The sequence below is a fragment of the uncultured Pluralibacter sp. genome (assembly GCF_913775985.1).
Taxonomy (GTDB): domain Bacteria; phylum Pseudomonadota; class Gammaproteobacteria; order Enterobacterales; family Enterobacteriaceae; genus Pluralibacter.
In genome coordinates this window covers 1-57,671 of sequence record NZ_CAJYMB010000094.1, presented here as the reverse complement: position 1 = coordinate 57,671, position 57,671 = coordinate 1, and the positions used below count along the sequence as shown (strand labels likewise).

The window sequence follows — 57,671 nt, the reverse complement described above, 5'->3', positions numbered from 1 at the left end:
CCGGGCATCCCCTGCAAAATTTTAGTCATGTCCGGCAGGCCATAATCCGGCAGGTGCGCCAGCGTGCCGGCGCGGCAGTTGAGGATCCGCTGCATATTATCCAGCACCGATAAAATGACCTGGTTCTCTTCGCTAATTTGCGACAGCTCAAGGCCGCCGCTAAAGTTGCCGTAGAGCATTTCATACAGCGAGGGGGCGTTGTGTCCCATTGCCTTTATTCTCCTTGTTGGTCTTTTCCCGGGCAAAATAAGGCCGCCGCGGCGGCGCTATTGTAGAGCAATATCTCTCGTTATTTAACTTGCTGAGGTGGCAAATAAACAGGCGGCGAAAATTCATCACGCACTGAATAATGGTGCGGAACAGGCGCTCCATGTCGACTGGATACGGGGATAAGGCGAAAAGTTAAGCCGGGAAATAACCGTAGTGGAGGGAGAAACAGAACCGAAAAAATAGACCAGACCAATAAAGATGGTCGGAACATAGGTGAAAAGTATATATCCGTCATGCTCCAGGCTTGTCTGTGCGCCGGCAGTAAAAAGGCCAGCAGCAGAACGCCAAATCCTACAGCTTGAGGATCTCTTTTACGAAAGGAATGGTCAGCTTGCGCTGGGCGGTAATGGAGGCGCGATCGAGCTGATCGAGGGTCATAAACAGGGTTCGCATCTCGCGATCGAGACGCTTCATCAGAAAACGACATACGTCTTCCGGCATTTCAAAGCCGCGCATTTTGGCACGCAGCTGCAGGGCCTGCAGCTTGTCCTCGTCGGAAAGCGGCTGGAGCTTGTAAATTTGCCCCCAGTCCAGCCGGGAAGCGAGATCCGGCAGGCCGAGATTGAGCTGGCGCGGCGGGCGATCGCCGGTGATCAGCAGCCGGGTGCGGCCCGACTCCAGGATCCGATTGTAGAGGTTAAAAATCGCCATTTCCCACGGCTCGTCGCCGGCAACGCACTCGATATTGTCGATGCATACCAGCGCCAGATGCTCCATCCCGTCCAGCACTTCCGGGACAAACCAGGTGCGCTTATCCAGCGGCACGTAGCCTACCGCGTCGCCGCGCTGGGAAAGCTCCGCGCAGGCGGCGTGCAGCAGATGGCTGCGCCCGGCACCCTCGCGGGACCAGATATAAACATATCCGCTGTGTTCCTGACGCAACATGGTCTGGAGAGCCGCAAGGAGAGAGGGATTATCGCCCGGCCAGAAACTCGCAAAAGTTTCGTCGTCGGGAAGCCAGAGGGGTAAAGAGAGCTGAGCCGGCGCGTTCAGAGTGACCTCAACATGAACTGACACAAAAACGCGCTGAGTGTATCACACAACGCGCCGAAGCGATAACCGGGCGGATCCATCCGCCCGTAAAACGATCAGCGGGATGACGCATCGTCCTCTACCGCATCCAGCACTTCTTCCTCCGGGCGCAGCACCGAGATGAGCTTGAAAATCAGGCTCAGGCAGATGCCGACGATGGTTGCCAGCGCCATGCCTTTCAGCTCTGCCGCGCCGATGTGGATCTTCGCCCCGCTGATGCCGATGATCAGAATCACCGAGGTGAGGATCAGGTTCTGCGCCTTGCTATAATCCACTTTCGACTCGATCAGGACGCGAATACCGGAGGTTCCGATCACCCCGTACAGCAGCAGCGACACGCCGCCCATCACCGGCACCGGGATTATCTGGATAGCCGCCGCCAGCTTGCCGACGCAGGAGAGAAGAATGGCAAAGATGGCCGCCCCGCCGATAACCCAGGTGCTGTAGACGCGGGTAATGGCCAGCACGCCGATGTTTTCACCGTAGGTGGTATTCGGGGTAGATCCGAAGAAGCCGGAGATAATGGTCGAGAAGCCGTTAGCGAACATCGAGCGGTGCAGGCCCGGGTCGCGCACCAGATCTTTCTTGATGATGTTACCGGTCACCACCAGATGACCGACGTGCTCGGCGATAACCACCAGCGCCGCCGGCAGAATGGTAAATACGGCGAACCACTCAAAGCGCGGAGTGTAGAAGGTGGGCAGCGCGAACCAGTGCGCCTGGGCAATCGGTGCGGTATCGACCATCCCCAACATGAACGAGAGGCCGTAACCAAACAGCACGCCGATTAGAATGGGAATAATGGCGAGAAAACCGCGGAACAGCACCGAGCCAAAGACGGTGACGCCGAGCGTAGCCAGAGAGACCAGAATCACTTTGCTATCCGGCGTGTGGCCTTCAGCGGGCAGCAGCCCGGCCATATTGGCGGCAACCCCCGCCAGCTCCAGACCGATCACCGCCACAATAGCGCCCATCGCCGCCGGCGGAAAAATCACGTCAATCCAGCCGGTACCGGCTTTCTGGACGATAAAAGAGACCAGGCAAAACAGCACCCCGCACATAATAAAACCGCCGAGCGCCACTTCGTAACCCAGCGGCAGCAGCAGCAGTACCGGCGAGATAAAGGCAAAGCTTGACCCCAGATACGCGGGGATTTTTCCCTTACAGTAGAAAAGGTAGAACAGCGTTCCGATGCCGTTGAACAGCAGCACGGTGGCCGGGTTAATGTGAAACAACACGGGCACCAGCACGGTCGAACCAAACATGGCGAACAGGTGCTGCAGACTGAGAGGGATAGTTTGCAAAAGCGGCGGACGTTCACTAACCCCAATGGCGCGGCGCGTCATAGCGTGTTCCTCTAAAAAGGTGGGATAAAATTTAACTCAAAAAAAAGCCGACTCTTAAAGTCGGCTGCTTTCAATTAATCGCTTACTTGGTACCAAAAATCTTATCGCCGGCATCGCCGAGGCCCGGAATAATGTATCCGTGCTCGTCCAGCCCTTGATCCACCGAGGCGGTATACAGCTCCACATCCGGATGCGCTTTCTCCAGCGCGGCAATCCCTTCCGGCGCCGCCACCAGAACCAGCACTTTAATGCTGGTGCAGCCGGCGTTTTTCAGCAGGTCGATGGTGGCAATCATTGAGCCGCCGGTTGCCAGCATCGGGTCAACCACCAGCGCCATGCGCTCGTCGATGTTCGACACCAGCTTCTGGAAATAGGGAACCGGCTCAAGGGTTTCTTCATCGCGGTAAACGCCGACCACGGAGATACGCGCGCTCGGTACGTGCTCCAGCACGCCTTCCATCATGCCCAGGCCGGCACGCAGGATAGGCACAACGGTGATTTTTTTACCTTTAATTTGTTCGATTTCAACCGGACCGTTCCAGCCGTCGATGGTCACCTTCTCGGTTTCCAGATCGGAGGTGGCTTCATAGGTCAGTAAGCTACCAACCTCAGAGGCGAGTTCACGGAAGCGTTTAGTACTGATATCGTTCTCGCGCATCAGTCCCAGCTTGTGTTTGACCAGTGGATGCTTAACTTCCACAATCTTCATTCTCTTTCTCCTCTGTGGGGTACGGCCAAAAAAAATCGCCGGATTATACCGCTTTTTGCCATCGGCGCAACACCGGTGCGGGTTGATGGAGATCAAGTGAGGGTTAGATCAAAGTTAGCATAGACAAAAAATCGCCCTGCTGGCGCGGGGCGATGTGCAAAGGATTAGCGTTACAGCGATTCGCCGTTGCTGCGGATCACCTTCTGATACCAGTAGAAGGAGCGCTTGCGGCTCCTTTCCAGCGTGCCGCGCCCTTCGTTGTCTTTATCGACATAAATAAAGCCGTAGCGCTTTTTCATTTCACCGGTGCCGGCGGAGACCAGATCGATGCAGCCCCACGGCGTGTAGCCCATCAAATCGACGCCGTCTTCAACCACCGCTTTTTTCATTTCGGCAACGTGCGCCGCGAGGTAATCAATGCGGTATTGATCGTTGACGCTGCCATCGGCTTCGCGCACGTCAATGGCGCCAAAGCCGTTTTCCACGATAAACAGCGGCAGCTGATAGCGGTCCCAGAACCAGTTCATGGAGTAGCGCAGCCCGACGGGATCGATCTGCCAGCCCCAGTCCGATTTCTTAACGAAAGGGTTAGAGACCAGGCTTTTGCTTTCGTCGTAGTCGAACTGCGGGTTGTCTTCCGTCGCCTTCGTGGCGAACGACATATAGTAGCTAAAGCCGATGTAGTCCACACGGCCCTGGCGGAGCGCGGCGCGATCTTCGTCGGTAATGTCGAGCGCAAAGCCGCGGCGGGCGAAGTAGTTCAGCAGATGCTGCGGATAGGCGCCGCGGACGTGCACGTCGGTGAACCAGTAGCGGCGGTGCATGGCGCTCGTCGCCATCATGATGTCGTCCGGCGCGCAGGTCAGCGGATAAATCGGGCACATGGCAATCATGCAGCCAATTTTCAGTTCAGGATTAATCTCCCGCCCGGCCTTCACCGCCAGGGCACTGGCCACCAGCTCGTAGTGGGCAGCCTGATACATTACCGGCTCCCTGTCTTCATCGGGCCGGTACTTTAGTCCGGAATTGGTAAAGGGTGCGAAATCTTCGTGAAAGTTGGCCTGGTTGTTAATTTCGTTGAAGGTCATCCAGTACTTCACTTTGTGCTGGTAGCGGCTGAACACTGTCCGGGCAAAGCGCACGAAGAAGTCGATAAGCGCCCTGCTGCGCCAGCCGCCATACTCGGTGACCAGGTGGTAAGGCATCTCAAAGTGCGACAGGGTGATCACCGGTTCAATGCCGTATTTCAGGCACTCGTCGAACAGGTCGTCGTAGAACTGCAGGCCCTGCTCGTTGGGCTCCAGCTCGTCGCCGTTAGGAAAGATGCGGGTCCAGGCGATAGAGGTGCGAAAGCACTTGAAGCCCATTTCGGCAAACAGCTTAACGTCTTCTTTATAGCGGTGATAAAAGTCTATCGCTTCGTGGTTAGGATAATTTTTTCCGGGCAGAACGCCGTCGGTAATTTCCCGGCGCACGCCGTTGGCGCCGGCGGTCATGACATCGGCCACGCTGACGCCTTTACCGCCCTCTTGCCAGCCGCCTTCCAGCTGGTGCGCCGCCACCGCCCCGCCCCACAGAAAATCGCGTTTAAAACCTGACATAGTCCTTTCTCCTCTCCATTCAGAAACCGGTTTCATTACGATACTGTGGGTTCTGGTGCAGAGCTGCAAGCCCTAAAATGTACCCGGTTTCATTTTCGTGAACGGGGTTCACATTCAGGCGGAAATATGACGCGCAAGTGCAAAAAAACCGCGAAAAAAGATATCCGCCCGCGGCCCTCGCAAACGTTTGCCCGGACTGTTAGAATGGCGCCGATTTTATTTGCTAACGCCATCGCGTGGAGACTGTGCAGTGACCGATAAAACCTCTCTTAGCTATAAAGATGCCGGTGTTGATATCGACGCGGGTAATGCTCTGGTTGATCGAATCAAAGGTGTGGTGAAGAAAACCCGCCGCCCGGAAGTGATGGGCGGGCTGGGCGGCTTCGGCGCCCTCTGCGCGCTGCCGCAAAAATACCGCGAGCCGGTGCTGGTATCCGGCACCGACGGCGTGGGCACCAAGCTGCGCCTGGCGATGGACCTGAAGCGCCACGACGCCATCGGTATCGATCTGGTGGCCATGTGCGTTAACGATCTGGTGGTTCAGGGCGCCGAGCCGCTGTTCTTCCTCGACTACTACGCCACCGGCAAGCTGGATGTCGATACCGCCGCCAGCGTTATCACTGGTATCGCCGAAGGCTGTCTGCAGTCCGGCTGCGCGCTGGTGGGCGGTGAAACCGCCGAGATGCCCGGCATGTACCACGGTGAAGATTACGACGTCGCCGGCTTCTGCGTCGGCGTCGTTGAAAAATCAGAAATTATCGACGGCAGCAAAGTGGCGGACGGCGACGTGCTGGTGGCGCTGGCTTCCAGCGGCCCGCACTCCAACGGCTACTCGCTGGTGCGTAAAATTCTGGAAGTCAGCGGCAGCAATCCGGAAACCACGATGGTGGACGGCAAGCCGCTGGCGGATCACCTGCTCGAACCAACCCGCATTTACGTGAAAAACGTGCTGGCGCTGATTGAAAACGTCGACGTTCACGCTATCGCGCACCTGACCGGCGGCGGCTTCTGGGAAAATATCCCGCGCGTGCTGCCGGACAACACGCAGGCGGTGATTGATGAAGCCTCCTGGCAGTGGCCGCCGGTATTCAGCTGGCTGCAGCAGGCGGGCAACGTCAGCAGCCACGAAATGTACCGCACCTTCAACTGCGGCGTCGGCATGGTGATTGCCCTGCCGGCTTCTGAAGCGGATAAAGCAGTTAACTTCCTGAAAAAAAGCGGCGAAGACGCGTGGAAAATCGGCTACATCAAAGCATCCGATGCCGAACAGCGCGTGGTCATTGAATAATGAAAAACATCGTGGTGCTGATATCCGGCAATGGAAGCAATTTGCAGGCAATGATCGACGCCTGCGCGCAGGAGCGCATCAACGGCACGCTGCGTGCAGTATTCAGTAACAAGGCAGAGGCCTACGGTCTCGAACGCGCGCGGGAGGCCGGTATTGCCGCCCGCGCGCTGAGCGCCGGTAACTTTGACAGCCGCGAAGCCTTCGATCTTCAGCTGATGCAGGAGATCGACGCTTACGCCCCGGACGTGGTGGTGCTGGCAGGCTACATGCGCATTCTCAGCCCGGCATTCGTGGCAAACTACCGCGGACGCCTGCTGAATATTCACCCCTCGCTGCTGCCGAAATACCCGGGTCTGCACACCCACCGGCAGGCGCTGGCCAACGGCGACCGGGAGCACGGCACTTCCGTGCACTTTGTTACCGAGGAGCTGGACGGCGGACCGGTGATTTTACAGGCCAAAATCCCGGTATTTGAGGGTGATAATGAAGAGGATATAGCCGCCCGGGTCCAGCACCAGGAGCACGCAATTTATCCTCTGGTGGTCGGCTGGTTTCTGGAAGGCCGCCTGACCATGAAAGAGGGCCGCGCCTGGCTCGACGGTCAGCTTCTGCCCGCTCAGGGCTACGCTGCCGACGAGTAGTATTTCCGGCACTCGCCGCCCGGCGAGTGCCTCTTCAACTTTTCACATCACAACAAAATTTACCCGCCAGCCGAACGCAAACTGATTAATGTCATACTCCTCTGACACAGTTGGACATCCCGGCGAAAAGCTCGTCATAATAGGGCGCTATCCGCGTCAATCAACCGGAGTGTGAGTCGTAATGGGTCAGGACAAGCTTTATATCGAAAAAGAACTCAGCTGGTTATCCTTCAACGAGAGGGTTCTCCAGGAAGCTGCGGATAAAAGTAACCCGTTAATCGAGCGTATGCGTTTTCTGGGGATCTATTCCAACAACCTGGACGAGTTTTATAAGGTGCGGTTTGCCGAGCTGAAGCGCCGCATCATTATCAATGAAGAACAGGGGATCACCGCCCACTCCCGCCACTTGCTGGGGCGCATTCAATCCCGGGTGCTGAAGGCCGATCAGGAGTTCGACAGCCTCTACAACGAGCTGCTGCTGGAGATGGCCCGCAACCAAATCTTTCTGATTAACGAGCGCCAGCTGTCGCCCAACCAGCAGGTCTGGCTGCGCAACTACTTCAAGCACTATCTGCGCCCGCACATTACGCCGACCCTGATTAATCGGGAAACGGATCTGGTGCAGTTCCTGAAAGATGATTACACCTATCTGGCAGTAGAAATTATTCGCGGCGACGCCATTAACTACGCCCTGCTGGAAATTCCGTCAGACAAGGTGCCGCGCTTCGTCAATCTGCCGCCGGAAACCCCGAGACGCCGCAAGCCGATGATCCTGCTGGATAACATCCTGCGCTACTGTCTCGACGACATTTTCAAAGGCTTCTTTGACTATGACTCCCTCAACGCCTATTCCATGAAGATGACCCGCGACGCCGAGTACGATCTGGTGCACGAGATGGAATCCAGCCTGATGGAGCTGATGTCCTCAAGCCTCAAGCAGCGCCTGACCGCCGAGCCGGTGCGCTTCGTCTACCAGCGCGATATGCCGGCGGCGATGGTGGAGATGCTGCGCGAAAAATTTATGATCTCCCGCTACGACTCCATCGTGCCCGGCGGGCGCTACCACAACTTTAAAGACTTTATTGGCTTCCCGAACGTCGGCAAGGCTAACCTGGTCAACAAGCCGCTGCCCCGCCTGCGCCATCTGTGGTTTGATAAATTCCGCAACGGCTTTGACGCCATCCGCGAGCGCGACGTGCTGCTTTACTACCCGTACCACACCTTCGAGCACGTGCTGGAGCTGCTGCGCCAGGCTTCGTTTGACCCGAACGTGCTGGCGATAAAAATCAATATCTACCGGGTAGCGAAAGATTCGCGAATTATTGATTCGATGATCCACGCGGCGCACAACGGCAAGAAGGTCACCGTGGTGGTCGAACTGCAGGCGCGCTTTGACGAAGAGGCCAACATTCACTGGGCCAAGCGGCTGACAGAAGCGGGCGTGCACGTTATCTTCTCCGCGCCGGGGCTGAAAATTCACGCCAAGCTGTTCTTAATCTCGCGCAAAGAGGGCGACGACGTTGTGCGCTACGCCCACATCGGCACCGGCAACTTCAATGAAAAAACCGCCCGCACCTACACCGACTACTCGCTGCTGACCGCCGACGCGCGCATCACCAACGAAGTGCGGCGGGTTTTCAGCTTCATTGAGAACCCTTATCGCCCGGTTAGTTTTGACTACCTGATGGTGTCGCCGCAGAACTCGCGCCGCCTGCTGTACGACATGATTGACCGGGAAATCGCTAACGCGCAGAACGGCCAGCCGTCCGGCATTACGCTCAAGCTCAATAACCTGGTGGATAAAGGGCTGGTGGACAGGCTGTACGCCGCGTCAGGCTCCGGCGTGCCGGTCAATCTGCTGGTGCGCGGGATGTGCTCGCTTATTCCGCAGCTGGAAGGCATCAGCGACAACATTAACGTCATCAGTATTGTCGATCGCTACCTTGAGCACGACCGCGTCTACATTTTTGAAAACGGCGGGGATAAGCAGGTCTGGCTCTCCTCCGCCGACTGGATGACCCGCAACATTGATTACCGCATAGAGGTGGCCACTCCGCTGCTCGATCCCCTGCTCAAGCAGCAAATCCTGGATATTATCGACATTTTGTTTAGCGACACGGTTAAAGCCCGCTATATCGACAAAGAGCTGAGCAACCGCTACGTGCCGCGCGGCAACCGCCGCAAAGTGCGGGCCCAGCTGGCAATTTACGACTACATCAAATCACTTGAGCAACCTGATTAATCTATGCCCATTAAAACCAAACCGTCCCGCCCGCAGGAGTTTGCGGCGGTCGACCTGGGGTCGAACAGCTTTCACATGGTTATTGCGCGCGTCGTTGACGGCGCAATGCAGATAATCGGCCGCCTCAAGCAGCGCGTCCATTTAGCCGACGGGCTGGGTGCGGATAACCGGCTCAGTGAAGAGGCGATGGAGCGCGGGCTGAACTGCCTGTCGCTGTTCGCCGAGCGCCTGCAGGGCTTCGCCCAGGCCAACGTCTGCATCGTCGGTACCCACACCCTGCGCCAGGCGCTGAACGCACCAGAGTTTCTGGAGCGCGCGGAGCAGGTTATTCCCTATCCGATCGAAATAATCTCCGGCAACGAAGAAGCGCGCCTGATTTTTATGGGCGTTGAGCACACGCAGCCGGAGAAAGGCCGCAAGCTGGTGATTGATATCGGCGGCGGCTCCACGGAGCTGGTGATTGGCGAAGACTTTACCCCGCAGCTGGTAGAGAGCCGCCGCATGGGCTGCGTCAGCTTCGGACAGCTCTTTTTCGCCGGCGGCGTGCTGAACAAAGAGCGCTTTCAACGTGCGCGCCTCGCGGCGGTACAAAAGCTGGAAACCCTGGCGTGGCAGTATCGCATTCACGGCTGGAGCGTGGCGATGGGCGCCTCCGGCACCATTAAAGCGGTGCATGAAGTGCTGGTAGAGATGGGGGAAAAAGACGGCATCATTACCCCGGAGCGGCTGGAAAAGCTGGTGGCGGAAGTGCTTAAGTATAAAAGCTTTAGCGCTCTGAGCCTGCCGGGGCTTTCCGAAGATCGTCAGGCGGTATTTATTCCCGGCCTGGCTATCCTCTGCGGCGTGTTCGACGCGCTGGGCATCAAAGCACTGCGCCTTTCTGACGGCGCGCTGCGCGAGGGCGTGCTCTACGAAATGGAGGGGCGCTTTCGCCACGATGATATCCGCAGCCGTACCGCGGAAAGCCTGGCGAACCAGTACAATATCGACAGGGATCAGGCCCGGCGGGTGCTGGATACCACCAAAAATATGTACGAGCAGTGGGCCGGACAAAATCCCAAGCATGCCAATGTGCAGCTCGAAGCGCTGCTGAAATGGGCGGTTATTCTGCATGAAGTAGGGCTGAATATTAACCACAGCGGGCTGCACCGCCATTCGGCTTATATCCTGCAGCACAGCGACCTTCCCGGCTTCAACCAGGAGCAGCAGCTGTTTATCACCACGCTGGTGCGCTACCACCGCAAGGGCATCAAGCTCGACGAGCTGCCGCGCTTTACGCTGTTTCGCAAAAAGCAGTTCCTGCCGATGATTCAGCTGCTGCGTCTCGGGGTGCTGCTCAATAACCAGCGGCAGGCCACCACCACGCCGCCGACCCTGACGCTGACCACCGAGGCCAACCACTGGACGCTGTGCTTCCCGCACGACTGGTTCAGCCAGAACGCGCTGGTGCTGCTCGATCTGGAAAAAGAGCAGCAGTACTGGGAAGGCGTGACCGGCTGGATGCTAAAAATCACCGAGGAAGAGCAGCCCGTCGCCGCGGGCTAGTGCGGTAGATTATCGGAAACCAGTGTCTCAAGGGGCACCGGTTTTCCGATGTAGTATCCTTGCTGATAGTCAATGCCCAGCCCCTCCACGATGTCACTCACCTCCTGCGACTCCACGTGTTCCGCCACCACGCGCATCCGCTTCATTCTTGCCAGATGACATATTGAGGTCACTATCTGGTGATCGAGACAGCTGTCGAGCAGATTGCGGATAAAGCTGCCGTCAATCTTAAGTATGTCGGCGCTCATCGCTTTCAGACGGGAATAGCTGGCGTAGCCGGACCCAAAATCATCAATGGCTACCCGACAGCCGGCCTCGCGCAGCTGTTCGAGATTATCCATCGCCTGATCGGGATAGCTGAGGGACTGGTTTTCCGTGATCTCTACGATCAGCTGCCACGGCTCAACGCGGTAGCGTGCGAGCAGCTCACTGACCGTGTGGACAAAGCGCGTCCCGCAGATGGAGGACGGCGAGATATTGACTGCAAGCTGCAGGCCGGGGAGCGCCTCGCGGGAGCTATCCATAAAGCGCAGCGTATTCTCCAGCACCCACAGGTCGATACGCGAGGCCAGGCCAAACTCCTGCGCAACCGGGAGGAAATCATCCGGCATAATGACGTCGCCATCGTCTCCCCTGAGCCTCAGCAAAACCTCGTAAAAGTTGTCGCCGCGGATCCCCTTAACCGGCTGCGCCAGCAAAAAGAACCGATCGCCGTCCAGCGCCTGCTGAATACGATTCATAATGCTGACGTTGGTGCGCTGGCGCTGCTGGAGCTTAAGCGCATTGCGGTGCTGCAGGCTTTCAATATTACCGGTCACCAGGGAAAGATTAGCAATGGTGCTCAACTCGCCGAGCAGCATCGGCAGGTGCTGAACCGGGGAACGCACGTGGCAAAAACTAACGCCAATATTAGGCTGCTGCGGCATGCCGTCCCACATAAAGCGGAAGCGTTTTAGGCGCGAATAAAGCGCTTCAATTCGCGTTTCGTAATCCTCAGTATTCAGGCGAACCGCCAGGTCGTGCCCGGAAAGGTGGTATACCAGCTCGCCGGAATGCAGCTGCGGCTCAACCCATTGACCCAGCGCCTGCTTATATTGAATGCGGAACATCATGCCGTAGTTGCGGCCCAGCACTTCAAGCTCCGGCACCCGAATAAAGCACAGCACCGACCAGGATGTAGAAGAGAGGTGGCGGCTCAGGGCCCACAGATTAGGCAGGTGCACCACCGGATCGATAAAGGCCATGCGCTGAATGCGGGCGTGGGTTGCGCGCTGGCGGGTCGCCAGCAGCGACATATAGACAATGATGAAAGATGAGATCAGATAGAACGAAGAGGTGATCGCGAGCTGATAGCTGTAGCTGGGGTAGAACGGCGTATAGCGATAGTAAAAGTGAATACAGACGATCAGCACCAGTGTCCAGACGACGGAAATCAGGCGGTAGCCAAAGCGCATCGCGCCCCATAGCAGCACCGGCAGCAGCAGGGAGAGCGTGTAGTTGGTCATTAACAGCGAGCCAAAATTACCCGGCGGCGCCAGCAGCAGCAGAATAATTCCCACCAGCAGGCAGCTCCAGACCGCCATTTCACATCGTTTCACCTTGCTGTCAATCTGCATGCGCAGCTGGATGAGCCAGGTATGAAAGTGTGCAGGGTTGCGGATAATCCGAATCACTAAATAGCACAGCGGCACGCCAGTGAGGCACCCCACCAGCATCGCCTGATAGTTAACCAGACTGTTGAGCGTAAAGAAGCCCGCGCCGGAAAGCGGCACCTCCTCCGGCAGCAGGCCAAAGAATATGGCGAACATCAGCATCAGGTGGAAAAGCGAAGCGGGAAACAGCACCTGCCAGAAGAGGCGATGCGGCATAACCTCGGAATTACCGTACGCAATCAGAGCGCGGCGCGGGACAAAAACGCGATAGCCGGCGCTGCTGAGTATTACCGGGATCAGAAAATGGCATACGGCATAAATTCGTTCCGGCGTGGTCATTCCGCTACCGATAATAACCCAGACGCTGATGACAATACCCGGAATCGCTCTCCAGCCAAAAAACAGCATCAGGCTCAGCATGAACGCCAGCGGTAGATAGTAGAGCGTTGCCGTTCCGCCATCAAAGTGTGAGAAGGTGTTAGCACAGCGCACGAGCGGCAGCAGGAGTACGGGTAACACCAGCGGCAGGGCCCACCATCTGTCCCGGTATTTTTTATAGTAAGTCGTTAACAGCATAGATGCTCTAATGAAACCCAAATCCGGCAGGGTATGTTTTGGCAGGCATCCATCCTGACAGTGTGGCGCCGCAGCATCGGGTGCGGCCAGTTAGCTGATTGTAATTACCACCGGGGGGTAAGATTTGACCGCGATCAATAAATGCCCCGCCTTCTCCGAGTGAAAGCGGGCGTTTTTTTAATCTCCGGCGGTATTATTGCAATGAAAACGGTGGCTGCTCATTTTTTACTCATATGTTAATTGACCCTGGGCACGCTCTGTGACTTAATAAGCGCATCGCCCCGCCGCGGGCATTCTTTAAGGAACCTCAAGTGAGTCAGGTCACCAGTATGCGAAAACGCCATCAGTTTAACGGTCGCATGACCCGCATCATTCTGCTTATCAGCTTTCTCTTTTTCTTTGGCCGCTTTGTCTATTCCTCTATTGGTGCCTGGTACCATCACCAGGATAAAAAAGCCGCGCAGGAATCCAGCCTCCCGGTGGCAGCCCCCGCTGTAGCAGAGCAGCGCTAGCGCCGATATCTTCTTTTTGCTTTCTGGTAGCCTGTTATGTTGAAGTTACGTTAAATATGTAACGATATTTGCATCCCGCGTTAAAACCAAGCACGATAAGCCCTACTCGCTACGGATAAACGATACAGGCAATCGCGTGAAAAAAGTGTTGAATACTTTCCTGCCGCTGTATACCACCACTCTACTGATGCTGCTGGGCTCCGGCCTGCTTACCACCTATATTTCACTGCGTCTCGCCGGCGAACACGTGAGCGGAACCCTGATTGGCTCCATCACTGCGGCGAACTATCTGGGCCTGGTGATTGGCGGCAAGGTGGGCCACAACCTGATTGCCCGGGTGGGCCACATTCGCGCCTACGTCTCCTGTGCGGGGATCATTACCGCCTCCGTGGTCGGTCACGGGCTCAGCGACTACATTCCGCTGTGGATTGTGCTGCGCCTGATCATCGGGCTGTGCATGATGTGCCAGTATATGGTGCTGGAAAGCTGGCTCAACGACCGGGCCGAATCCTCCCAGCGCGGCGCCATTTTCGGGCTCTATATGGTGGCAACCTACCTCGGCCTGTGCGGCGGTCAGATCATTATTATGATGGCTACCGGGATGGGCGCGGCCCTGCTGCTGGTGGTGGCGCTGTGTTTCGCCCTGTGTCTGGTGCCTATTGCCCTGACCACCCGCACCACCGCCCAGCCGATGTCTCCGGCGCCGATGGAGCTTGGCTACTTCTTCAAAGCGATCCCCAAACTGCTGATGGCCACGCTGGTGATGGGCATGGCCACCGGCGCGTTTTACGGTCTTGCGCCGGTCTATGCGCTGGCGGAAAAACTCTCGACCCGGGAGACCGGGTTGTTTATGGGCGTCACGATTTTCGCCGGGATGGTATCGCAATTCCCCCTGAGCTGGCTCTCTGATCGCTACGATCGCCAGAAACTGCTGTTTGGCGTCTCACTGCTGTTTACCGCCGCGTCCCTGGCGCTGGCACTGGTCCCTTCTCCGGGCTTCTATTTACTGCTGGGCATTGCCTTCGTGTCCAGCATGGCGATGTTCTCGCTCTACCCGCTCGGCGTGGCTATCGCTAATGATTTTGTGGAAGCGGAGCGCCGGGTATCTCTTACCGCCTGCCTGCTGATGGCGTTTGGCATCGGTGCCTGTATCGGCCCGCTGATCACCGGGGCCATTATGGAGCCGCTGGGCGGCAACGTGCTCTACTTCTTCTTTACCCTCTGCGGCGGCGTTATCGCGTTTATCAGCTGGATGAGAAACCGCACGCCGGCCATCGTGGTCGACGCCCCGCTGCCGCACGTGGTGATGCCCGACAGCCTCGCGACCTCACCGCTGGCGGTGGTGCTAAATCCCACCGTTGACGAAGAGGCAATTCAGGAGGTGATGGTGGATAACCCTGAGGATGAACCCGCAGGCGACGATGAAGACGACGGCTCTCTGGATGAAGAGGAAAGCGATACTCCGCTGGCAGAACCTCCCGAGGCGCGCGCGTCAGATGAAAATAAGCGTTTCGGTTAGATAACCTGTCCTGTCCCGGCGCTGCTTCTGCCGGGACAGGGGCTCCTGCGCGCGCAAGCGCAATCCTTCCCGCTATTAACAGTTTAATCGGCCATGCCGCACTCGACCCAAAATTAATTAAGAGCAGACTGCCGAATATTTAATTAGATACGTTACTGAAATAAATAACGTGGCCAGCCCCCAAAGAGCTTGAAGTATGGCAGGTCTATAAATATTTTGGTGCGGCGCTATTTCTATATTAATATCCGCCCCCTGAAAAAAGGATCTCTTTTCACCCGCACCGGGAAGGACGCATATTGGAACACGCACACCGCGAGGCGCTTATAGCGCTGCTCGCTCATCACGCCCTGCATATTAGCCACCTGCCTGCCCTTAACGACATTATTTTGCAGCATGAGAATATACTTAGTGCTGTCTACCGAAAAAAACCGCTATTTTACAAGATGCTGTTTAAGTATTTCCGCTTTTATACTGCCTCGGCCATTTTCAGTATTTATTACTGCCAGCCGACGCCATCGTTAAAATTCGCCAAAGCATTGATTACTCGCCAGCACAAATCAATAAGTATCAATACGCTAAACTCGCTATTTACGCTTTTATCCGTATCTGGTCGGATTGACATTTACAGGCAACCGGATAATAGCGGCGATTACTTTTATCGCCCAACCGAGAGTGTTAAACAAGAAATATCCGATCTGATTGCCAGTCTGCTCATTCCCTGGCAAGGCAGCAGCCAAAAGCCGCCTGTTTTTCTTCCGGCAGATATATCCGCGCGGCTGCCGCAGTTTTTTAAACGCTACGGCGATTTCATTTTTCAGCAGATAACCCTCGTCGGCATCCTGCCCGAGTGCAGCCTGTTTATCGAAAAAGACGCCGGGCACATGATTATGCTGATTCTGTATACCGAGTCTATCCGGCAAGATTGCGCGCGGATCCTCATCTCCCCGCGCAAGATAGCCCGCTACAGCCACGTCTCCCGCTCGCACGTTGACGGCGTGCTCAAAGCGGCGCAGGACGCCGGATATCTCAGCGTTGAAAACAACCTGTTTATTACGCTATCCGGAACCTTTATCGCCCTGTTCCGCCGCTATTTCTCGCTCTATCTGGCGCAGATCCTTTACGCTTTTGACCTGCTGCCGGAGACGTAACCTCACTCCCCGCTCGCCGCGGTCGCCAGGCTGATGACGCGATCGGCGCTGGCAATGGTCGACGGGCGGTGGGCGATAAAGATGCGGGTAATGTTTAGCTCGCGGATAGCCCGGTTAATGATGGCCTCGTTATCCAGATCCAGATGGCTGGTCGCCTCGTCAAGAAACAGCAGCGCAGGCTGGCGGTACAGCGCTCTGGCGATCAGCAGGCGCTGCTTTTGACCGCCGGAAAGGTTGCCGCCCAGCTCGCCGAGTAGCGTTTCGTAGCCCATCGGCATCAGGGTAATTTCATCATGGATATTACAGCGCCTGGCGCAGTCGGCGATGCGCTCGTAGTCCCGGTTCTCTTCAAAGCTGCAGATGTTTTCCGCAATGGAGCCGGCAAACAGCTTATCGTCCTGCAGCACGCAGGCAATGCTGCGGCGGTAGTTATTCAGCCCGAGGCTCTGAATATCGATACCGTTGACGTGAACGCTGCCTTCGGTCGGCCGCAGCAGGCCGCACATCACCTTCATTAACGTGGTTTTTCCCGCCCCCGAGGGGCCAACAATCGCCACGCTCTCGCCGGGACTGACGCGAATGTTGAGTCCGCTGAACAGCGGCCGGGAAAGGCTGTCGTACTGAAACGAAACCCCGCGCGCGCTGAATTCCGCCGCGCCCTCCGCCGCCGCCCGCGCCGGCACCTCTTTTTCCGGCTCCGTCAGCACAATGTCGGCCACGCGCTCGTTGTGCAGCGACAGCAGGCGCATCTGCAGCAGAATGTTAATCAGGCTGGCGGTACGCTCGGAAAACTGACTGCGGTAGGCATTAAACGCCACAAACATCCCCAGCGTCATGCCGCCGTTGATCACCATCGTCGCCCCGAGCCACAGGATGACAATCTGGTCCACCGCGGCAATAAAGTTCGCCAGGCCGCCAAACAGCATGTCCAGCTTAGTGGTGCGGATGCGCGCGTTGGTGGTATCAATATTCAGGTTGAGCCAGAACTTCGAACGCAGACCGGTAATCCCTAACGCTTTCAGGGTGCCCACGCCGTACAGGGTCTCCATAAAGTGCGAGCTCGCCCGGGCTTCTTTAACGATATGTTCCTCGGAAGCCTGCCGGTAGCGGCTGTAGGTAGTGACGCGCAGCAGCGCATACAGCAACGTAAATGCGCAAACCACTGCCACCAGCCAGCCGCCGTACAGCAGCATCATAATAAAAACGCTGACGCTGACGATGACGTCGATAATAAAGGTCACCAGACTTTCGGTTAGCGTATGGCGGATAACGTCAAGCGAACCCAGCCGCGACTGAATATCCCCCAGCTTGCGCTTTTCGAAATAGGCCAGCGGCAGGCGCATCAGGTGGTCGAAAATGCCCGTCCGCCACTGCACGTCAATCAGCGAACTCATCACCAGCGACGTCCAGGCCCGCAGGGTGCCGATAAATGTCCGACAGAGAATGAAGCAGAACAGCCCGATACAGATAAGCGACAGCAGCGAGCGGTCCTCGGCCACGATGACGTGGTCCATCACCAGCTGCGTGCCGACGGGAAGCAGCAAGTTGATGGTCTCAATCAGCAGGCTGAAGCAGAGGATCTTGCCCAGAAATCCCCACAGGCCGTGAATATTCTTCATCATTTCCCACAGGCGCATTTTGCTGCGCGCGCTTTCCCGGGAGAACCCTTTATCTGGCCATAGCTCAAGCGCTACGCCGGTAAAGTGGCGGGACAGCTCTGCGATGCCGACAACCCGGCGGCCAAACGCGGGATCGTGAATCACGCACTTGTTGCGCCCGGCAGCGATCAGGACAACAAAGTGACACATGTCCCAGTGCAAGATGCACGGCGTCTTTAGCTGGCGGACCTCGTTGAGATCCAGCGACAGCGGCCGGGTCTTGAGGTTCAGCTTCTCGGCAACATCCACCAGCAGCCCCAGCGTCGCGCCGTGAGAGGAGATGCCAAACCGGTGGCGCAGATTAAACAGATCGACATCCATGCCGTAAAAGCGGCACACCATCGTCAGGCAGGCAAGCCCACACTCGGCGCTTTCGGTTTGTAAAATCTGCGGCACTTTGCGCATAAAGCCGAAGTGCAGCCGGTCGCGCAGGTAGTTCAATAGCGTACTAGTCATGGATCGGGCCCGTCAGGCTGCTGTAGATGTCATAAAATGGCGAGAGCATCCACTGGTAGAGAGGACGCCGCTCCATAAATACCGTGGCCTGCGCCTTCATGCCGGTGGTCAGGGCCAGCGCCCGGGCGCGCGGATCGACGCTGATATCGATAATCGCTTTGTAGAACGGCTCCGTGCGGGTGCTGTTCAGCGCGCGCGGCGAGTTGCTGTAGGAGCTCAGTTCCTGAGGCGAGACGGGCACGCTGGAGACCGAGAGAATGCTGCCCGCGAACTGGCCGAATTTTTCATAGGGAAAAGCGTCATAGCGGATGTTGATGCGGTCCCCGGGCTTTACGTAGGGAACGCTGCTGTTGGGCAGCCAGAGGATCAGGAAATAGCCTTTGCTTTCGGCGGGCACGATTTGCGCCAGGCTATCGCCGGCGTTGACCATCTGCCCCAGAGTGACGCTCATGGACTCGACTTTTCCCTCCGCCGGCGCACTCACCAGCAGCGTGCCGGTGGCGTCCATCTCCGCCAGCCTGCGCTGCAGATCGCTCAGTTCATAGCGGTGGGTCGAGATCTGGTTATCAAAATCGGCGGTACGGGTAATAATATCGCCTTTCAGCGCGGTAATTTGCAGGCCCTGCTGGATCAGCTGGGCATTGAGATTCTGATAAACGCTCTGCTGCTGGTAATAGAGGTAGCGCTGGTTTGTGTGCTGATCGTTGGTGATGAGGCCGCGCTTTTTATAGTCCGCGTAGCTCTGCATGGTGGCCCTCATCTCCTCCATACCTTTTCGCGCGCTGTCCACCGAGACTTTGGCATCCCGGTATGCACGTTGATACTGGGCAAGCTGCTCCTGCATTTGCGCCAGCGCCGTCGCTTTGTTTTGCTCCAGCTTGTGAATAATGCCTTCAATGATCTGCGTCTGCTCGCGGGTGGCGTGAATAATGTTTTCGCTGACGTTGCCCGAGCGGGTAACGCGGCTGACGTCTATTTGATAAAGAAAATCCCCTTTGCTGACTGGCTCTCCGGCCTGCTTCCAGATATGGCTGATAAACCCCTGCCCCGGCGAGAAGATATTGACCGCACGCGGCAGCGAGGTGACTTCACCTGAAACGCTCATTCGCCGGGTATAGTCGCCAAAAACAGCGGCGAGCAGCAGAACGGCAATAAAAAAAGTAGTGGCAGTCACGGCGACCCACAGCGGATAACTGCTGGTTAACAGCGCCTGGCCCAGCCATCGGGTTTTCAGATGGTCGAGCGCTTCCTGGCGAAACAGAGGTTGTTGTTCCATTTTGAAGACTATTTTTCTCTATTAGCGGAGCTGCGGGGTAAAGCGGCCTGTTGAAGGTACGGGGTTAATATCATCTGAAAGAGTAAAAACTGATTATAATTTCAGATAAAACTCCGTAAGAAATAAAAACAGCGATCCTTATTTTCACAAAAACAGTCAAGTAAACATAAACCCTTCTTACTTCACTGCTCCTGTGTATTAACAAAGGTTAACGGGATTCATGCACTATAATAGCCACAGGCAATACGCCTGCAGCTATGGCATATCATTACGCTTAATCGCTGCTAATTATTTCTTACCGAACAGCCCGCCGAAAAGGGAAGAGAAAATGCCTAAGCCAACTTCCACGGCTTCGCCAATGCTCTTACCAATTGTGGTTCCCGCCTGAACGCCGCTGTTGCTGCCTTTACCGCCAATGGCGTCAACAATAGCGCCAATGCTGCGGCCTAGCGCAGTGCCGGCATCAGCAAAAAAACCTGCACCAGAAACGGTTTCTAACTCACTATTTTTAAGTTCACGCATAACTAACTCCTGTAAATAATACGACACTGGGTAGTGTTTCCCTTGTGGTGTTTACCACCGGGCAGAGTTTACAGCGCCTGCATATTCGTTCAATAAAGTCAGGATAGTTAGTCACTGATAATACAGATGTAACATAATATTTCTGAGTATTTTTAATTATATTTACAGCTTCACTTTAAAAGAATACTTAATTACTTTGCCATTGCCGCGCAGTATCCCGTCTTTAACTAAATATCAGACATCGTTCTCAGGAAAATCTACTGCACCGTTACATAGCCTAACTATTCCAGATTAGATGCAGGCGCAAGAAAATGAATTTCCGAAAGTTTACTAAGGTCCAGAGGTGGACTAAATGAAGACAGCCAACGCGCGGACAAGCTGAAGTATGCAGGACATCGCAAAGTCTTCTCTATCCAGGAGGGGTAAATAATTTCGCAGAAATTTTCATTCGAATCAGACAAAAAAGCCCGCAGTTACGCGGGCTTAGAGGTACTTTACTGCTTTTACGTGCAAGCTATTGCCAGACGTTAAATCATTCCCACTCAATCGTCGCCGGCGGCTTGCCGCTGATGTCGTACACCACGCGGGAGATGCCGTTAACTTCGTTGATGATGCGATTGGACACGCGACCGAGGAAATCGTACGGCAGGTGCGCCCAGTGCGCTGTCATAAAGTCGATGGTTTCCACCGCGCGCAGGGAGACGACCCAGTCGTATTTACGGCCGTCGCCCATCACGCCAACTGAGCGCACCGGCAGGAACACGGTAAAGGCCTGGCTGACTTTGTCGTACAGATCGGCCTTGCGCAGCTCTTCGATAAAGATAGCGTCGGCGCGGCGCAGCAGGTCGCAGTACTCTTTCTTCACTTCGCCCAGTACGCGCACGCCCAGTCCCGGTCCCGGGAACGGGTGACGGTAGAGCATGTCGTACGGCAGGCCCAGCTCGAGACCAATCTTGCGCACTTCGTCTTTGAACAGCTCGCGCAGCGGCTCTACGAGGCCCATCTTCATCTCTTTCGGCAGGCCGCCCACGTTGTGGTGAGATTTGATGACGTGCGCTTTACCGGTTGCCGAGGCGGCAGATTCGATAACGTCAGGATAGATGGTGCCCTGCGCCAGCCACTTCACGTCTTCCAGCTTCAGCGCTTCTTCATCGAATACTTCCACAAAAACGCGGCCGATGATTTTGCGCTTGGCTTCCGGATCGTTTTCGCCCGCCAGCGCGTCGAGGAAGCGCTGCTCGCCTTCAACGTGCACGATGTTCAGGCCAAAGCGATCGCCGAACATGTCCATCACCTGCTCGGCTTCGTTGAGGCGCAGCAGGCCGTTGTCAACGAAGACGCAGGTCAGCTTGTCGCCGATGGCGCGGTGCAGCAGCATCGCGGTGACGGAGGAGTCCACGCCGCCGGAGAGGCCGAGGATCACTTTATCGTCGCCAACCTGCTCGCGAATGCGCGCCACGGCGTCGTCGATGATTTTTGCCGGGGTCCACAGGGCTTCGCACTGGCAGATATCGCGCACGAAGCGCTCCAGCATACGCAGGCCCTGACGGGTGTGGGTCACTTCCGGGTGGAACTGCACGCCGTAGAAGCGCTTCTCTTCGTTAGCCATAATGGCAAACGGACAGGTTTCGGTGCTGGCAACGGTCACGAAGCCGGACGGGATGGCGGTAACTTTGTCGCCGTGGCTCATCCACACGTCCAGCAGCGGCTTGCCGTCGGCGGTCAGGGCATCTTCAATGCCGTGAACCAGCGCGCTGTCGACTTTGACTTCAACCTGCGCGTAGCCAAACTCGCGCTCGCTGGAGCCCTGTACGTGACCACCGAGCTGCATCGCCATGGTCTGCATGCCGTAGCAAACGCCGAGCACCGGGACGCCGGCGGTGAAGACATATTCCGGCGCGCGCGGGCTGTTCTCTTCGGTGGTGCTTTCCGGTCCGCCGGAAAGGATAATGCCGCTAGGATTAAATTCGCGGATCTGTGCTTCCGTAACGTCCCAGGCCCACAGCTCACAGTAAACCCCCAGCTCGCGCACGCGGCGCGCCACCAGCTGAGTATATTGAGAACCGAAGTCGAGGATCAGGATGCGGTGTTTATGAATGTTGTCCGTCATTGACGATAATTCCGAGGCAAGTGAAACAAAAACAGAGCGCCCGGCATATTAGTTGTCTCTCCGGCTGCAGATGCGTTTACTGCAGCCCGACAGAGCATATAGGCCGGGCGCGGAAATAATCAGGAGCCCAGACGGTAGTTCGGGGATTCCTTGGTGATGGTCACGTCGTGAACGTGGCTTTCCTGGATACCCGCACCGCTGATGCGCACGAACTCTGCCTTAGTACGCAGGGCGTCGATAGTACCACAGCCGGTAAGGCCCATACAGGAGCGCAAGCCGCCCATCTGCTGGTGGATGATCTCTTTCAGGCGGCCTTTATAGGCTACGCGGCCTTCGATACCTTCCGGCACCAGCTTGTCGGCTGCGTTATCGCTCTGGAAGTAGCGATCGGAAGAGCCTTTGGACATCGCGCCCAGCGAGCCCATGCCGCGGTAGGATTTGTAAGAGCGGCCCTGATAGAGTTCGATTTCGCCCGGAGATTCTTCGGTACCGGCCAGCATCGATCCGACCATGACGGCAGAAGCGCCTGCGGCAATGGCTTTTGCAATGTCGCCAGAGAAGCGGATACCGCCGTCGGCGATGACCGGAATGCCGGTGCCTTCCAGCGCTTCAACCGCGTCGGAAACAGCGGTGATCTGCGGAACGCCCACGCCGGTAACGATGCGGGTGGTACAGATGGACCCTGGGCCGATACCCACTTTCACCGCGCTTACGCCAGCGTCTGCCAGGGCACGTGCCCCTGCGCCAGTCGCCACGTTGCCGCCGATGATTTGCAGGTCGGGATATTTTGCGCGGGTTTCGCGAATGCGCTGCAGCACGCCTTCGGAATGACCGTGGGAGGAGTCGATCAGCAGAACGTCAACGCCTGCAGCAACCAGCGCGTCAACGCGCTCTTCGTTGCCCGCGCCCGCGCCTACCGCGGCACCTACGCGCAGGCGGCCGTGCTCGTCTTTACAGGCGTTAGGCTTACGCTCGGCTTTCTTGAAGTCTTTTACGGTGATCATGCCGAGCAGGTGGAAGCTGTCGTCTACGACCAGCGCTTTTTCGACGCGCTTTTCGTGCATCTTGGCGAATACCGCTTCGCGGGCTTCACCTTCGCGCACGGTCACCAGACGATCTTTCGGCGTCATGTAAACGCTGACCGGCTGATTAAGGTCGGTCACGAAGCGCACGTCGCGGCCGGTAACAATCCCGACCAGCTCGTTATCTTCGGTGACCACCGGATAGCCGGCAAAACCGTTGCGCTCGGTCAGCGCCTTCACTTCCTGCAAAGTCGTGGTCGGCAGAACGGTCTGGGGATCGGTGACAATACCGGATTCGTATTTTTTAACGCGCTGGACTTCTTCGGCCTGGCGCTCGATAGACATGTTTTTGTGGATAAAGCCAATACCGCCTTCCTGAGCCAGGGCAATCGCCAGGCGCGCTTCAGTCACGGTATCCATCGCCGCGGAGAGCATTGGAATATTCAGGCGAATTTTTTTGGTCAGCTGCGTGCTGAGATCGGCAGTATTCGGCAGAACAGTGGAGTGAGCGGGAACGAGGAGAACGTCGTCAAACGTGAGTGCTTCTTTAGCGATGCGTAGCATGGGCAATATCTCTACCTGGGTGGTTAATAAATATTGCCGTGGCATTATACAGAGCGGAATCGCTTGCTTCCACACTTATTTGCAAATAATACTTGCCATCCCCTGTCGGCGGGTTACTATCGACTGAATAACCTGCTGATTTAAAATTTGATCTCGCTCACATGTTATCCTCTCCGACCTCCACTATTTTTACCGTAAGCCGCCTTAATCAGACGGTACGTCTGCTGCTGGAACAGGAGATGGGCCAGGTCTGGATCAGCGGCGAAATTTCAAACTTTACCCAGCCCGCTTCCGGGCACTGGTACTTCACCTTAAAAGACGACGGAGCCCAGGTGCGCTGCGCGATGTTTCGCAACAGCAACCGCCGGGTCACCTTCCGGCCCCAGCACGGCCAGCAGGTGCTGGTCCGCGCGAATATCACGCTGTACGAACCCCGCGGCGACTATCAGATCATCGTTGAGAGCATGCAGCCGGCCGGTGAAGGCTTGCTGCAGCAGAAATACGAGCAGCTGAAGACGAAGCTGTCCTCTGAGGGGCTGTTCGATCAGCAATTCAAGCAGCCGTTGCCCTCCCCGGCCACCTGCGTTGGGGTGATTACCTCAAAAACGGGCGCCGCGCTGCACGATATTCTGCACGTTCTTAAGCGTCGCGATCCGGCGCTGCCGGTGATCATCTATCCGACCGCCGTTCAGGGCGACGATGCCCCCGGACAGATTGTGCGCGCTATCGAACTGGCAAACCGCCGCGGCGAATGCGACGTGCTCATCGTCGGGCGCGGCGGCGGCTCGCTGGAAGACTTGTGGAGCTTTAACGACGAGCGCGTGGCGCGGGCGATTTTCGCCAGCGTAATTCCGGTGGTCAGCGCCGTCGGCCACGAAACGGACGTCACCATCGCCGACTTTATCGCCGATCTGCGCGCGCCGACGCCGTCGGCGGCAGCGGAAATCGTCAGCCGCAACCAGCTTGAACTGCTGCGCCAGGTACAGTCAGCGCGCCAGCGTCTCGAGATGGCGATGGACTACTACATCGCCAGCCACAGCCGGCGCTTTAGCCAGCTTCACCACCGCCTGCAGCAGCAGCATCCCGAATTGCGTCTGGCCCGCCAGCAGGCGGTGCTTGATAAACTGCGCCAGCGTCTGGGCTACGCCCTTGAAGGCAGGCTCAAGCGCGCTACCCAGCAGCAGCAACGGCTGATGCAGCGGCTGAATCAGCAGAGCCCGCAGCCGCGCATTTATAGGGCTTCGAGCAGGATAAAACAGCTGGAGTATATGCTTGCAGAACGCATCCGCGCCCGGCTGAGCGGTGCCAAAGAGCGCTTCGGTACTGCGGCTACCCATCTGGAAGCGGTCAGCCCGCTGTCCACGCTGGCGCGCGGCTACAGCGTCTCAACCACCGCCGAAGGCGCGCTGGTGAAAAAGGCAAAACAGCTGAAGGCCGGCGACATCCTGAATACTCGCCTGAGCGACGGCGTGGTCGAGAGTGAAGTGGTTAGAATCACGCCGCAGAAGAGAAGCCGGGCCCGCAAAGCAACCTGAATCTTCAGGTAAGGCTGAACGCCACGCGCTTTTTAGAGATCAGACCGTGTCCGTGCTGGCAGAAGTAATCTACCGCGCCGCAGGCTTTTAACACTTCAAGCGGCTGATGACACTCCGGACAGCGTGCCGACACGGTAAAGTCTCGTTGGCAGCCTGAGCAGTGCGCCATTCCGCTGCTCGGCTCAAGATCTGAATGGCAATTCGGGCAAGTTAATTCCATCGTAATATTCCCACAGAAAAAATGCTACGTTACCCGAATTGCCGCCGGGGTGCCACATCGCAGGGAGCCCGCTCTGCTCCTGCAATGTGGCATAATTTAATTTGCTAAGAACGTAAATGCATAACCATTATTAAGATATTTATTTACTCATTGTTAGGTAAGCTTAATTAATATCAGGATACAAAAAGAGGGGTTAAATAAATTTTATCGGGGACAAATTCGGAGTTTGTAACACGCTTACATAATAAAAGCGAGCCAGTAAACTGGCCCGCTGGGATAATGTAGAAACAAAGCGTAATTAGTTGCTGACTTTGTTTTTCAGGTCGCTGGCACCTTCTTTAGTGCTGTTCCACGCCTTTTCAGATCCCTGCTTGGTTTTATCCCAGGCCTTTTCGGAACCCTCTTTAGTTTTGTTCCAGGCCTTTTTAGAGCCTTCGCTGATTTTGCTGCTGGTGTCGTTGCTCTCACCTTTCACAGCATGCTCAGATTTCTGCTTCAGCTCATCACCGCGGTGCTGGGCTTTGTGCAGTTTTTCTTTCGCAGTATCAGCGCTTTCGTGCGCCTGCTGCACGGTATCATCAGTCGCGTGAGTAACCGTGTTAGCAAAAACAGGTGCAGCCATCATAAGAGCAGAAAGTGCAATAATTGTCTTTTTCATCATGATTCCCTCATTCATTCGTTTTGATAAACCAGTGGAAACAAGTCTGGCACACATTTATGAACTTGCCATTAGGAATAAACTGTAATTGCCATCACACCATTATGCAATAAATAAAAACCCGCACGGAGTGCGGGTTTAAATAGGTTATTATTTGCCTTTCTTAATATGCTTAATGAGGCGTTTACGCTTGCGCATCTGATTTGGCGTCAGAGTATTACGCTTATTCGCAAACGGGTTTTCACCCTCTTTAAACTGAATGCGAATTGGCGTCCCCATTACGTCCAGGGACTTGCGGAAATAGTTCATCAGATAGCGCTTATAGGAATCCGGCAGGTCTTTTACCTGATTCCCGTGAATAACGACGATCGGCGGGTTATAGCCACCGGCGTGCGCGTATTTAAGCTTCACGCGACGGCCGCGCACCAGCGGCGGCTGGTGATCTTCAGCGGCCATATTCATGATGCGGGTCAGCAGCGCGGTGCTGACGCGGCGGGTTGAGCTGTCGTAGGCTTCGCGTACGGAGTCAAACAGGTTGCCAACGCCGCTGCCGTGCAGGGCAGAGATAAAGTGTACACGGGCAAAATCAATAAAGCCCAGACGATAGTCGAGGGTCTCTTTAACCTGCTCACGCACTTCCTGACTCAGGCCGTCCCACTTGTTGACGACAATCACCAGCGAACGTCCGCTATTGAGAATAAAGCCGAGCAGGGAGAGATCCTGATCGGAAATGCCTTCCCGCGCGTCAATAACCAGCAGTACCACGTTGGCATCTTCAATGGCCTGCAGGGTTTTGATAACCGAGAACTTCTCAACGGTATCGGTAATTTTGCCGCGCTTGCGCACCCCGGCGGTGTCGATGAGCACATATTCGCGCTCGTCGCGCTCCATCGGGATATAGATACTGTCGCGGGTGGTGCCCGGCATGTCATACACCACGACGCGATCTTCGCCGAGAATACGGTTAGTGAGCGTGGACTTACCCACGTTAGGACGACCGACAATAGCCAGCTTGATAGGCAGGCTCAGCGGATCGAAATCATCTTCAGGCTCTTCCGGCGCTTCGCCATTCTGCTCGGCTTCAAACTGCGCCCAGTAAGCGGCGTCTTCGTCAATCTCTTCCGGCGGGGCGATATCGTCCATAAACGGCATCAGGACGTGCTCAATCAGCGAGGTTACGCCGCGGCCGTGGGAAGCGGCAATGGGGTGAATATCACCCAGCCCCAGCGACCAGAAATCGGCAACGGCCTGATCCGGATCGATGCCGTCCGTTTTGTTGGCGACCAGGAAAGTTGGTTTTTGGCGAGAGCGCAGGTGCTTAGCGATGCCTTCATCTGCCGGCATAAGCCCGGCGCGGGCGTCCACCATGAACAGCACCACGTCAGCCTCTTCAATCGCCAGCAGCGACTGCTCGGCCATGCGGGTTTCGACACCCTCTTCCGTACCGTCAATACCGCCGGTATCGATACAGATAAACTCGCGGCCTTCAACCTCGGCACGACCGTACTTACGGTCACGAGTCAGCCCCGGAAAATCCGCGACCAGCGCATCACGAGTGCGCGTTAGACGGTTGAATAGCGTGGATTTTCCAACGTTAGGGCGCCCGACAAGCGCGACCACAGGTACCATGTTAAATGCCTCTTAAATTCTAAAAACAGTAAAACGGCCCCTGCTGAACAGGGGCCGTTTGCAAAAATCTACCGCGAGCAAACTTAACGCGTAATTGAATACAGCGTACCGTCTTTCGCCTGAATCAGCAGCTGTCCGTTAGCAGCGACGGGATCGGTCAATAAACCGGAGCTGTCGAGCTTCTGCTGCGCAACAAACTGGCCGTCCTGAGGATTCATCCAGTGCAGATAGCCTTCGCTATCGCCAACCACCAGGCTGCCATTATACAGCACCGGCGCGGTCAGCAGGCGATGCAGCAGCGCAGTTTGCGTCCACAGCGTCACGCCGCCTTCAGTGTTCAGCGCCAGCACGCGGTCGGTCTGATCGACCATATAGATGCGGTTGCCGTCAACGATAAAGTTATTGACCGAACCGAGTTCGCGTTTCCACATTACCTGGCCGCTGCGCAGGTCCAGCGCGGTCAGGTTGCCGTTATAGGCCAGTGCGTAAACCACGCCATTAACGATAACCGGCGTCGTGTCCACGTCGCTCAGGCGATCGATTTCAGTCGGGCCCGTGGCCTGAGAAATGCGCTGCTGCCAGATAAGCTGGCCCTGCTGCTGCAGCACCGCGCTAACGCGGCCGTTGTCGCCGCCGACAATTGCGGCGCCAAACGCGCTTGCTGGCGCAGATTCGCCGCGCAGAGAAAGCGCCGGCATATCAAGGTTAACGGTCCACTTAATCGCGCCGTCAGTTTCGTTCAGCGCCTGCAGCTGGCCGTTACTGGTATGGATAAGCACCATACCATCGCTGACTACCGGGCGGGAGAGCGCTTCGCCTGCAACGCGCGTCTGCCAGGCCACCGTACCGTCGCTGGTGTTCAGCGCATAGACCTGCGCCTTCTCGGAGCCTACGTATACGTGGCCGCCAGAAACAGTCAGGCCACCGGACAGCAGCGCTGAAACACGGGAGAACCAGCCGTCTTTTTCAGCCAGGTTTACCGACCAGACTTCTTTGCCATCGCTGACGTTAACGGCTTTTACGGTGCCTTTGCGATCCGCTGCATACACCACGCTATCCGCAATGGCCGGATGCAGGTTGGAATAGAAATCGCCAATGCCGCTACCGACAGACGTACTCCAGTTAGTCGACGGAGAGAACTGGTTCTCTACCGTGGGCAGCGGAGACATTTTAACCACGTCTTCTTCGCTGCTAAACAGCGAGCAGCCGCTCAATAAAGTAACAGATAGCAGTCCTGGCAATAGTAATTTACGCAATTGCATCGGGTCCCTCTCAGATGGACAAATTATTCATTTTCATGCGCATCATTTCGCTGAGCGCCGATGAAGCATCGCTCTTCGCGCCAGCTTCCCAGGCAGCTTTCGCTCCCTGCTTATCGCCTTTGCTGAGCAGGATCTCGCCGCGTAAGTCCGCGACAATGGCGCTCCAGCCTTCGCCTTTAATCCCTTCAAGAGATTTCAGGGCGGCATCTGGCTGCTTCATCTGCAGCTGAACGCGCGCGAGGCGAATGCTGATAACCGATTTTAAATTTTTATCGGAAGCAGCAGACAGCGCATTTTGCAGCTGCTGTTCGGCTTTATCCAGCTGGTTTGCATCGACAAACTGCTGCGCCAATTCCAACGCGGCAAACGCACCGTAGGTATTTTTTTCACTGGCGGCAAACTTCTCGGCGGCGCCGTAAGTTTCAGGCTGGCCAGGTTTCAACGCAGTTACCGCATTTTCATAAACCAGCGACGCTTCGCGAGCGCTACCTTCCTGATGGGAACTCCAGTAGCGCCAGCCTACCAGCGCGCCAATACCCAGGATGACGCCAACAGCCAGCGCTTTACCGTTTTCGGCAAAAAAGCGCTTTACTGCGTCAACCTGTTCGTTTTCGTTAGCGTAGACTTCCACCCAGTTCTTCTCCTGAATAATATTTCCGGCAATTAGCCCAGCAGCGTCTGCAGCTGTGCGGCAACGCTATCCTGCGTTACTGTCGTCTGCTCACCAGAGCGTAAATCTTTTACCACCACGCTGTTGTCAGCAACTTCTGACTCACCCAGAACCAGCGCGACGCGAGCGCCCCACTTGTCCGCACGGGCAAATTGCTTCTTAAAGTTACCGCCGCCGTGGTTAGTCATTAGCTTAACGCCCGGCATCCGATCCCGAAGCTGCTCGGCAAGACGCATCGCAGCGACCTGCGTATCGGTGCCGGAGGCTACCAGGTATATATCGACAACGGGATCGGCTTTAAATTCCGGGTTAACCGCCTGAACCAGCAAAACTAAACGCTCAAGGCCCATGGCGAAACCGACACCTGGCGCCGCGCGTCCGCCCAGCTGTTCTACCAGGCCGTCGTAGCGGCCGCCGGCACACACGGTGCCCTGCGAGCCCAGGCTGTTAGTGACCCATTCGAAGACGGTGCGGTTGTAGTAGTCAAGACCGCGCACCAGGCGCTGGTTGACGGTGTAGGCAATACCCGCGGCGTCCAGCAGGGCGCACAGGCCGGCAAAGTGCTGCTGCGACTCTTCATCAAGATAGTCACCGAGCGCGGGGGCATCGTCCAACAGCGCCTGCACGTCCGGATTTTTCGAATCCAGCACCCGCAGCGGGTTGGTGTACATGCGGCGCTTGCAGTCTTCATCCAGGCGGTCTTTATACTGCTCAAGATAAGCCACCAGCGCTTCACGATAGTTTGCGCGCGCTTCCAGAGAACCGATAGAGTTCAGTTCCAGGCGCACGTGGTCGGCGATGCCGAGCGCGCGCCACCAGCGGGCAGTGAGCATAATCAACTCTGCGTCGATGTCCGGGCCCTGCAGGCCAAAGACTTCGCAGCCCAGCTGATGAAACTGGCGATAGCGCCCTTTCTGCGGACGCTCGTGACGGAACATCGGGCCGATATACCACAGACGCTGTTCCTGATTGTACAGAAGACCATGTTCAATGCCGGCGCGTACGCAGCCCGCAGTCCCTTCCGGACGCAGCGTCAGGCTATCGCCGTTGCGGTCTTCGAAGGTATACATCTCTTTTTCAACCACGTCGGTAACTTCACCGATAGCGCGCTTGAATAGTGGGGTCTGCTCTACAATCGGCAACCGAATTTCGCTGTAACCGTAGCTGCTGAGCACCTGCTTCAGTGTGCCTTCAATGCGCTGCCAGAGAGCGGTTTCGCCCGGCAGATAATCGTTCATGCCGCGGATGGCTTGAATGTTTTTTGCCACGTTTTTTCTCTTTATAGATACAAAAATGAACCCAGGCGCAGAAGCGCCAGCGGGTTCAATCATACACGGGAAGCGTGCCGCTTCCCAATACGTTATTTTGCGTCAACCTGCTGAATGTCGATACGCTGAGACTCATCGAGCATGCTGGCCTTGGCGCGAATGCGCGCTTCAAGCTGGCTTATCATATCGTCATTATCGAGCCGGTCTTTACGGACGCCGTCTTCATAGAGGCCGCTTTTCTTATTGCCGCCGGTCACGCCGAGCGTGGAAACCAGCGCTTCACCCGGACCATTAACAACGCAGCCGATAATAGAGACATCCATCGGGGTAATAATGTCCTCCAGCCGCTCTTCGAGTGCGTTAACGGTGCCGATAACGTCGAACTCCTGACGCGAGCAGGTGGGGCAGGCAATAAAGTTGATGCCGCGGGCGCGGATGCGCAGCGACTTCAGAATATCAAAGCCGACTTTGATCTCTTCAACAGGATCCGCCGCCAGCGAGATGCGCAGCGTGTCGCCGATCCCTTCAGAGAGCAGCAGCCCCAGCCCGATCGCTGATTTAACCGCCCCGGCGCGCGCGCCGCCCGCTTCAGTGATGCCCAGATGCAGAGGCTGATCGATATGCTTCGCCAGCAGGCGATAGGATTCAACAGCCAGGAAAACGTCGGAAGCTTTGACGCTGACTTTAAACTTGTCAAAGTTGAGCCGGTCGAGATGATCCACATGGCGCATGGCGGATTCATACAGCGCCTGCGGCGTAGGCTCGCCGTATTTTTCCTGCAGATCTTTTTCCAGCGAACCGGCGTTTACGCCGATGCGGATAGGAATATTATGATCCCGCGCGCAGTCAACAACCTGGCGGATACGCTCTTCGTTACCGATGTTGCCGGGATTGATGCGCAGGCAGTCAACGCCGTACTCGGCGACTTTCAGGGCAATACGGTAATCAAAGTGAATATCGGCGACCAGCGGGACGTTAACCTGCTGTTTGATAAGCTTAAAAGCTTCTGCGGCGTCCATGGTGGGCACCGAAACGCGCACAATGTCCGCGCCAACGCGCTCAAGGGCTTTAATTTGATTGACCGTTGCCGCCACGTCCGTGGTGCGCGTGTTGGTCATTGACTGCACGGCGATGGGAGCCCCATCGCCGATTGGCACGTTCCCAACGTATATACGCGTCGATTTTCTACGTTGAATCGGAGCCTGGTTATGCATGTAAAATCTCCCGCGTTACGCGTCCGTTACTGCGCCTGAGCCGGTGCTTCATCACCTTTCAGGGACAGACGTGCAACCTGGTTAGTTCTGATAAAACGACTCAGGTCGACAGGTTTACCCTGGAACTGAATCTGAACCGCTGCCGGTGCGCCAATTTTAAGCTTGTACGGCAGCTGGCCGTTGACGTTCAGGCTTGCGCCTTTGCGTTGCATGCCGCTGAACAGTTTCTTACCGGTCGCATCGCTCACTTCCAGCCAGCAGTCGGCGGTAAAGGTCATGGCCAGCGCATTCGGTTCTGCTGCGGGGGTAACGGCAGCCTGGTCGGTCGGCAGCGCCCCATCGCCAGTACCTGTAGAATTCGCCGCCGTGCCGGTAGTGTTATCAACATTAGCCTGTGACGGAGAAACCGCGCCGTTAGCCTGCGGATCTTGTGTCGTCGGCTGCGCAGCGGTTGCCGCGCTGTCGCTTGACGGAGTTGCCGTTTCCGGCTGAGTGCTGCCAGCAGCATCGGCTGGCGCGCTCTGCCCACCGCTGGTATCGAGCGGAACTTCCTGGCTGGTGTTATTAGCGTTCAGCTCTGCGGAAGACTGGTCCGCCATGGTGCTGATCTCTTCCTGCTGCGCCTTGTGGTTCTGCCACCACCAGGCGCCGGTCAGGCCGACAACCACAAAAAGCACCAGCCAGGTAAATGTCATTAGCCAGCCGTCGCGCTTCTTACGGCGCTTGCCTAAGGAGATGTGCTGTCCCGGCTGCATTTTGGCCGACTTCATCGGCACCTGCTTTGCCATCATCGGCAGCAGTTCGTCTTCAGGCACGTGGACAAGGCGGGCGTAGGAGCGGATGTAGCCGCGCAGGAAGGTTGCAGCGAGCTCTGCGGGTGCCTTATCGTCCTCAATATCACGGATCGTGGAGACCTTCAGACACAGGCGCTCTGCAACGGATTGCTGGCTAAGTCCGAGTTGTTCACGGGCGTTACGCAGACGCGTACCCGTTGTGTGTGCTGCTTGTGGGTCTTGAGTGGCTTCAGTATTCATTCGCTACAGCTGCTGGTACGTAAAATTTAAGATTCAGGTGCCGCTGGAGCCAGCACCGCGAAGCATCCGATTGTCTAACGTCAAGCTGTCGATGCAGGCATGTAGGCCTAACGTATTGTTGGCCCGGTACATACTGCCTCAATCCGCATCGAAACGCACCGTAATTATTAAAGGGATCGGTACGCTTCGCTTAATCCTTAGACATCCTCGACGCCGCCCGCATTTCCGCACGCGGCGTCAGGTTGTTCAGACTGCTTTTACCGCTATCGGTTCACCCTGCATGCGTTTACGCATCGTACGCTTGGTGCGGTCAATCACTTCACCCGCCAGCTGTCCGCAGGCCGCGTCGATATCGTCGCCGCGGGTTTTACGTACGATAGTCGTAAAATCATAGCTCATCAGCACTTTGGAGAAGCGATCGATGCGGCTATTGGAGCTGCGGCCATAGGGCGCGCCCGGGAAGGGATTCCACGGAATCAGGTTGATCTTGCACGGTGTATCTTTCAGCAGCTCCGCCAGCTGGTGCGCGTGCTCGGTACCGTCGTTAACGTGATCGAGCATGACGTACTCAATGGTCACGCGGCCCTGGTTGGCGTTGGATTTAGCCAGATAGCGGCGAACCGCGGCGAGGAAAGTTTCAATATTGTACTTTTTGTTGATCGGCACGATTTCATCGCGGATCTCATCGTTCGGCGCGTGCAGGGAGATAGCCAGCGCTACGTCGATCATGTCGCCCAGCTTGTCCAGCGCCGGCACGACGCCGGAGGTGGAGAGCGTAACCCGGCGTTTGGAAAGACCAAACCCGAAGTCGTCGAGCATAATTTCCATCGCCGGTACGACGTTGGTCAGGTTGAGCAGCGGCTCGCCCATTCCCATCATCACCACGTTAGTGATAGGACGCACGCCGGTTTTCTTCTGCGCGCCGACAATTTTCGCCGCCCGCCAGACCTGGCCGATAATTTCGGAAACACGCAGGTTGCGGTTAAAGCCCTGCTGCGCCGTCGAGCAGAATTTGCACTCCAGGGCGCAGCCTACCTGCGAGGAGACGCAGAGCGTGGCGCGGTCGTCTTCCGGGATGTACACCGTCTCAACGCGCTGATCGCCCACGGCGATCGCCCACTTGATGGTGCCATCGGAAGAACGCTGCTCCTCAACCACTTCCGGCGCGCGAATTTCGGCCACTTCTTTAAGCTTTGCGCGCAGGACTTTGTTGATGTCGGTCATCTCGTCAAAGTCGTCGCAGCAGTAGTGATACAGCCACTTCATCACCTGATCGGCGCGAAACGGTTTTTCACCCAAATTTTTAAAAAACTCGCGCATCTGCTGACGGTTTAAATCCAGCAGGTTAGTTTTGACATCTTTGTTGGGCACCGTCAGATCGGCGCAATCAGGCGTGATAATTTGTTCAGACATAATGGTTTCCGGCCTCGTTGTTACACGTTGTGGCCCCTGGAGGGTTAAAAAGGACGCCCCGGTCAGAGTCGGACTCTTCCGGGGCGTCGCATTGTACAAATTCTGGCGCATGATTGCCACGCCTGCAAAAAGTAATAATATAAATTTACTACTTTCTCAGAATCCGCCGGGTTCTTTGGGTCGCGCAGGTCGACGAATTGCCGCCTGCGCAATCAAAAGAGGCGAATTAGCGGGTGCGCGGGCACACTTCGCCTTCAGCGAAGAAGTAGGCGATTTCGCGTTTTGCAGACTCAACGGAGTCAGAACCGTGGGTGCCGTTTTCGGTGAAGCTGTCGGCGTAGTCGGCGCGCAGGGTGCCTGCCAGCGCGTTCGCCGGGTTGGTAGCGCCCAGCAGATCGCGGTGGCGCTGCACGGCGTTTTCGCCTTCAAGTACGGAAACCACGATCGGGCCGGAGGTCATGAACTCCACCAGGCCGTCAAAGAACGGCTTGCCGTCATGCTCGGCGTAGAAACCGCGCGCCTGCTCAACGCTCATGTGCAGCATTTTGGTGCCGACAATTTTGAACCCTGCCGCTTCAAAGCGGGCAAAGATACTGCCAATAACGTTTTTTGCCACCGCGTTTGGTTTGATGATGGAAAAAGTACGTTCAATAGCCATTGATAACCTCTGAATCCAGTAAAATGTTCTGTTGTATGACGCATCCTGAGACGCGGTTTCGATCTGGCGCGCATTATAAAGAGCAATACGCCCGTTGCCTATGGCTGCAAATAACATTTTCTTAAAATAAAACCATTAGCAGCAACATATCCAGCCTGCCGCCCGGCCGCTACTGCAACGAAAACGTGACAGCCGCCGTCTGTCCACCCTCGTCCATGACCACCAGCTGATAGGCCCCTGCCTGCTGCAGATGCAGCGTCAGCGCCGCCCCCTCGCTCTCCTGGGGGGTTCCGTTGATAAACCACCAGCGCCGCCCTTCCCCGCCGCTGGTTTGCAGCACCAGCGGCGCCATTGTGACTCCCGGCAGACGGCGAATAACCGCACCGTCCCTGACGCCGGAAAGCAACAGCGGTGGCGGGTGATGAATATTCAGCGGCGGGCAGGTTTTGGATGCGGCGGGTATCCGCGCCGCGCGCCGTTCAGCGGGCGGCAGCCAGGGCTCCAGCGGCAGAGGCCAGACATTCAGCATCTGTTCGCGCGCATCCGGGCAATCTGGCGCAACGCGTTCGCCCCGGGCATTCAGCCAGACGGGAAAACGAATGCCCTGCATTCCCTCCTGCCCCGGCAGCAGCAGTGTGGGCGGCTGGCTACCATCGAGCAGCCACGTCGAAAGCCGCCGCCGGCAGTTGCCGTCCCCGGCGGGAAGCGACTGCCCGCCGGGCCAGCAAATAGTGCCTGCCGATACGGAGGCCGGGCGAGGATCGCCGGGCAGGCCGCTTTTATCGCTATTTGCCCGGGCCAGCAGCAGGTTACTTATCTGATTAAGCAGCGGCACCGCGCTGATAAAGCCGAACTGCCCCACCACCGGCGTGCCGTCCGGTCGCCCGGTCCAGATACCGATAACGTAGCGCGCATTCACCCCGATTGCCCAGGCGTCGCGATAGCCGTAGCTGGTGCCGGTTTTAATCGCCAGCGGCACTACAAGCGGCAGCGCACCGTCCGGCACCGGCTGCTCCTCTCCCGCCAGGATACGGCGAATAATCCACGCGGCGCCCGGCGACAGCAGCGGACGCTCAACCAGCGGATCGTTCGATAGCAGCCGCAGGCGTCCTGCCTTACCGCCGCGCGCCAGCGCGCTGTAGGCCGCCACAATATCCGCCAGCCGCGCGCCGGCACCGCCGAGGCTGAGAGAAAGGTTCGGCTCCGCGCCGGCGGGCAGTATCAGCGGCAGTCCGGCATTGCGCAGCCTGGCGGCAAACTGTCTGGGGCCATAGGCCTCCAGCACCTGTACCGCAGGCAGGTTCAGGGAGCGTACCAGCGCGTCGCTCATACTTACAGGCCCGTGAAAGCCGCTGTCGAAATTGCCCGGCCGGTAGTCGCTGAAGCGGCGCGGTACGTCCTGCAGCAGCGACACCGGATGAATCAGCCCATCGTCCATCGCCAGGCCGTAGATAAAGGGCTTCAGCACCGAGCCCGGGGATCGCACCGCCGTCACCATATCAACGTGGCCAAAGCGCATATCGTCGTTGATGTCCGCCGAGCCAATCCAGGCGCGCACTTTCATGGTGGTGTGATCGACAACTACGGCGGCGAGCGAGCTGCGCGGCGGCAGGCGCGACTTCCAGCCGAGGGCAATATCTTCAAGCTGGCGCTGCAGGCCGGCGTCAAGAGTGGTCACCACTTTAGTATCCCGGCTGGCGGCCAGCACCCGGCGGGAAAAGAGCGGCGCCAGCTGCGGCATCTGCCGAGGAAACAGCCACACCGGCTCTTCTTTTGCCTCTTTTACCGTCTCGAGAGGCCACTGCTTCTGCATCGCCATTCGATCGAGAACTTTATCCCGCGCCGCCCGGGCCCGCTGCGGCCAGCGGTCCGGGCGCAGGCGGCTGGGGGCCTGCGGCAGCACCGCCAGCAGCGCCGCCTCGGCATAGCTCAGCTCAGCCGGTGATTTGCCAAGATAGGCCCAGCTGGCGGCTCCTACCCCCTGCAGCGTGCCGCCAAAGGGCGCGCGGTTGAGATACAGAGTCAGGATTTGACGCTTGTCCAGATGCCACTCCAACTGCAGCGCGCGCCACAGCTGGCGTACTTTACCGCCAAACGTGCGCGAGTGGGGGTCGAGCAGCCGCGCTACCTGCATGGTCAGGGTGCTGCCGCCGGAAATGACCCGCCCGGCGCGCATGTCCTGCCAGGCCGCGCGCGCCACCGAGAGCAGATTGACGCCGGGATGTTTCCAGAACCAGCGATCTTCATACTGGATAAGCGCGTCGAGGTAGCGCGGCGAAACCTCTTCGATAGTCACCGGATAGCGCCAAATCCCGTCATTGTCGGCAAAACGCCACAGCGGCGTGCCGTCCTCGGCAACCACCACCCGCGCCGGAGCGACGTCGTGCAGCGGCAGGGGCCAGATCCTGTCGGCCGCCAGCAGCAGCAGACAGCCAAAAACGACAAATCCCGCCGGCCAGCGCCAGCGGGATTTTTTTAAGTAACGGAACAACACGTTACGGCTTGACGATCAGCGGCCCGCTGGCAGCGCCGGTAGCGCGCCACTGCGGTACGTACATCGACTCGACCTGCGGCACCGGCACTTCATAAGTCCCCGGCGTGACGGCGCGGGCCAGGTAAACCAGCGTCACCGGCTCCCAGCGCTTCACCGCCACCGCGGCCACAAAGCGGTCATCGCGAAACTCGATGTGCTGGATATCCGACTGCTGCATCTGATTAAGCAGGTTCTGCACCTGCGCGCCGTTATCCTGCAGGCTGGCGCTGCTGCTGGCCAGATTCTGGTTTTCCAGCTCCAGACCGGCAGGCAGCAGGTCGACCACCAGCGCATCCGGTACGCTCTGGGTGGCTTTAACCAGCAGATGAACCAGTACCAGCTCGCCGCTGCGCAGCGAAGAGAGAGATAGAGGCTGGCCGTTAGCATCAAGGAACCGGCGCTCAATCTGCAGTACGTTGCTGGACGGCTGCGGCGCGGTCTGCGGATAGCCGCTGCTGTCCAGGCGCAGCCACAGCGGCTGCGTACCGGTATTGGTCACGTTCAGGGAGGCAAGCTCTTCCGCATTCAGGCTGCGCGTTTGCGAAACGTCGCCGCCCAGCGGCGCTGCCTGCAGGGAAGTTTGCGCCTGCCAGCTGCCCGGCAGATTCTGTAGCCCTTTCGCTGCGAGGAACAGGGCGTTCAGCTCCTGGGTGGAGAGCCAGTTCTGGCTAAATGCCTGCTCTGACAGCGTATTGAGCAGCGTATTTTGCGCCTGCGGCAGCAGCTTGTTCTCTTCCAGCAAGCTGAGCATCAACGCGCTGTCGCGCATCTCGCTGCCGTAGTCCCCAAGCCAGCTGTTTTGCGTCTGGCGCGAGGTTTTCAGCCCCAGCTCAATAGCCTGAGAGCCGCGCTGTGCATCACCCATCAGGTTCAGCGCCAGGCCCAGCTGCATCAGCGGCAGGCCGGCTTTTGCCTGACTGCGACGCTCCCAGACTTCGCGCAGCGCGCCCAGCGGCGCCTTCTGCTGACGGGCCAGCACCAGCGCGGCGTAGCCCTGTACGGCAAAGCGGCTGGCGGCGCTGTCGCTGCTGTAGCGCAGGGTCATCAGCGACGGCTGCTGGAGATAGCGCAGCAGGCGATTGTTGCCTTTGGTGAGGCTCTCCGCCGGAACGCTGTAGCCCTGCTCGCTGGCGCGGGTCAGGAAATCCATTACATAGGCGGTCAGCCAGTACTCTTCCGGGCTCTCTCTACTCCATAGACCGAAACCGCCGTCGCTGCGCTGCATCTGCAGCAGGCGGGAAATGCCTAGATCGATGGCGTCACGGCGGCTGGCGTCGCTGTCGCCCTTGATACCCAGCGCTTTTAGCTGCGCGGCGCTGGTGTACAGCTGCGGGAAGAGGCCGCTGGTGGTCTGCTCCAGACAGCCGTAAGGATAGGCTTTCAGCTCGCGGATATAGCGTCCGAGGTTGAGCGGCGGTTTTGCGCTAAACAGCAGCTGGCCTTCCAGGGTAGTCGGCGAGAACCCTTCGAGATGCGAGGCCGGCGCGTGCCAGCTTTCACCGGGCTGTAGGGCAATACCGCTGTTAACGGTCTGCGCCGGGAAAGCCGGACGCACGCCGATCTTCCAGCTTTTACGCAGCGGGGTGATGTTTTCACCCGGCAGCGTCAGGCCGCTGACTACAGCAGTCACTTCGCCGTCGCCAAAGCCCGGCTTCGCGTTAACCGGCACAAACAGGGTTGAGCGCTGACCCGGGGCCAGCGTGACCGGCTGCGGCTGGCCGCCCTGCACCTGCAGCATGCCGCTGCTGCCGAGTTCGACGTTCAGCGTCTGCGGACGATCGGTCAGATTGCTGAGATCCAGCGCCAGGCGGCTGCTGTCTCCGCCCGCGAGGAAGCGCGGCGCGCTCAGTTCGGCAATCACCGGTGCGGCAACCACCACTTTGCTGTCGCTGCTGCCAAAATCGTCGGCGGTCCATGCCTGGGCCATAACCCGCAGTTCGCCGTTAAAGTCGCCGATGGGCAGCGTCACGCTGCCCTCGCCGTTATCGTCAAGCTGCACTGGCTGGGCCTGCTGCGCCACGATGTTAACGTGATTGACCGGCGGTTTTCCGCCCCGCTGCAGCTCGTCCCCGTCGCCGCCGAAGCGCAGGCTGGCAAGGCGACCCTGCCCTTCGATCACTTGACCATAAATATCATAGATATCTGCGCCGTAGCGCTTCTGACCAAAGAAGGCATTCCACGGATCCGGCGTAGCGTAATCGGTAATGTTCAGCACGCCGCTGTCTACCGCGGAGACCAGCACGTTAACCTGCTTCGGCACCGAGCCGCTCTTGCTGCTGGCTTTGATTTTCACCGTCAGCGGCTGGTCGGGGCGCATTTTCGCCGGCGCATCCAGCGCCAGCGTCAGGCGGCGACTTTCATCCCCCAGCGGCAGATGCAGCAGGCCTACCGCGCGCTTGGGCGTGGCTGATTTGGATTTATCACCGGAGCGAACCACCAGCGCGCTGAGATAGAGATCGTGACGGTTCCACGCCCGATCTACCGGAATATCGAGATCCGTACCGCCGGCGGGCACATTAATTTCCTGCCACCACAGCGGCCCTTCGCTGGACTCAACCATCGCATAGCCTTTACCCGCCGCCGGGGCGTCCAGGTGCAGCTTGATGGTATCGCCCGGCTTATAGGCGGGTTTATCGAGCTTCATGGTGACGCGATCCGGACGCGCCGCGCCGCTGCCGCCGCTGTTGTCCTGCCAGCTGTAGCCCGCCCAGAAGCGCAGGCTGCTGACGGTATCGTCCGGCCCTTTCACTTCCAGACGATAGGCGCCCCACTCCACCGGGAAACTGACGTTGCCGACTTCATCGGCTTTCAGGTTCAGGCTGGTTTCGCCCTCAACCAGATCTTTTTGATCGTACTGGGATTGCCAGCCCTCGCTGTCGGACCAGTTCCAGTAGTAGTCGCGACGCTCGCGGATCAGCCGCACCTGCAGATCGCTGACCGCTTTTTTGTTGCCCTTCGCGTCGGCGTAGACAATATCGAATCCGGCGCTGCTGTTATCATCCACCATCGGCTGGCTGGTGGTGGTGTCGGTGCGGTAGTTGTAGACCGGCTTGCTGGCGAACTGCGGGCGAATGCCCGCAAGCGCCTCCGCCGGCCAGATCGGCTGTACCGCGCGGCGGCTCACCGGACGACCGCCGGATTCCAGCAGGCTCGCCTGCAGGATAACCTGCAGCGGCGAATGGGTTTGCTGCCACTGGCTTTCGAGGCTGATATCGCCGCGCCCCTGGGCGTCGAGCTTGAGCTCCACTTCATCCAGGGTGCGGGAAAGGTTCTCCTCGGCGATATCACCGAACTGGAAGCCGGGAAGCGCGGCCACGGCGTCGCGCAGCGGGCGCAGGAACAGTTTGCCCTGCAGCGTGTTGCCGCCGGCGGGCGCGCCGTACAGATAGTCCCCCGCGACTGCAAAACTTACGTCGGCATTTGGCGCAACCGGGTCTTTTTCCGGCGTCAGCGTCAGCTTCATGCGCTCGGGCATAAAGTCTTCAACGTGGAAATCCCACTCGCGCGCCTGGTTATCGCCGGTGCTGGCGCGAATATGCCACATGCCGGTCGCGGCGGTGGCGCTAAGCGGCCAGCTCAGCTGATAGAGGCCGTTGACCGCATTACTCATCACGGTGCGGATCACCTGGCCGTCAGGCTGAACAACTTCCAGCTTCACCGGCTGATCCGCCAGCGGCTTGCCGTCACTGTCGCGCAGCAGCCCGTTGACGATTACCGTCTCGCCGGGACGATAGAGGTCACGCGGGCCAAACATGAAAAACTGCTTGCTGTAGCCCGGCGCGCCGGCGATATCAAACTCCGCCAGATCCAGCGCGGGCAGCTTGAGATCCAGCAGCGTGGTCTGCCCGTCTTTGCGGGCCAGCAGCAGCGCGGCGTTTTTGTCGGTTTCAAGGGTTACGTGCCCCTGACCGTCGCTGGTGGCCTGCGCCAGGGTCTGCCCCTTCTCATTGAGCAGCTGCACGTCGATGCCGGACTGCGCGGCGCCGCTCTCGAGGCTCTGGGTAAAGACGTCAAGACGATTGTGGTAGCGGTGGGCAGACACGCCGAGATCGCTCAGCGTAAAGAGCGTGGCGGCGTTGCTGTAGCTGTAGTGCCCTGCCTGATTCATCACTGCGATATAAACACCCGCCTGCTGCAGCGGTTTGATATCACTCAGCGGCAGCAGCAGCTTTTCGCGGGTATTGCGCTGCGGATCCAGATCGAAGCGGCCGGTGTAGACCAGATCCGCCATTTTCAGCAGCTCTTCCGATTCCCAGTTGCTGACCGAGCTGCGGTATTCCCAGCGACTAATAAAAGACGCCAGCGATTCGGGCTTCACCCGGAAGAAGTTAACGTCAACGTTATCGACGTTGAGGGCCATCACCGGCAGGCCGGCGATCACTTTCCCCGGCAGCAGCGAGCCGCGGCTGGCAAAGCCAACGCTGGGCTGAACGTCGCGGGTTGTCAGTTTTTTCTCCAGGCTTTCGCCGAGGGTATTTTTATTAAGCGCGATAAGCCCTGGATCGACGGTCAACACCAGGCTGCGCTTTGGCTCCAGATGGCGCATGCGCAGCTCTTTCAGGTTCGGCGCCAGCTCCCAGGCGCCGTCCACTTTGCCGCTTTTGGTATCCACCAGGTGAGCAACGCTTGAAAAGTCCTGATTCGGATCGAGAGGGACGGAAAAGGTCAGCACCAGCGTGGCTGCGCCGTCGAGCTGAACTTCTGACGCATCAAGCAGAGTCAGCGCCCGGCCCTGGCTTTGCGCCGCCAGCGCCTGCAGTTTGGCCGGATCGGGTTTGACCGGCGCGGGCTGTTCCGCGGTTTCAGCGGGTGCTGCGGGCTTCGCCGCCTGCGGTTGATCGCTGCTGTTATCGCAGCCTGCCAGCGTAAATGCGGTAAGCAGCGCCAGCGACAGCGCTGCTAAACGAAACGGTTTCATCCTGTAACCCCCGGCCCCAGAGCCTTTCATTTTTTAGTGATGCAATAGTATGCGTAATACACTTTTTTACAAGTGCGCAAAAAGACTGCTCATTTTCGCAGATGCCGCGTCGCGCCCTTGCGCTTGCGGCAAAAACACCGACAATCTGTTTACCTACAGGTCAATGGAGAGAACCATGAGCACCTCTTTTTTTGTCGCCGCCGACTGGCTGGCCGAGCACATTAACGATCCGCAGATACAGATCCTCGATGCCCGCATGGCACCGCCGGGTCAGAACGATCGCGATATTGCAGCAGAGTATCGCGCAGGCCACCTGCCGGGCGCGGTGTTTTTCGATATTGAAGCCCTGTCCGATCGCACCAGCCCGCTGCCGCACATGATGCCGCGCCCTGAAGCCTTCGCCGTCGCCATGCGCGAGCTGGGGATCGACAGCGATAAACATCTGGTGGTCTACGATGACGGCTCGCTTTTTTCGGCACCGCGCGCGTGGTGGATGCTACGCACTTTCGGCGTGGAGAATGTGTCGATTCTGGCGGGCGGTCTGGCCGGCTGGCTGAGAGACGAGCTGCTGCCGGAGACGGGCAGCGTTGAACTGCCGGAAGGCGAATTTGAGGTAAAGTTTGCGGCTGAGAATATCAGGCGCCTGCCTGAGGTACTGCTCGCCAGCCACGAAGGCAACGTTCAGCTGGTTGACGCCCGTCCCGCCCCGCGCTTTCTGGCCGAAGCCGACGAGCCGCGCCCGGGCCTGCGGCGCGGCCACATTCCCGGCGCTAAAAACGTGCCCTGGAACGAACTGGTGGAGAACGGCGAACTGAAAACGACAGATGAGCTGGCGGCGCTGTTCCACAAGCAGGGTATCGATCTGCACCAGCCCATTATCGCCAGCTGCGGCTCCGGCGTTACGGCGGCGGTAGTGGTGCTGGCGCTGGCAACGCTCGGCGCGCAGGATGTAACGCTGTATGACGGTTCGTGGAGTGAATGGGGCGCGCGGGAAGATTTACCGGTCGCGCCGGCTGCACGATAACCCTTTGATCCATAACATAAGCGGCCTGCCCGTAATCGCGGGCAGGCCGCCGCATCAGATAATCCGGTTCTGCTTGAAATCCCGCAGGAAGCTGCCCCAGCGCTTCTCATAAAACGGCGTGATGTGTGCCAGCATAAAGTGACTGATGCCCGGCTCACCTTCGGCTACCAGGCATACGTCCACCGGCTCATCGCCGGGCAGAGTATCCATCGCTACGCTGCCGGTCGCCTGAATCGCTTCCTCAACGTCTCCTTCCACCTCAATACCGATCAGCAGATTCGGCTGCTCGTCGGCCTGCTCTTTTATCGAGCACAGGAAGGCGCGCTTGACGGTTTTCAGCGTCTTAAACAGTGTCGTCAGGGAATCAATCATCTGCGCGGGCGGCTCCGCCACTTCTGAGAGCAGCAGTGCCGCGCCGCCTTCGAGAACAGTCTGGGTACTGAGCGGATTTCCCTCTTCGCCAATCAGGTGGCTGATTTCCCGCGGGGTAAACTCTTTTCCGGCGGGCAAGCGGGCGTTGAGAAACAGCGTCTCGCCAAGGGTCATTTCAAACAGGGTGCGCACCGGCATCACCACGAAGGCCTGCTCGCCGCTGACCGCCTGCTGCATCGCCTCCAGCGACGTGAAGAAAGGGATCGCCGAAGTGCCGTCCTCTTTTTCCCAGTGCTGAAGATCGAGCGCGCTGTCTTCTACCACCTGCTCGCCTTCGGCGGCAGTGCCGGGCACCCAGACGGTAGACTCCAGCAGCGTGCGGAAAAAGGCCGGACGGTGGGCGGGTTCGGTAGCCGCCTGCGCCAGCAAAGTTTCTAATTCGTTTTTCGTTTCGGACATGGTTTTCACACGAATAAAGGCCGGGCGGCAGGCTGCCGTCCCGGCCTGAAAGTTAGTGACTTACTCTGCGGTGAGCAGATTGGCAATAGTGCGCACGCCCAGCCCGGTCGCGCCCGCAGACCATTGTTCAACGGCCGCTTTGCGGTAGGTTGCGGAGCAGTCAATGTGCAGCCAGCCTTCACGGTAGTTCTCCACGAAGTGCGACAGGAATCCTGCTGCGGTGCTTGCCCCCGCCGGGTAGGTGGCGCTGCCGGTATTGTTCAGCTCGGCAAAGTTAGACGGCAGCTGGCTGCGGTGGAACTCGGCCAGCGGCAGGCGCCAGAACGGCTCGTTTTCGGCGGCGGCGCTCGCCATCAGGCGGTTCACCAGCTTATCGTCAAAGCTGAACAGCGCGTGGTAGTCGTTGCCCAGCGCGGTTTTAGCTGCGCCGGTCAGGGTTGCCGCGTCGATAATCAGGGACGGCTTCTGCGCCGAGGCGTCAATCAAGCCGTCGGCCAGCACCAGGCGCCCTTCCGCATCGGTGTTCATCACTTCCACGCTCTTGCCGTTGCGGTAGTGAATGATGTCGCCGAGCTTGAAGGCATTGCCGCTGACCATGTTGTCGGCACAGCAGAGGAACAGCTTAACGCGCTTGTTCAGACCGCGGGTAATGGCAAACGCCAGCGCGCCGGTCACGGTGGCCGCGCCGCCCATATCGGACTTCATGGAGTCCATGAACGCGCTCTGCTTGAGGCTGTAGCCGCCGGAGTCAAAGGTGATACCTTTGCCTACCAGGCAGGCGTATACCGGGGCACTTTCGTCGCCGGTCGGGTTATAGTCCAGCGCCAGCAGCACCGGCGGACGCTCGGAACCGCGCCCGACAGTGTGCAGGCCCATGTAATTCTGATCGCGAAGATCTTCGCCTTTAGTGATGCGGTAGCTGACCTTTTCGCCAGCCACCAGATGCAGCAGATCCACCGCGCGCTGCGCCAGCTGCTCAGGACCGAGTTCTTCCGCCGGCGCGTTAATGGTGTCGCGAACCCAGTCGATAATGGTCAGGCGGTTATCCAGCTCGCCGCGCTGGGCGTCATCCAGCTCGGCCCACTCAACCTGACGCTTGCCTTTCGGCCCTTTATAACCGGCCCAGAAGGCCCAGCTGCGATCTGCGTCCCAGCCGTCGCCGCTCAGGGCAACGTGCTTAATGCCGAGACCGTCAATTTTGCGCGCCGCGCGCTGGATAAGTCCCAGGTCGTCCCGGCCGTTCAGGTGCAGGGTGATTCCATTGTCGTTGATGCTGTAAGTGGCTTTTTCGCCCCAGCGCGCGTCTGCAGGCTGGGTAGAGAGCGTAATCTTCATCGCCTCGGTCATGGTCATTATCCTTATCTTGTTAAATGGGCCGCCCGAAGGCAGCCCAGATTAGTGCTCTGTTATGCGTATTCGTCCAGCCAGACTAGCAGAATCGCTTCGAGAATTTTTTCATTGGATGCGTTCGGATCATCCTCAAAATCCTCCAGCTCGCAGATCCACTGGTGCAGATCGGTAAAGCGAACCGTTTTCGGGTCGGTATCCGGATACGCATCGTACAGCGCCTCGCCGATGTCGCGGCTGTCGGTCCATTTCAGTGCCATATTAATGCTCGCGTGCGTGGTTGATGGTGTAGCGCGGCATTTCGACCACCAGATCTTCATCGGTGACCCGCGCCTGGCAGCTCAGACGGCTTTCGGGCTCCAGGCCCCAGGCTTTGTCCAGCATGTCATCTTCAAGCTCGCTGCTTTCCGGCAGAGAATCAAAACCTTCGCGCACCACGCAGTGGCAGGTGGTGCAGGCGCACGACATTTCGCAGGCGTGTTCGATTTCGATACCGTTGCGCAGGGCAACGTCGAGAATAGTTTCACCGCTTTTCGCTTCCAGAACTGCGCCATTAGGACAGAGATCCTGATGAGGCAGAAAAACAATCTTAGGCATATTAAACCTCGTCGACGGACTGGCCTTTCAGCGCCTTGCGTACGGACTGATCCATACGGCGTGCGGCAAAGTCCTGGGTTTGTGTGTCGATATTTTTAATGGCTTCTTTTATGGCGTCGGCATCTTCGCCTGCCGCCGCAGTCTGCAGGGCAGCAGCCGCAGCGTCAATCTGCTCACGTTCTTCGGGGTGTAAAAGATGGGCGTCGGCCGCCAGAGCGCCGGTCAGGCTCTCCAGCACGCGGGCCGCTTCCACTTTTTGCTCGGCCAGCATGCGCGCCTGCACATCGCGATCGGCATAGCTCATGGAGTCCTGAATCATGGTCGCGATTTCAGTGTCGGTCAGCCCGTAAGAAGGCTTCACCTGAATAGAGGACTCCACGCCGGTGGATTTTTCCATGGCGGTAACGCTGAGCAGGCCGTCAGCGTCCACCTGGAAGGTGACGCGGATATGCGCACCGCCGGCGGGCAGCGCCGGAATGCCGCGCAGCGCAAAACGCGCCAGCGAGCGGCAGTCCTGAACCAGCTCGCGCTCGCCCTGCATCACGTGGATGGACATCGCGGTCTGGCCGTCTTTAAAGGTGGTGAACTCCTGAGCGCGGGCCACCGGAATGGTGGTATTGCGCGGGATAACCTTCTCCACCAGCCCGCCCATGGTTTCAAGACCGAGGGAGAGCGGCAGCACGTCCAGCAGCAGCATTTCGCTGTCCGGCTTGTTGCCCACCAGGATATCGGCCTGGATCGCGGCGCCGATAGCGACCACTTTATCAGGGTCGATAGCGGTAAGCGGCGCACGGCCAAAGAACTCGCCGACCCGCTCGCGCACCAGCGGCACGCGGGTTGAACCACCGACCATCACCACTTCAAGCACGTCGCTCGCCTCGACCCCGGCATCTTTCAACGCCCGACGGCAGGACAGCAGAGTACGTTTCACCAGCGCGGCGATCAGATCGTCAAACTGCGCGCGGGTAATTTCGCCCTGCCAGCCGGCAACTGAAACGGTGACGCTGTCGGCGTCGCTAAGCGCAATTTTGGCCGCGGTAGCGGCATCAAGCAGCTCGCGCTGCACGCGGTTGTCGCTGCGATCGGCTATGCCGGCCTGTTCGCGGATAAAATCCGCCAGCAGATGATCGAAGTCGTCGCCGCCCAGCGCCGAGTCGCCGCCGGTGGCCAGTACTTCGAACACGCCGCGGCTCAGGCGCAGAATAGAAATGTCAAAAGTGCCGCCGCCGAGATCGTAGACGGCGATGACGCCCTCCTGACCGGAGTCGAGGCCGTAGGCAATCGCCGCCGCGGTAGGCTCGTTGAGCAGGCGCAGCACGTGCAGCCCCGCCAGCCGGGCAGCATCTTTGGTGCCCTGACGCTGGGCATCATCAAAGTAGGCTGGAACGGTGATTACCACCCCGTCCAGCTCGCCCGCAAGGGCCTCGCTGGCGCGGGCGGACAGCGTTTTCAGAATGTCGGCGGAAATACGCACGGGGTTGAGCAGACCGCCGGCGGTCGCCAGCATCGGCAGGCCGTTTTCACTCGCCTGCAGCTGATACGGCAGATGCGGGTAACGGGTCTGCACGTCCGTAAGAGAGCGCCCGAGGAGGCGTTTTATCGAACTGACGGTATTCACCGGGTCCTGCGCGGCGTTGGCGCGCGCGTCGTAGCCGACGTCGTAGCCGTCCTCGCGATAGTGGACGACGGAGGGCAGCAGATGCCGTCCCCGGGCGTCCGCCAGCGTTTCGGCCTGGCCGCTGCGCACGGTGGCGACCAGCGAGTTGGTGGTGCCAAGATCGATACCTGCCGCCAGCCTGCGCTGGTGCGGCGCGGCGCTAAGGCCGGGCTCACTAATTTGTAATAAGGCCATGTTGGTTAAGCTTCCAGAAAGTCAAAAGTCGAGCAGCTTTTCTTCGAGTTGTTCTGCTGCAGCGCGCAGTTTATCCAGAAAACGCAGCTTGCGCACGGTATCTGCCGCCGCGTCCCACGCTTCATTGTCGAGTTCGCTTACCATCTGCTGCAGACGAACGTCGTACATTTTTTTCACCCGCAGCATAAAGCCGTCGAGCCGCTCGCTCTGTTTTGCTTTTTCGATCTCGTCCAGCTCTTCGCGCAGCTCCAGCTGCTCCATCAGAAACGCCGTGTCGCGCACCGTGTGCTGCTCGCTCGCAAGATCAAAACCGTGCAGGGAGAGAATATACTCCGCGCGACTGAGCGGATGGCGCAGGGTTTGCCAGGCCTGATTGATTGTCGCCGACTGCTGAACAGCTGCCAGCTGTTGCGCCGCGGGGCGGCTGGCGAATTTATCCGGATGGAACTGGCGCTGGAGATCCTGAAAGCGGCTGGTCAGTTGGGGAAGTTCGAGATGAAAAGAGACCGGCAGTTCGAAGAGAGTGAAGTAATTCATAGCTATCTCTGAAAAAGCAAACCCCACGGCGGCAGGCCGCAGTGGGGCTATCTTAGGCGTGATTAAACGTTGAAGCTCTCGCCGCAGCCGCACTCGTCTTTAACATTGGGATTGGTAAACTTAAATCCTTCGTTGAGACCTTCTTTGACGAAGTCCAGCTGGGTGCCATCAAGAAATTGCAGGCTCTTACCGTCAATAACAACCTTAACGCCTTTATCTTCAAACACCGTATCTTCCGGCGCCGGCTCGTCAACAAACTCCAGCACGTAGGCCATACCTGAACAACCGGAGGTTCTTACCCCCAGACGAAGGCCAAATCCTTTACCGCGGTTGGTCAGGAAGGAGTTAACTCGTGCTGCTGCTGTGTCGCTTAAGGTAATCGACATAAAAAACCTCAACTCTTAATTATTTTGCTTCACGTTTGCTTTTATAGTCCGCAATCGCGGCTTTGATCGCGTCCTCTGCCAGAATTGAGCAGTGAATCTTAACCGGCGGCAGCTCGAGCTCTTCGGCAATATCGGTGTTTTTGATAGCCTGCGCTTCGTCGAGCGATTTACCTTTAACCCACTCGGTGATGAGGGAGCTGGAGGCAATGGCGGAGCCGCAGCCGTAAGTTTTGAAACGCGCGTCTTCAATAATACCGCTATCGTTCACTTTAATCTGTAGCTTCATCACATCGCCGCAAGCTGGTGCGCCGACCATGCCGCTGCCGACGGATTCGTCGCTGTTGTCAAAGGAACCCACGTTGCGCGGATTTTCGTAGTGATCGATTACTTTTTCGCTGTAAGCCATGATGAATTCTCCTGTCGGTTCCGATTAGTGATGCGACCATTCGATAGTGTTCAGATCCACGCCCTGCTTAAACATATCCCACAGCGGAGACAGGTCGCGCAGGCGGCCGATGGATTTCTGCACCAGTGCGATGGTGTAGTCGATCTCTTCTTCGGTGGTGAAACGGCCTAAAGAGAAGCGAATTGAACTGTGTGCCAGCTCGTCGTTCATTCCCAGCGCGCGCAGCACGTAGGAAGGTTCAAGGCTTGCGGAAGTACAGGCAGAACCGGAAGAGACGGCCAGGTCTTTCAGGGCCATGATCAGCGACTCGCCTTCAACATAGTTGAAGCTGACGTTAAGGATATTGGGCGCGCCCTGTTCGAGATCGCCGTTAAGGTACACCTCTTCCATATCTTTAATGCCGTTCCAGAGGCGATTGCGCAAGGTGCGCAGGCGGGCCATCTCGGTACCCATCTCCTCTTTGGCGATGCGATATGCTTCGCCCATACCGACAATCTGGTGCACCGGCAGCGTCCCGGAACGCATGCCGCGCTCGTGCCCGCCGCCGTGCATCTGGGCTTCAATACGGATACGCGGCTTGCGGCGCACGTACAGCGCACCGATGCCTTTCGGACCGTAGATTTTGTGCCCGGAGAAGGACATCAGGTCAACTTTTAACTGGCTGAGGTCGATAGGCAGTTTGCCTACGCTCTGGGTTGCGTCAACGTGGTAGATGATACCGCGGGCGCGGCACATTTCGCCGATGGTGGCGATATCCTGCACTACGCCGATTTCGTTGTTGACGTGCATGATGGAAACCAGAATGGTGTCATCGCGCATCGCCGCTTCGAGCTCTTTAAGGTCGATAATACCGTTGCGCTGCGGGGCGAGGTAGGTTACTTCAAACCCTTCACGCTCCAGCTGGCGGCAGGTATCCAGCACCGCTTTATGCTCGGTTTTGCTGGTGATGATGTGCTTGCCTTTCTTCTGATAAAAGTTGGCAGCACCTTTAATCGCCAGGTTATCAGATTCGGTCGCGCCGGACGTAAAGACGATTTCGCGCGGGTCGGCACCGACCAGCTCGGCAATTTGATTACGGGCAATATCTACTGCCTCTTCAGCCTGCCAGCCGAAACGGTGTGAGCGGGAGGCCGGGTTGCCAAAGGTCCCGTCCAGTGTCAGGTACTGCATCATTTTCTCGGCAACACGCGGGTCTACCGGCGTGGTTGCGGAGTAATCGAGGTAAATCGGTAATTTCATTGCTCTTTAACTCCGTACATCACTCAATGCAAGGAACCAGGCAACCGGCTGGATGTACGGCCGTGTCAGCGGGCTGTAAAGGGCCCGGCCTGATTCTTAAATCTTTTTACGCTTAACTCTTCGGGCTGCCCTGGTAGTCCAGCCCGAAGAATATTACGCTTATTTTTTATTAGGCACGCAGCTTGACGTTGATGGCGTCCTGCGCGCGGGTACTGCGCTGTGATTCATGGATGTGCTGGCGATCGGACACGTCCAGAACTTCCTGGTTGTTCACCAGCTCACCGAGGGTGATGTTGTTCAGGAAACCGGTCAGACGGTCGCTCAGGTCGCGCCACAGCGCGTGGGTCAGGCACTTATCGCCACCCTGGCAGCCCGCTTTACCCTGGCAACGGGTTGCGTCAACAGATTCGTCAACAGCGCTGATCACTTCGCCAACCGCGATACTGCCGGCGTCCTTTCCTAGCAGGTAGCCGCCGCCCGGGCCGCGAACGCTGGAAACAAGTCCATTTTTGCGCAGGCGGGAGAACAGCTGCTCCAGATAGGAAAGCGAAATTCCCTGACGTTCAGAAATATCAGCCAACGGTACCGGGCCCGCTTCGGAGTTGAGCGCAACGTCGAGCATTGCGGTCACGGCATAACGCCCTTTAGATGTCAGTCTCATATCTTACTTAGCCTCAAATCGCCCCTGTCCGGGGTTGTTATTAAAATGTAGATATATCGCATAGCAAGGCAAGTCTGACATTCCCGACTAAAATGGTCAACTATTTACTTGACTGTTTTACTCAGGTATTTAGCATTTTGTGTGATTAGCTTTTTCCGAAATGGTATAACCCGACGCCGTCAGCTACCGGCGCGGGCTAGCGCGCCGGAACGAGTCTGCTATTTCTGCTTGTTGGGCTGCTCAATTGAAGCCAGCATGCCGCGCAGAATATTCAGTTCCTGGCTTTCAGGACGCGCGCGGGTAAAAAGGCGGCGCAGCTTATTCATTACCTGACCGGGGTGGCTGGCGCGAATAAAGCCGGTGTTAAGCAGAGTTTGTTCGAGGTGATCGTAAAAGCGTTCGAGATCGTCCACCAGCGGATACGGCGCTTCGTCCTGCGCCGGATGCGCTTCACCGCTCTCCTGGGCCGCCAGCCACGCCATGCGCACTTCATAAGAGATAACCTGCACCGCCATTGCCAGATTCAGCGAGCTGTACTCCGGATTGGCAGCAATCGCAACGTGATAGTGGCACTTCTGCAGTTCTTCATTAGTCAGGCCAACGCGCTCGCGGCCAAACACCAGTGCCACCGGCGCGTGGGCGGCTTCCGCCACGCTTTTAAGCCCGCACTCGCGCGGATCGAGCATCGGCCACGGCAGCGTGCGGGAGCGCGCGCTTGTGCCAACCACCAGACTACAGCCCGCAAGGGCTTCATCGAGGGTATCAACAATGTGGGCACTGCCGATGACGTCGCTGGCGCCTGCGGCAAGCGCAATGGCCTGCGAATCAGGCTCAACGAGAGGATTGACCAGCCACAGGTTGGTTAACCCCATGGTTTTCATAGCGCGGGCCACAGAGCCCATGTTGCCGGTGTGGGACGTTTCTACCAGGACAATACGAATATTTTGCAGCATGATTTTTCATCGAAGACAGATTATTTGGCGATGTTAGCATAAAGCCGGGACAGAATCCGAATTCGCTGCTATGATATGCGCCGTTTTTCCCGTTCTTTAACATCCAGTGAGAGTAACCGATGCAACATCCTATGTTGACCATCGCCGTGCGCGCAGCGCGCAAGGCGGGTAATGTTATTGCCAAGCACTACGAAACCCCAGATAGCGTAGAGACCAGCCAGAAAGGCAGCAATGATTTCGTGACTAACGTCGATAAAGCGGCCGAAGCCATTATTATCGAAACCATTCGCAAATCTTACCCGCAGCACACCATTATCACCGAAGAAAGCGGTGAGCACGCAGGCGAAGATCAGGATGTGCAGTGGGTTATCGATCCGCTGGATGGCACCACCAACTTCGTTAAGCGCCTCCCCCATTTTTCCGTTTCTATCGCCGTACGCATTAAAGGCCGTACAGAAGTCGGCGTGGTTTACGATCCGATGCGCAACGAGCTGTACACCGCCACCCGCGGCCAGGGCGCGCAGCTGAACGGTTATCGCCTGCGCGGCAGCAACGCCCGCGATCTGGATGGCACCATTCTGGCCACCGGCTTCCCGTTCAAAGCTAAGCAGCACGCTACCGCCTATATGAATATTCTCGGCAAGCTGTTCACCGAATGCGCGGACTTCCGCCGCACCGGCTCTGCCGCGCTGGATCTGTGCTACGTGGCCGCCGGCCGCGTTGACGGTTACTTCGAACTGGGCCTCAAGCCGTGGGACTTCGCAGCTGGCGAACTGATCGCCCGCGAAGCCGGCTCGCTGGTGTGCGACTTCACCGGCGGCCACAACTTTATGCAGACCGGCAATATCGTCGCGGGCAACCCGCGCGTGGTTAAAGCGATGCTGGCAAACATGCGTGACGAACTGAGCGAAGCGCTGAAGCGCTAATCGCGCCGCCGCCCGCAGGCCGGGCGGCAATTTAAAACGGCCGCAGCCCTCTTGCGGCCGGTACTGCACTCATCCACATCACTACTGCCGCCGCAATCAGCAACGCGCCCCCCGCCAAACCCAGCGTCGCCCAGCCAATCCGCCGCCACCGCGCAGGTGCTTTATTCTCGCTCAGTTTTTCAGCCAGCCGGCGAAAACTATGGACCAGCAGCGCCAGCGACGAAATAGTGATTGACGTTCCCGCCGCCATCGCCAGCGCCGACGCAATACCCCAGCCAAAAACGCCGACAACCTTACTAAACAGCAGCACCATAATGGCGCCCGAACAGGGCCGCATGCCCATTGAAATCACGATCATCATGCGATCGCGCAGGCCACCGCCCAGCTGACCGGGCTCGGGGAGATGACTGTGGCCGCAGCCGCAATGAGCATGGTGCTGGTGGTGCGGCGTAAAAGCACGATAGGAGGGCCTGGCCAACAGCGCGCGCAGCTTTTTCATCGCCCGCCAGCACAGCATTGCGCCCAACAGGCCGACCAGCGCGTAACTGCCCTTCTCCAGCCAAAAGCTGCTCAAATGCAGCTGGCGCGCCGGAAGCCCCAGCAGCGTCAGCACGATAAATACCAGCGCGATCGCTACCAGCCCCTGCAGCAGGGATGACGCCAGCGTCAGGCCGATGGCCTCTCTCAGTTTTGAAGGATGAGTGGCAAGCCATGTCGTGATAACCACCTTGCCGTGCCCCGGCCCTAGCGCGTGCAGCACGCCGTACACAAAGCTGAAGGCCAGCAGCGTACCGCCCGCGCGGGCAGGATTTGCCGCCACCGCCTGCAGCAGCGCGCTCATCTGCTGATTAACCTCCCGCTGCCAGACAATGCTTTTCAGCATCACCTCCGGCCAGGCGTGAAACAGCCATGCCCCGCCGCCGAGCATTAGCAGCAAAAACAGCACCAGCGGCCAGAGATCCCGCCAGCGGCGGGAAACGGTAGTGGGAGAGGCGATTACTGACATGTTAAATTCACCTGCTGCGCAAATTGTTTACCCAAATCCATATCCTCCGGGGGTGCGTCGGCCTTATCGAGAGACAGCGCGTAGGCAGTAAGGTTTTCATTCGGCTTCGGGGTGACGACTTTCAGCGTACAGCCGGCGGGAAAGCCGGGGCCCAGCGTAACATCAGCATCACGGTCATAGTGCATATCGACAAAATAGGTGGGATCGAAGGTGGCGAAGGCGTAGCTCGCGGCGGCAAGCGGCTGCGGGACGGCCAGCGGCAGAGTAAACGTCAGCACCGCCTTGTGTCCCTCTCTGGCAAGCGCGTACGCCGACGGGCGGTTTTCGAATTTCACCTTTTTTCCGCCGCGCCAGATCTCGGTAAAGTAGTGCTGCCCGAGCACATTTGCCATCACCTCCGCCGCCAGCTTTTTCCAGATTTCATCCCCGGGCTTCGCATTTCCGGCATCGTACAGCAGGTCCGCAGACGTTATTTCATCCATCGTCCAGCGCATGTTGACCGCCGTCAGGCTGCCGCCGCTGGCCACAAGCTCGCTGCGCATGGCTATAAAGCTGTGGGGATGCGCGCTCGCCTGGCCCGATAACAGCGCGAAAAGTGCCAGCGCCGGAATGTATTTCGCTTTCGTCATCAAATCCTCAGTGAAAAATTCTGTGACTGACTCCCGCAATCCTTGCCTAAACACGCCGGGCTCGCCTGTCGGACCTCGCAGCCTTAGCTACGCTTATCAAAAAAACCACTGGAATATGACAGATGATGACCGTGACCGAAAAGCCATCTGCGCTTTCCAGTCCCCAGCGCCGCTGCCAGATCCTGTTGATGCTCTATCTGCCCGACCGCGCCGTCACGGCGGGCAGCATTTGCCGGATCAATAATGTGAATGATGCGACCGCTGACGCGGATCTTGCCGAAACGCTGGACGAGCTGCGCCGCACCCACCGGCTGGAAATCGTGACCCGCGATGATGGCCGCCTGCATCTCGAAGGCACCGCACTCGATCAGCGCCTGTGCCTGCTTCACTGGCTGCGGCGCAGCCTGCGCGTTTGCCCGGAGTTTATTGTTACGCATTTTGCGCCATCGTTAAAAATGCGCCTTAAAGAGGCCGGCATTTCGCGCATTCTGTACGATGACACTAATCTCCGTGCGCTGGTTAACCGCTGCAGCCGCAACCTCAACCGCCGCTTTGATGCCCGGGATTGCGATTTTTTACGCCTCTACCTGCAATATTGCCTGCTTCAGCAGCATCCGCAGAATGCACCAGTGTTCAGCGACGCCCAGCGGCGCCGGGCGCGGAACAGCGCGGAGTATCAGGTGGCGGCGGAAATAGCCCGCCACTGGCAGCGCAGAACCCTGCAGGACGCCCATCCGGACGAGCACCTGTTTCTTGCCCTGCTGTTCATGATGCTGAAAGTACCGGATCCGCAGCGCGATAGCCATACCCAGGAGGTGCGCCTGTATCGCGCCATCAACCAGCTTATTGACCGCTTTCAGCAGCTCTCCGGCCAGCCTTTTAACAACCGCGCCCGGCTGCGCGACAGACTCTATATTCATATTGCCCAAGCGACTAACCGCGCCCTGTACGGCATCGGGATTGATGCCGGCCTGCCGGAAGGGGCCCAGCGTCTTTATCCCCGGCTGATGCGCACCACTCAGGCAGCGATGGCGCCGTTTGAAGCCTATTACGGGCTGCGCTTCTCCGCTGAAGAGCTTGGACTGGTCGCCATTATTTTTGGCGCGTGGCTGATGCAGGAGAGCGACCTGCAGGAGAAAGAGATCCTGCTGCTGACCGGGGATAACAGCGCCCTGGAACAGGAACTTGAACAGCAGCTGCGGGAGCTGACGCTGCTGCCGCTCAACATCCGGCAGCAGACGCTGGCGACGTTTGAGCGGGAGGGAGCACCCAAAGGCGTTGCGCTGGTGGTGACGCCCTATGCCGTTGCCCTGCCGCTGTTTTCACCGCCGCTGATTCACGCGGCGGAACCGCTCAGCGTCCGGCAGCGGCAGCACATTTGTCAGATGCTGGAGACGCGCACCTGAGCGTTTACTTTCGGGCGTACCAGAGCGGCTGGCAGGGCCACCAGCGCCATAACCCAGAACACGCCCTGGTGCAGGTGCTGATACAGGAAGCCGGCAAACACGGTCATAATGGCGATGCTGCCGCCCATTGCCACGGCGGAATAGACCGCCTGAAGGCGGATAACCTCGCTGACCTGGCGCGCGGCGATATAGCGCATGGCCGCCAGGTGGCACACGGTGAATGTACCACAGTGTAAAATCTGCACGACAATCAGCCACGGCAGCGCGGTAGTCCAGCCCATCATTCCCCAGCGCACCACGCCGCACAGGCAGGAGATCAGCAGCAGATCCCGCGCGCTGAAGCGGCTAAAGGCTTTTTTACTCACCGCAAAGATAATCACTTCTGCCACCACGCCAAGCGACCACAGATACCCGACCGCGGAGGCCGAGTACCCCGCGCCCTGCCAGTAAATGGCGCTAAAACCATAGTAGGCGGCGTGCGCCCCCTGCAGCAGGCACACGCAGGCGAGAAAACGCCCGTTTTGCGCCACCAGCGCCCGCCAGGCCGGCCAGCCTGTCGCCGCCTGATGGCGGGATTCCCCCTGGGGCAGCACCGTCGGCCTGATCAGCATCCCCAGTAGCATGGAGGCTACCGAGAGGCTAAGCAGCGTCAGGATCGCCCGGTAGTCAAACAGGCTCACCAGCTTGCCCACCAGCGCCGAACCGATCACAAACGCCACCGAGCCCCACAGCCGCACCCGGCCGTAGTCCATGGTTATCTGCTTTTGCCAGGTGTTCGCCAGCGCGTCGGTAAGCGGCACCAGCGGTGAGAAAAACAGGTTAAAGCCGATCATTACCGCCATCAGCGCGGCAAAGCGGGTATCGAACCAAAAGGCGAGCACGCACAGCAGAGACAGTAACGCCAGCAGGCGCAACACGCCAATAAGCCGCGAGGGATCGGTCACCCGGGGAGCAATGGTGAGGCTGCCGAGAAAGCGCGCCACCAGCCCGGTGCCGAGCAGAATACCAATCGCTTCCGGCGACAGGCCGACGCCTTTAAGCCACACGCTCCAGAAGGGCAGAAAAATGCCGTAGCTGAAAAAATAGGTGAAGTAGCCGAGCGCCAGCCAGCGCGTCGAGTGCAGTGCCATAGGTCCCTCCAGAATAGAGGGGACAGTCTGGCGATAAACC

At 58.1% G+C, this 57,671-nt stretch carries 49 protein-coding genes (1 of these 49 running past the window's edge); 11 read left to right on the top strand and 38 right to left on the bottom strand.

Annotated elements, in window-relative coordinates:
* From tssE to QZ766_RS10450, 5 genes are all read right to left on the bottom strand, one after another.
* Window positions 1–209 carry the start of a type VI secretion system baseplate subunit TssE gene (tssE, locus tag QZ766_RS10470; protein ID WP_297201278.1) on the bottom strand. The gene continues 241 nt to the left of window position 1, outside the view, so 209 of the gene's 450 nt are visible here — the first part of the coding sequence; its start codon is at window positions 207–209; the stop codon falls past the left edge of the window.
* 352 nt (window positions 210–561) lie between these two features.
* Complete coding sequence (locus QZ766_RS10465) at window positions 562–1,263, bottom strand: DnaA inactivator Hda (protein ID WP_297201503.1); 702 nt, start codon at window positions 1,261–1,263, stop codon at window positions 562–564.
* 95 nt (window positions 1,264–1,358) lie between these two features.
* On the bottom strand, window positions 1,359–2,648 hold the full coding sequence (gene uraA / locus QZ766_RS10460) for a uracil permease (protein ID WP_297201275.1): 1,290 nt from the start codon (window positions 2,646–2,648) through the stop codon (window positions 1,359–1,361).
* Between the two features lie 82 nt (window positions 2,649–2,730).
* The gene (upp, locus tag QZ766_RS10455; RefSeq protein WP_297201273.1) at window positions 2,731–3,357 is read right to left on the bottom strand and encodes a uracil phosphoribosyltransferase; all 627 of its coding nucleotides are present in this window, start codon (window positions 3,355–3,357) and stop codon (window positions 2,731–2,733) included.
* A gap of 170 nt (window positions 3,358–3,527) precedes the next feature.
* On the bottom strand, window positions 3,528–4,958 hold the full coding sequence (locus tag QZ766_RS10450; RefSeq protein WP_297201271.1) for a 6-phospho-beta-glucosidase: 1,431 nt from the start codon (window positions 4,956–4,958) through the stop codon (window positions 3,528–3,530).
* Window positions 4,959–5,208: 250 nt separating this feature from the next.
* Here QZ766_RS10450 and purM point away from each other — a divergent pair, with 250 nt between their 5' ends.
* The 4 genes from purM to ppx all read left to right on the top strand — a co-directional run bounded on the left by purM (window position 5,209) and on the right by ppx (window position 10,674).
* On the top strand, window positions 5,209–6,246 hold the full coding sequence (gene purM, locus QZ766_RS10445; protein ID WP_297201268.1) for a phosphoribosylformylglycinamidine cyclo-ligase: 1,038 nt from the start codon (window positions 5,209–5,211) through the stop codon (window positions 6,244–6,246).
* Window positions 6,246–6,887, top strand: a complete 642-nt coding sequence (gene purN, locus QZ766_RS10440) for a phosphoribosylglycinamide formyltransferase (RefSeq protein ID WP_297201266.1) — start codon at window positions 6,246–6,248, stop codon at window positions 6,885–6,887. Before purM ends, purN begins: the two co-directional genes overlap by 1 nt.
* 181 nt (window positions 6,888–7,068) lie before the next feature.
* The gene (gene ppk1, locus QZ766_RS10435; RefSeq protein ID WP_297201263.1) at window positions 7,069–9,129 is read left to right on the top strand and encodes a polyphosphate kinase 1; all 2,061 of its coding nucleotides are present in this window, start codon (window positions 7,069–7,071) and stop codon (window positions 9,127–9,129) included.
* A 3-nt stretch (window positions 9,130–9,132) separates the two neighbouring features.
* On the top strand, window positions 9,133–10,674 hold the full coding sequence (gene ppx / locus QZ766_RS10430) for an exopolyphosphatase (RefSeq protein WP_297201260.1): 1,542 nt from the start codon (window positions 9,133–9,135) through the stop codon (window positions 10,672–10,674).
* Here ppx and QZ766_RS10425 read toward each other — a convergent pair.
* Window positions 10,671–12,902, bottom strand: a complete 2,232-nt coding sequence (locus tag QZ766_RS10425; RefSeq protein WP_297201257.1) for an EAL domain-containing protein — start codon at window positions 12,900–12,902, stop codon at window positions 10,671–10,673. The two genes, ppx and QZ766_RS10425, sit on opposite strands and share 4 nt — an antisense overlap.
* Before the next feature lie 311 nt (window positions 12,903–13,213).
* Here QZ766_RS10425 and QZ766_RS10420 point away from each other — a divergent pair, with 311 nt between their 5' ends.
* Together QZ766_RS10420 and QZ766_RS10415 are read left to right on the top strand one after the other, a co-directional pair.
* Window positions 13,214–13,414 (top strand): YfgG family protein, encoded by a 201-nt coding sequence (locus tag QZ766_RS10420; RefSeq protein ID WP_297201254.1) that lies wholly within the window; start codon window positions 13,214–13,216, stop codon window positions 13,412–13,414.
* Window positions 13,415–13,550: 136 nt separating this feature from the next.
* Window positions 13,551–14,933, top strand: coding sequence for an MFS transporter (locus QZ766_RS10415; protein WP_297201252.1), 1,383 nt, complete (start codon window positions 13,551–13,553; stop codon window positions 14,931–14,933).
* 596 nt (window positions 14,934–15,529) lie between these two features.
* On the opposite strand, the gene QZ766_RS10410 is transcribed toward QZ766_RS10415, so the two are convergent.
* The gene (locus tag QZ766_RS10410; protein ID WP_297201249.1) at window positions 15,530–15,814 is read right to left on the bottom strand and encodes a hypothetical protein; all 285 of its coding nucleotides are present in this window, start codon (window positions 15,812–15,814) and stop codon (window positions 15,530–15,532) included.
* Between QZ766_RS10410 and QZ766_RS10405 the strand changes: the two genes are divergently transcribed.
* Window positions 15,815–16,081, top strand: a complete 267-nt coding sequence (locus QZ766_RS10405) for a hypothetical protein (protein ID WP_297201246.1) — start codon at window positions 15,815–15,817, stop codon at window positions 16,079–16,081.
* Between the two features lie 2 nt (window positions 16,082–16,083).
* On the opposite strand, the gene QZ766_RS10400 is transcribed toward QZ766_RS10405, so the two are convergent.
* The 5 genes from QZ766_RS10400 to guaB all read right to left on the bottom strand — a co-directional run bounded on the left by QZ766_RS10400 (window position 16,084) and on the right by guaB (window position 23,689).
* Complete coding sequence (locus tag QZ766_RS10400) at window positions 16,084–18,195, bottom strand: peptidase domain-containing ABC transporter (protein WP_297201243.1); 2,112 nt, start codon at window positions 18,193–18,195, stop codon at window positions 16,084–16,086.
* On the bottom strand, window positions 18,188–19,471 hold the full coding sequence (locus tag QZ766_RS10395) for an HlyD family secretion protein (RefSeq protein ID WP_297201240.1): 1,284 nt from the start codon (window positions 19,469–19,471) through the stop codon (window positions 18,188–18,190). The genes QZ766_RS10400 and QZ766_RS10395 overlap by 8 nt, the downstream gene beginning before the upstream one ends.
* 288 nt (window positions 19,472–19,759) lie before the next feature.
* Window positions 19,760–19,993, bottom strand: a complete 234-nt coding sequence (locus QZ766_RS10390; protein ID WP_297201236.1) for a hypothetical protein — start codon at window positions 19,991–19,993, stop codon at window positions 19,760–19,762.
* Between the two features lie 532 nt (window positions 19,994–20,525).
* Window positions 20,526–22,103, bottom strand: coding sequence for a glutamine-hydrolyzing GMP synthase (gene guaA, locus QZ766_RS10385; protein WP_297201233.1), 1,578 nt, complete (start codon window positions 22,101–22,103; stop codon window positions 20,526–20,528).
* A gap of 119 nt (window positions 22,104–22,222) precedes the next feature.
* A complete protein-coding gene (guaB, locus tag QZ766_RS10380; RefSeq protein ID WP_297201230.1) occupies window positions 22,223–23,689 on the bottom strand; it encodes an IMP dehydrogenase in 1,467 nt (488 codons plus the stop codon).
* A 161-nt stretch (window positions 23,690–23,850) separates the two neighbouring features.
* Between guaB and xseA the strand changes: the two genes are divergently transcribed.
* Window positions 23,851–25,224 carry an exodeoxyribonuclease VII large subunit gene (xseA, locus tag QZ766_RS10375; RefSeq protein WP_297201227.1) on the top strand — a complete coding sequence of 458 codons (1,374 nt, stop codon included), beginning with the start codon at window positions 23,851–23,853 and terminating at the stop codon, window positions 25,222–25,224.
* A 4-nt stretch (window positions 25,225–25,228) separates the two neighbouring features.
* On the opposite strand, the gene QZ766_RS10370 is transcribed toward xseA, so the two are convergent.
* The 12 genes from QZ766_RS10370 to QZ766_RS10315 form a co-directional block, all read right to left on the bottom strand.
* Complete coding sequence (locus QZ766_RS10370) at window positions 25,229–25,444, bottom strand: zinc ribbon domain-containing protein (protein ID WP_297201225.1); 216 nt, start codon at window positions 25,442–25,444, stop codon at window positions 25,229–25,231.
* Window positions 25,445–25,742: 298 nt separating this feature from the next.
* Window positions 25,743–26,102: a hypothetical protein gene (locus QZ766_RS10365; protein ID WP_297201500.1), complete on the bottom strand. Its 360-nt coding sequence runs from the start codon at window positions 26,100–26,102 to the stop codon at window positions 25,743–25,745.
* Window positions 26,103–26,252: 150 nt separating this feature from the next.
* Window positions 26,253–27,731, bottom strand: a complete 1,479-nt coding sequence (gene der, locus QZ766_RS10360; RefSeq protein WP_297201222.1) for a ribosome biogenesis GTPase Der — start codon at window positions 27,729–27,731, stop codon at window positions 26,253–26,255.
* 83 nt (window positions 27,732–27,814) lie between these two features.
* A complete protein-coding gene (gene bamB, locus QZ766_RS10355; RefSeq protein ID WP_297201219.1) occupies window positions 27,815–28,993 on the bottom strand; it encodes an outer membrane protein assembly factor BamB in 1,179 nt (392 codons plus the stop codon).
* Window positions 28,994–29,003: 10 nt separating this feature from the next.
* Window positions 29,004–29,624 carry a YfgM family protein gene (locus QZ766_RS10350; protein ID WP_297201216.1) on the bottom strand — a complete coding sequence of 207 codons (621 nt, stop codon included), beginning with the start codon at window positions 29,622–29,624 and terminating at the stop codon, window positions 29,004–29,006.
* Between the two features lie 32 nt (window positions 29,625–29,656).
* Window positions 29,657–30,931: a histidine--tRNA ligase gene (hisS, locus tag QZ766_RS10345; protein ID WP_297201214.1), complete on the bottom strand. Its 1,275-nt coding sequence runs from the start codon at window positions 30,929–30,931 to the stop codon at window positions 29,657–29,659.
* Window positions 30,932–31,023: 92 nt separating this feature from the next.
* Window positions 31,024–32,145, bottom strand: a complete 1,122-nt coding sequence (gene ispG / locus QZ766_RS10340; RefSeq protein ID WP_297201211.1) for a flavodoxin-dependent (E)-4-hydroxy-3-methylbut-2-enyl-diphosphate synthase — start codon at window positions 32,143–32,145, stop codon at window positions 31,024–31,026.
* 26 nt (window positions 32,146–32,171) lie between these two features.
* Window positions 32,172–33,179, bottom strand: coding sequence for a cytoskeleton protein RodZ (rodZ, locus tag QZ766_RS10335; protein WP_297201208.1), 1,008 nt, complete (start codon window positions 33,177–33,179; stop codon window positions 32,172–32,174).
* A gap of 246 nt (window positions 33,180–33,425) precedes the next feature.
* Window positions 33,426–34,592 carry a bifunctional tRNA (adenosine(37)-C2)-methyltransferase TrmG/ribosomal RNA large subunit methyltransferase RlmN gene (locus tag QZ766_RS10330; protein WP_297201205.1) on the bottom strand — a complete coding sequence of 389 codons (1,167 nt, stop codon included), beginning with the start codon at window positions 34,590–34,592 and terminating at the stop codon, window positions 33,426–33,428.
* Between the two features lie 226 nt (window positions 34,593–34,818).
* Window positions 34,819–35,250 (bottom strand): nucleoside-diphosphate kinase, encoded by a 432-nt coding sequence (ndk, locus tag QZ766_RS10325; RefSeq protein ID WP_297201202.1) that lies wholly within the window; start codon window positions 35,248–35,250, stop codon window positions 34,819–34,821.
* A 169-nt stretch (window positions 35,251–35,419) separates the two neighbouring features.
* The gene (gene pbpC, locus QZ766_RS10320) at window positions 35,420–37,744 is read right to left on the bottom strand and encodes a peptidoglycan glycosyltransferase PbpC (RefSeq protein WP_297201200.1); all 2,325 of its coding nucleotides are present in this window, start codon (window positions 37,742–37,744) and stop codon (window positions 35,420–35,422) included.
* A gap of 1 nt (window position 37,745) precedes the next feature.
* A complete protein-coding gene (locus tag QZ766_RS10315; protein ID WP_297201197.1) occupies window positions 37,746–42,701 on the bottom strand; it encodes an alpha-2-macroglobulin in 4,956 nt (1,651 codons plus the stop codon).
* Window positions 42,702–42,876: 175 nt separating this feature from the next.
* Here QZ766_RS10315 and sseA point away from each other — a divergent pair, with 175 nt between their 5' ends.
* Window positions 42,877–43,725 carry a 3-mercaptopyruvate sulfurtransferase gene (gene sseA / locus QZ766_RS10310; protein WP_297201193.1) on the top strand — a complete coding sequence of 283 codons (849 nt, stop codon included), beginning with the start codon at window positions 42,877–42,879 and terminating at the stop codon, window positions 43,723–43,725.
* Window positions 43,726–43,779: 54 nt separating this feature from the next.
* Here sseA and sseB read toward each other — a convergent pair whose 3' ends face one another.
* From sseB to trmJ, 11 genes are all read right to left on the bottom strand, one after another.
* On the bottom strand, window positions 43,780–44,556 hold the full coding sequence (gene sseB, locus QZ766_RS10305; protein WP_297201190.1) for an enhanced serine sensitivity protein SseB: 777 nt from the start codon (window positions 44,554–44,556) through the stop codon (window positions 43,780–43,782).
* 60 nt (window positions 44,557–44,616) lie between these two features.
* Window positions 44,617–45,903, bottom strand: a complete 1,287-nt coding sequence (gene pepB / locus QZ766_RS10300; protein ID WP_297201497.1) for an aminopeptidase PepB — start codon at window positions 45,901–45,903, stop codon at window positions 44,617–44,619.
* A 59-nt stretch (window positions 45,904–45,962) separates the two neighbouring features.
* Complete coding sequence (gene iscX, locus QZ766_RS10295) at window positions 45,963–46,163, bottom strand: Fe-S cluster assembly protein IscX (RefSeq protein ID WP_297201188.1); 201 nt, start codon at window positions 46,161–46,163, stop codon at window positions 45,963–45,965.
* Between the two features lies 1 nt (window position 46,164).
* Window positions 46,165–46,500 (bottom strand): ISC system 2Fe-2S type ferredoxin, encoded by a 336-nt coding sequence (fdx, locus tag QZ766_RS10290; protein ID WP_297201185.1) that lies wholly within the window; start codon window positions 46,498–46,500, stop codon window positions 46,165–46,167.
* Window position 46,501: 1 nt separating this feature from the next.
* Window positions 46,502–48,352 carry a Fe-S protein assembly chaperone HscA gene (hscA, locus tag QZ766_RS10285; RefSeq protein WP_297201183.1) on the bottom strand — a complete coding sequence of 617 codons (1,851 nt, stop codon included), beginning with the start codon at window positions 48,350–48,352 and terminating at the stop codon, window positions 46,502–46,504.
* 21 nt (window positions 48,353–48,373) lie between these two features.
* Window positions 48,374–48,889, bottom strand: coding sequence for a co-chaperone HscB (hscB, locus tag QZ766_RS10280; protein WP_297201180.1), 516 nt, complete (start codon window positions 48,887–48,889; stop codon window positions 48,374–48,376).
* A 62-nt stretch (window positions 48,890–48,951) separates the two neighbouring features.
* Entirely contained in the window at window positions 48,952–49,275 is a 324-nt protein-coding gene (gene iscA, locus QZ766_RS10275; RefSeq protein WP_297201178.1) for an iron-sulfur cluster assembly protein IscA, read from the bottom strand.
* Between the two features lie 19 nt (window positions 49,276–49,294).
* Window positions 49,295–49,681, bottom strand: coding sequence for a Fe-S cluster assembly scaffold IscU (gene iscU, locus QZ766_RS10270; RefSeq protein WP_297201174.1), 387 nt, complete (start codon window positions 49,679–49,681; stop codon window positions 49,295–49,297).
* Window positions 49,682–49,705: 24 nt separating this feature from the next.
* Window positions 49,706–50,920 (bottom strand): cysteine desulfurase, encoded by a 1,215-nt coding sequence (iscS, locus tag QZ766_RS10265; RefSeq protein WP_297201172.1) that lies wholly within the window; start codon window positions 50,918–50,920, stop codon window positions 49,706–49,708.
* A gap of 169 nt (window positions 50,921–51,089) precedes the next feature.
* Window positions 51,090–51,581 (bottom strand): Fe-S cluster assembly transcriptional regulator IscR, encoded by a 492-nt coding sequence (gene iscR / locus QZ766_RS10260; protein WP_297201169.1) that lies wholly within the window; start codon window positions 51,579–51,581, stop codon window positions 51,090–51,092.
* A 218-nt stretch (window positions 51,582–51,799) separates the two neighbouring features.
* Window positions 51,800–52,534, bottom strand: a complete 735-nt coding sequence (gene trmJ / locus QZ766_RS10255) for a tRNA (cytosine(32)/uridine(32)-2'-O)-methyltransferase TrmJ (protein WP_297201167.1) — start codon at window positions 52,532–52,534, stop codon at window positions 51,800–51,802.
* A gap of 119 nt (window positions 52,535–52,653) precedes the next feature.
* On the opposite strand from trmJ, the gene suhB reads away from it, so the two are divergent.
* Window positions 52,654–53,460: an inositol-1-monophosphatase gene (gene suhB, locus QZ766_RS10250; RefSeq protein ID WP_297201164.1), complete on the top strand. Its 807-nt coding sequence runs from the start codon at window positions 52,654–52,656 to the stop codon at window positions 53,458–53,460.
* A gap of 31 nt (window positions 53,461–53,491) precedes the next feature.
* On the opposite strand, the gene QZ766_RS10245 is transcribed toward suhB, so the two are convergent.
* Together QZ766_RS10245 and QZ766_RS10240 are read right to left on the bottom strand one after the other, a co-directional pair.
* Window positions 53,492–54,466, bottom strand: coding sequence for a nickel/cobalt transporter (locus QZ766_RS10245; protein WP_297201161.1), 975 nt, complete (start codon window positions 54,464–54,466; stop codon window positions 53,492–53,494).
* Window positions 54,457–55,095 carry a DUF1007 family protein gene (locus tag QZ766_RS10240; RefSeq protein WP_297201158.1) on the bottom strand — a complete coding sequence of 213 codons (639 nt, stop codon included), beginning with the start codon at window positions 55,093–55,095 and terminating at the stop codon, window positions 54,457–54,459. The genes QZ766_RS10245 and QZ766_RS10240 overlap by 10 nt, the downstream gene beginning before the upstream one ends.
* A gap of 122 nt (window positions 55,096–55,217) precedes the next feature.
* Here QZ766_RS10240 and csiE point away from each other — a divergent pair, with 122 nt between their 5' ends.
* On the top strand, window positions 55,218–56,501 hold the full coding sequence (gene csiE, locus QZ766_RS10235) for a stationary phase inducible protein CsiE (RefSeq protein WP_297201155.1): 1,284 nt from the start codon (window positions 55,218–55,220) through the stop codon (window positions 56,499–56,501).
* On the opposite strand, the gene QZ766_RS10230 is transcribed toward csiE, so the two are convergent.
* Complete coding sequence (locus QZ766_RS10230) at window positions 56,477–57,631, bottom strand: 3-phenylpropionate MFS transporter (RefSeq protein WP_297201494.1); 1,155 nt, start codon at window positions 57,629–57,631, stop codon at window positions 56,477–56,479. The genes csiE and QZ766_RS10230 overlap by 25 nt on opposite strands.
* Window positions 57,632–57,671: the final 40 nt, after the last annotated feature.

Coding starts and splice junctions, on each gene's coding strand:
- uraA (WP_297201275.1), bottom strand. CDS start 2,648: ATGACGCGCCGCGCCATTGGGGTTAGTGAACGTCCGCCGCTTTTGCAA.
- upp (WP_297201273.1), bottom strand. CDS start 3,357: ATGAAGATTGTGGAAGTTAAGCATCCACTGGTCAAACACAAGCTGGGA.
- QZ766_RS10450 (WP_297201271.1), bottom strand. CDS start 4,958: ATGTCAGGTTTTAAACGCGATTTTCTGTGGGGCGGGGCGGTGGCGGCG.
- purN (WP_297201266.1), top strand. CDS start 6,246: ATGAAAAACATCGTGGTGCTGATATCCGGCAATGGAAGCAATTTGCAG.
- ppk1 (WP_297201263.1), top strand. CDS start 7,069: ATGGGTCAGGACAAGCTTTATATCGAAAAAGAACTCAGCTGGTTATCC.
- ppx (WP_297201260.1), top strand. CDS start 9,133: ATGCCCATTAAAACCAAACCGTCCCGCCCGCAGGAGTTTGCGGCGGTC.
- QZ766_RS10425 (WP_297201257.1), bottom strand. CDS start 12,902: ATGCTGTTAACGACTTACTATAAAAAATACCGGGACAGATGGTGGGCC.
- QZ766_RS10405 (WP_297201246.1), top strand. CDS start 15,815: ATGATTATGCTGATTCTGTATACCGAGTCTATCCGGCAAGATTGCGCG.
- QZ766_RS10400 (WP_297201243.1), bottom strand. CDS start 18,195: ATGACTAGTACGCTATTGAACTACCTGCGCGACCGGCTGCACTTCGGC.
- QZ766_RS10395 (WP_297201240.1), bottom strand. CDS start 19,471: ATGGAACAACAACCTCTGTTTCGCCAGGAAGCGCTCGACCATCTGAAA.
- QZ766_RS10390 (WP_297201236.1), bottom strand. CDS start 19,993: ATGCGTGAACTTAAAAATAGTGAGTTAGAAACCGTTTCTGGTGCAGGT.
- guaA (WP_297201233.1), bottom strand. CDS start 22,103: ATGACGGACAACATTCATAAACACCGCATCCTGATCCTCGACTTCGGT.
- guaB (WP_297201230.1), bottom strand. CDS start 23,689: ATGCTACGCATCGCTAAAGAAGCACTCACGTTTGACGACGTTCTCCTC.
- xseA (WP_297201227.1), top strand. CDS start 23,851: ATGTTATCCTCTCCGACCTCCACTATTTTTACCGTAAGCCGCCTTAAT.
- QZ766_RS10370 (WP_297201225.1), bottom strand. CDS start 25,444: ATGGAATTAACTTGCCCGAATTGCCATTCAGATCTTGAGCCGAGCAGC.
- QZ766_RS10365 (WP_297201500.1), bottom strand. CDS start 26,102: ATGAAAAAGACAATTATTGCACTTTCTGCTCTTATGATGGCTGCACCT.
- der (WP_297201222.1), bottom strand. CDS start 27,731: ATGGTACCTGTGGTCGCGCTTGTCGGGCGCCCTAACGTTGGAAAATCC.
- bamB (WP_297201219.1), bottom strand. CDS start 28,993: ATGCAATTGCGTAAATTACTATTGCCAGGACTGCTATCTGTTACTTTA.
- ispG (WP_297201211.1), bottom strand. CDS start 32,145: ATGCATAACCAGGCTCCGATTCAACGTAGAAAATCGACGCGTATATAC.
- rodZ (WP_297201208.1), bottom strand. CDS start 33,179: ATGAATACTGAAGCCACTCAAGACCCACAAGCAGCACACACAACGGGT.
- QZ766_RS10330 (WP_297201205.1), bottom strand. CDS start 34,592: ATGTCTGAACAAATTATCACGCCTGATTGCGCCGATCTGACGGTGCCC.
- ndk (WP_297201202.1), bottom strand. CDS start 35,250: ATGGCTATTGAACGTACTTTTTCCATCATCAAACCAAACGCGGTGGCA.
- QZ766_RS10315 (WP_297201197.1), bottom strand. CDS start 42,701: ATGAAACCGTTTCGTTTAGCAGCGCTGTCGCTGGCGCTGCTTACCGCA.
- sseA (WP_297201193.1), top strand. CDS start 42,877: ATGAGCACCTCTTTTTTTGTCGCCGCCGACTGGCTGGCCGAGCACATT.
- sseB (WP_297201190.1), bottom strand. CDS start 44,556: ATGTCCGAAACGAAAAACGAATTAGAAACTTTGCTGGCGCAGGCGGCT.
- pepB (WP_297201497.1), bottom strand. CDS start 45,903: ATGACCGAGGCGATGAAGATTACGCTCTCTACCCAGCCTGCAGACGCG.
- iscX (WP_297201188.1), bottom strand. CDS start 46,163: ATGGCACTGAAATGGACCGACAGCCGCGACATCGGCGAGGCGCTGTAC.
- fdx (WP_297201185.1), bottom strand. CDS start 46,500: ATGCCTAAGATTGTTTTTCTGCCTCATCAGGATCTCTGTCCTAATGGC.
- hscA (WP_297201183.1), bottom strand. CDS start 48,352: ATGGCCTTATTACAAATTAGTGAGCCCGGCCTTAGCGCCGCGCCGCAC.
- hscB (WP_297201180.1), bottom strand. CDS start 48,889: ATGAATTACTTCACTCTCTTCGAACTGCCGGTCTCTTTTCATCTCGAA.
- iscA (WP_297201178.1), bottom strand. CDS start 49,275: ATGTCGATTACCTTAAGCGACACAGCAGCAGCACGAGTTAACTCCTTC.
- iscU (WP_297201174.1), bottom strand. CDS start 49,681: ATGGCTTACAGCGAAAAAGTAATCGATCACTACGAAAATCCGCGCAAC.
- iscS (WP_297201172.1), bottom strand. CDS start 50,920: ATGAAATTACCGATTTACCTCGATTACTCCGCAACCACGCCGGTAGAC.
- iscR (WP_297201169.1), bottom strand. CDS start 51,581: ATGAGACTGACATCTAAAGGGCGTTATGCCGTGACCGCAATGCTCGAC.
- trmJ (WP_297201167.1), bottom strand. CDS start 52,534: ATGCTGCAAAATATTCGTATTGTCCTGGTAGAAACGTCCCACACCGGC.
- suhB (WP_297201164.1), top strand. CDS start 52,654: ATGCAACATCCTATGTTGACCATCGCCGTGCGCGCAGCGCGCAAGGCG.
- QZ766_RS10245 (WP_297201161.1), bottom strand. CDS start 54,466: ATGTCAGTAATCGCCTCTCCCACTACCGTTTCCCGCCGCTGGCGGGAT.
- QZ766_RS10240 (WP_297201158.1), bottom strand. CDS start 55,095: ATGACGAAAGCGAAATACATTCCGGCGCTGGCACTTTTCGCGCTGTTA.
- csiE (WP_297201155.1), top strand. CDS start 55,218: ATGATGACCGTGACCGAAAAGCCATCTGCGCTTTCCAGTCCCCAGCGC.
- QZ766_RS10230 (WP_297201494.1), bottom strand. CDS start 57,631: ATGGCACTGCACTCGACGCGCTGGCTGGCGCTCGGCTACTTCACCTAT.